Origin of the sequence: Mesorhizobium sp. M1182, assembly GCF_040318335.1 — a bacterium.
In the GTDB taxonomy this organism is placed as follows: Bacteria; Pseudomonadota; Alphaproteobacteria; order Rhizobiales; family Rhizobiaceae; genus Mesorhizobium.
The window spans coordinates 56,322-109,040 of record NZ_JAMYMD010000003.1 but is presented as its reverse complement, the minus strand read 5'-3'; the positions used below and the strand labels follow the sequence as shown (position 1 = coordinate 109,040).

At 63.9% G+C, this 52,719-nt stretch carries 59 protein-coding genes and 1 riboswitch (2 of these 60 running past the window's edge); of the genes, 31 read left to right on the top strand and 28 right to left on the bottom strand.

From position 1 onward, the window contains the following. Positions 1–425, bottom strand: partial view of a M20 aminoacylase family protein gene (locus NKH33_RS05380; RefSeq protein ID WP_352451192.1) — the 5' end (the start) only. It extends 739 nt beyond the left edge of the window; 425 of the gene's 1,164 nt are visible here — the first part of the coding sequence; it begins with the start codon at positions 423–425; the stop codon falls past the left edge of the window. Between the two features lie 270 nt (positions 426–695). On the opposite strand from NKH33_RS05380, the gene NKH33_RS05375 reads away from it, so the two are divergent. Together NKH33_RS05375 and NKH33_RS05370 are read left to right on the top strand one after the other, a co-directional pair. Next, positions 696–1,874: a D-alanyl-D-alanine carboxypeptidase family protein gene (locus NKH33_RS05375; RefSeq protein ID WP_352918610.1), complete on the top strand. Its 1,179-nt coding sequence runs from the start codon at positions 696–698 to the stop codon at positions 1,872–1,874. A 4-nt stretch (positions 1,875–1,878) separates the two neighbouring features. Continuing rightward, complete coding sequence (locus NKH33_RS05370; RefSeq protein ID WP_352918416.1) at positions 1,879–3,006, top strand: CobW family GTP-binding protein; 1,128 nt, start codon at positions 1,879–1,881, stop codon at positions 3,004–3,006. 194 nt (positions 3,007–3,200) lie between these two features. On the opposite strand, the gene NKH33_RS05365 is transcribed toward NKH33_RS05370, so the two are convergent. The 5 genes from NKH33_RS05365 to NKH33_RS05345 all read right to left on the bottom strand — a co-directional run bounded on the left by NKH33_RS05365 (position 3,201) and on the right by NKH33_RS05345 (position 7,125). Next, positions 3,201–3,476: a sulfurtransferase TusA family protein gene (locus NKH33_RS05365; RefSeq protein WP_352471458.1), complete on the bottom strand. Its 276-nt coding sequence runs from the start codon at positions 3,474–3,476 to the stop codon at positions 3,201–3,203. Positions 3,477–3,481: 5 nt separating this feature from the next. Beyond that, positions 3,482–4,810 (bottom strand): L,D-transpeptidase family protein, encoded by a 1,329-nt coding sequence (locus tag NKH33_RS05360; RefSeq protein ID WP_352918608.1) that lies wholly within the window; start codon positions 4,808–4,810, stop codon positions 3,482–3,484. Positions 4,811–5,020: 210 nt separating this feature from the next. Beyond that, on the bottom strand, positions 5,021–5,971 hold the full coding sequence (locus NKH33_RS05355; RefSeq protein ID WP_352471457.1) for an acetyl-CoA carboxylase carboxyltransferase subunit alpha: 951 nt from the start codon (positions 5,969–5,971) through the stop codon (positions 5,021–5,023). Positions 5,972–6,070: 99 nt separating this feature from the next. Then, a complete protein-coding gene (locus tag NKH33_RS05350) occupies positions 6,071–6,979 on the bottom strand; it encodes a site-specific tyrosine recombinase XerD (protein WP_352540217.1) in 909 nt (302 codons plus the stop codon). Further along, on the bottom strand, positions 6,976–7,125 hold the full coding sequence (locus NKH33_RS05345; protein WP_023677884.1) for a hypothetical protein: 150 nt from the start codon (positions 7,123–7,125) through the stop codon (positions 6,976–6,978). Before NKH33_RS05345 ends, NKH33_RS05350 begins: the two co-directional genes overlap by 4 nt. A gap of 158 nt (positions 7,126–7,283) precedes the next feature. Between NKH33_RS05345 and NKH33_RS05340 the strand changes: the two genes are divergently transcribed. From NKH33_RS05340 to NKH33_RS05325, 4 genes are read left to right on the top strand one after another with little or no spacing between them, the layout of a single operon-like run. Continuing rightward, the gene (locus NKH33_RS05340; RefSeq protein ID WP_352471455.1) at positions 7,284–7,886 is read left to right on the top strand and encodes a shikimate kinase; all 603 of its coding nucleotides are present in this window, start codon (positions 7,284–7,286) and stop codon (positions 7,884–7,886) included. Then, a complete protein-coding gene (gene aroB / locus NKH33_RS05335; RefSeq protein ID WP_352831624.1) occupies positions 7,883–9,025 on the top strand; it encodes a 3-dehydroquinate synthase in 1,143 nt (380 codons plus the stop codon). The genes NKH33_RS05340 and aroB overlap by 4 nt, the downstream gene beginning before the upstream one ends. Next, a complete protein-coding gene (locus tag NKH33_RS05330; protein WP_352471453.1) occupies positions 9,022–9,918 on the top strand; it encodes an HlyC/CorC family transporter in 897 nt (298 codons plus the stop codon). The genes aroB and NKH33_RS05330 overlap by 4 nt, the downstream gene beginning before the upstream one ends. 40 nt (positions 9,919–9,958) lie before the next feature. Then, positions 9,959–10,768: an alpha/beta hydrolase gene (locus NKH33_RS05325; RefSeq protein ID WP_352918414.1), complete on the top strand. Its 810-nt coding sequence runs from the start codon at positions 9,959–9,961 to the stop codon at positions 10,766–10,768. A 3-nt stretch (positions 10,769–10,771) separates the two neighbouring features. Here NKH33_RS05325 and NKH33_RS05320 read toward each other — a convergent pair whose 3' ends face one another. Continuing rightward, positions 10,772–11,074 carry a BolA family protein gene (locus tag NKH33_RS05320; RefSeq protein WP_352540216.1) on the bottom strand — a complete coding sequence of 101 codons (303 nt, stop codon included), beginning with the start codon at positions 11,072–11,074 and terminating at the stop codon, positions 10,772–10,774. 133 nt (positions 11,075–11,207) lie between these two features. Between NKH33_RS05320 and NKH33_RS05315 the strand changes: the two genes are divergently transcribed. The 6 genes from NKH33_RS05315 to NKH33_RS05290 all read left to right on the top strand — a co-directional run bounded on the left by NKH33_RS05315 (position 11,208) and on the right by NKH33_RS05290 (position 16,914). After that, the gene (locus NKH33_RS05315) at positions 11,208–11,837 is read left to right on the top strand and encodes a J domain-containing protein (RefSeq protein WP_036238769.1); all 630 of its coding nucleotides are present in this window, start codon (positions 11,208–11,210) and stop codon (positions 11,835–11,837) included. Positions 11,838–11,960: 123 nt separating this feature from the next. Beyond that, positions 11,961–12,947: a cobaltochelatase subunit CobS gene (gene cobS, locus NKH33_RS05310; protein WP_352451201.1), complete on the top strand. Its 987-nt coding sequence runs from the start codon at positions 11,961–11,963 to the stop codon at positions 12,945–12,947. A gap of 11 nt (positions 12,948–12,958) precedes the next feature. Continuing rightward, positions 12,959–14,857, top strand: a complete 1,899-nt coding sequence (gene cobT, locus NKH33_RS05305; RefSeq protein WP_352918413.1) for a cobaltochelatase subunit CobT — start codon at positions 12,959–12,961, stop codon at positions 14,855–14,857. After that, positions 14,854–15,879, top strand: coding sequence for an esterase-like activity of phytase family protein (locus NKH33_RS05300; RefSeq protein WP_352683112.1), 1,026 nt, complete (start codon positions 14,854–14,856; stop codon positions 15,877–15,879). Before cobT ends, NKH33_RS05300 begins: the two co-directional genes overlap by 4 nt. 187 nt (positions 15,880–16,066) lie before the next feature. Continuing rightward, complete coding sequence (locus NKH33_RS05295) at positions 16,067–16,435, top strand: ArsR/SmtB family transcription factor (protein WP_352918412.1); 369 nt, start codon at positions 16,067–16,069, stop codon at positions 16,433–16,435. Continuing rightward, positions 16,432–16,914, top strand: a complete 483-nt coding sequence (locus tag NKH33_RS05290; protein WP_352683108.1) for an SRPBCC family protein — start codon at positions 16,432–16,434, stop codon at positions 16,912–16,914. The genes NKH33_RS05295 and NKH33_RS05290 overlap by 4 nt, the downstream gene beginning before the upstream one ends. Positions 16,915–16,970: 56 nt before the next feature. On the opposite strand, the gene NKH33_RS05285 is transcribed toward NKH33_RS05290, so the two are convergent. The 3 genes from NKH33_RS05285 to rpmB all read right to left on the bottom strand — a co-directional run bounded on the left by NKH33_RS05285 (position 16,971) and on the right by rpmB (position 18,781). After that, positions 16,971–17,645: a spermidine synthase gene (locus tag NKH33_RS05285; protein ID WP_352683106.1), complete on the bottom strand. Its 675-nt coding sequence runs from the start codon at positions 17,643–17,645 to the stop codon at positions 16,971–16,973. Between the two features lie 76 nt (positions 17,646–17,721). Continuing rightward, positions 17,722–18,402 (bottom strand): queuosine precursor transporter, encoded by a 681-nt coding sequence (locus NKH33_RS05280; protein WP_352451206.1) that lies wholly within the window; start codon positions 18,400–18,402, stop codon positions 17,722–17,724. Between the two features lie 82 nt (positions 18,403–18,484). Continuing rightward, entirely contained in the window at positions 18,485–18,781 is a 297-nt protein-coding gene (gene rpmB, locus NKH33_RS05275) for a 50S ribosomal protein L28 (RefSeq protein ID WP_006328411.1), read from the bottom strand. 612 nt (positions 18,782–19,393) lie between these two features. Between rpmB and NKH33_RS05270 the strand changes: the two genes are divergently transcribed. From NKH33_RS05270 to NKH33_RS05260, 3 genes are read left to right on the top strand one after another with little or no spacing between them, the layout of a single operon-like run. Then, complete coding sequence (locus NKH33_RS05270; RefSeq protein ID WP_352616079.1) at positions 19,394–20,185, top strand: DUF3108 domain-containing protein; 792 nt, start codon at positions 19,394–19,396, stop codon at positions 20,183–20,185. A 42-nt stretch (positions 20,186–20,227) separates the two neighbouring features. After that, entirely contained in the window at positions 20,228–21,115 is an 888-nt protein-coding gene (gene yddG, locus NKH33_RS05265; RefSeq protein WP_352683104.1) for an aromatic amino acid exporter YddG, read from the top strand. After that, positions 21,112–21,783 carry a lysoplasmalogenase family protein gene (locus tag NKH33_RS05260; protein ID WP_352683102.1) on the top strand — a complete coding sequence of 224 codons (672 nt, stop codon included), beginning with the start codon at positions 21,112–21,114 and terminating at the stop codon, positions 21,781–21,783. The genes yddG and NKH33_RS05260 overlap by 4 nt, the downstream gene beginning before the upstream one ends. Positions 21,784–21,787: 4 nt before the next feature. Here the strand turns inward: NKH33_RS05260 and NKH33_RS05255 are convergent, their stop codons facing one another. Continuing rightward, positions 21,788–22,216 (bottom strand): cupin domain-containing protein, encoded by a 429-nt coding sequence (locus NKH33_RS05255; protein ID WP_352616071.1) that lies wholly within the window; start codon positions 22,214–22,216, stop codon positions 21,788–21,790. A 21-nt stretch (positions 22,217–22,237) separates the two neighbouring features. Next, positions 22,238–23,005: a hydroxyacylglutathione hydrolase gene (gene gloB / locus NKH33_RS05250; protein ID WP_352918409.1), complete on the bottom strand. Its 768-nt coding sequence runs from the start codon at positions 23,003–23,005 to the stop codon at positions 22,238–22,240. 98 nt (positions 23,006–23,103) lie between these two features. Between gloB and NKH33_RS05245 the strand changes: the two genes are divergently transcribed. From NKH33_RS05245 to NKH33_RS05235, 3 genes are all read left to right on the top strand, one after another. Then, a complete protein-coding gene (locus tag NKH33_RS05245) occupies positions 23,104–23,874 on the top strand; it encodes a class I SAM-dependent methyltransferase (RefSeq protein ID WP_352451212.1) in 771 nt (256 codons plus the stop codon). Between the two features lie 128 nt (positions 23,875–24,002). After that, positions 24,003–25,835 (top strand): ABC transporter ATP-binding protein/permease, encoded by a 1,833-nt coding sequence (locus tag NKH33_RS05240; protein ID WP_352683100.1) that lies wholly within the window; start codon positions 24,003–24,005, stop codon positions 25,833–25,835. A gap of 76 nt (positions 25,836–25,911) precedes the next feature. After that, positions 25,912–26,718 (top strand): DUF1194 domain-containing protein, encoded by an 807-nt coding sequence (locus NKH33_RS05235; RefSeq protein ID WP_352683098.1) that lies wholly within the window; start codon positions 25,912–25,914, stop codon positions 26,716–26,718. A gap of 18 nt (positions 26,719–26,736) precedes the next feature. On the opposite strand, the gene NKH33_RS05230 is transcribed toward NKH33_RS05235, so the two are convergent. Then, the gene (locus tag NKH33_RS05230) at positions 26,737–27,762 is read right to left on the bottom strand and encodes an RNA polymerase subunit sigma-70 (protein WP_352918407.1); all 1,026 of its coding nucleotides are present in this window, start codon (positions 27,760–27,762) and stop codon (positions 26,737–26,739) included. 42 nt (positions 27,763–27,804) lie between these two features. Further along, positions 27,805–28,551 (bottom strand): SDR family NAD(P)-dependent oxidoreductase, encoded by a 747-nt coding sequence (locus tag NKH33_RS05225; RefSeq protein ID WP_352683094.1) that lies wholly within the window; start codon positions 28,549–28,551, stop codon positions 27,805–27,807. A gap of 235 nt (positions 28,552–28,786) precedes the next feature. Between NKH33_RS05225 and NKH33_RS05220 the strand changes: the two genes are divergently transcribed. Further along, the gene (locus NKH33_RS05220) at positions 28,787–29,107 is read left to right on the top strand and encodes a DUF1330 domain-containing protein (RefSeq protein WP_352918405.1); all 321 of its coding nucleotides are present in this window, start codon (positions 28,787–28,789) and stop codon (positions 29,105–29,107) included. An 85-nt stretch (positions 29,108–29,192) separates the two neighbouring features. On the opposite strand, the gene NKH33_RS05215 is transcribed toward NKH33_RS05220, so the two are convergent. Then, the gene (locus NKH33_RS05215; RefSeq protein ID WP_352483502.1) at positions 29,193–29,399 is read right to left on the bottom strand and encodes a hypothetical protein; all 207 of its coding nucleotides are present in this window, start codon (positions 29,397–29,399) and stop codon (positions 29,193–29,195) included. On the opposite strand from NKH33_RS05215, the gene NKH33_RS05210 reads away from it, so the two are divergent. Continuing rightward, entirely contained in the window at positions 29,398–29,619 is a 222-nt protein-coding gene (locus tag NKH33_RS05210; protein ID WP_352616055.1) for a hypothetical protein, read from the top strand. The genes NKH33_RS05215 and NKH33_RS05210 overlap by 2 nt on opposite strands. A 51-nt stretch (positions 29,620–29,670) precedes the next feature. Here NKH33_RS05210 and metW read toward each other — a convergent pair whose 3' ends face one another. Together metW and metX are read right to left on the bottom strand one after the other, a co-directional pair. Beyond that, positions 29,671–30,285 (bottom strand): methionine biosynthesis protein MetW, encoded by a 615-nt coding sequence (gene metW, locus NKH33_RS05205; protein ID WP_352471435.1) that lies wholly within the window; start codon positions 30,283–30,285, stop codon positions 29,671–29,673. Between the two features lie 58 nt (positions 30,286–30,343). Beyond that, a complete protein-coding gene (gene metX, locus NKH33_RS05200; RefSeq protein ID WP_292661143.1) occupies positions 30,344–31,513 on the bottom strand; it encodes a homoserine O-acetyltransferase MetX in 1,170 nt (389 codons plus the stop codon). A 76-nt stretch (positions 31,514–31,589) separates the two neighbouring features. Further along, a riboswitch (SAM riboswitch) is annotated at positions 31,590–31,667 on the bottom strand. A gap of 138 nt (positions 31,668–31,805) precedes the next feature. Between metX and hisC the strand changes: the two genes are divergently transcribed. Next, positions 31,806–32,915, top strand: a complete 1,110-nt coding sequence (hisC, locus tag NKH33_RS05195) for a histidinol-phosphate transaminase (RefSeq protein ID WP_352918403.1) — start codon at positions 31,806–31,808, stop codon at positions 32,913–32,915. A 6-nt stretch (positions 32,916–32,921) separates the two neighbouring features. Further along, positions 32,922–33,857, top strand: coding sequence for a prephenate/arogenate dehydrogenase family protein (locus NKH33_RS05190; protein ID WP_352471433.1), 936 nt, complete (start codon positions 32,922–32,924; stop codon positions 33,855–33,857). Positions 33,858–33,990: 133 nt separating this feature from the next. On the opposite strand, the gene NKH33_RS05185 is transcribed toward NKH33_RS05190, so the two are convergent. After that, entirely contained in the window at positions 33,991–34,992 is a 1,002-nt protein-coding gene (locus NKH33_RS05185) for a DUF2125 domain-containing protein (RefSeq protein WP_352683089.1), read from the bottom strand. Positions 34,993–35,106: 114 nt separating this feature from the next. Here NKH33_RS05185 and NKH33_RS05180 point away from each other — a divergent pair, with 114 nt between their 5' ends. Next, on the top strand, positions 35,107–35,640 hold the full coding sequence (locus NKH33_RS05180; RefSeq protein ID WP_352616048.1) for a gamma-glutamylcyclotransferase: 534 nt from the start codon (positions 35,107–35,109) through the stop codon (positions 35,638–35,640). A 44-nt stretch (positions 35,641–35,684) separates the two neighbouring features. On the opposite strand, the gene NKH33_RS05175 is transcribed toward NKH33_RS05180, so the two are convergent. Beyond that, the gene (locus tag NKH33_RS05175; RefSeq protein WP_352820105.1) at positions 35,685–36,665 is read right to left on the bottom strand and encodes a quinone oxidoreductase family protein; all 981 of its coding nucleotides are present in this window, start codon (positions 36,663–36,665) and stop codon (positions 35,685–35,687) included. A gap of 346 nt (positions 36,666–37,011) precedes the next feature. Between NKH33_RS05175 and NKH33_RS05170 the strand changes: the two genes are divergently transcribed. Further along, complete coding sequence (locus tag NKH33_RS05170) at positions 37,012–37,959, top strand: aldo/keto reductase (protein WP_352918401.1); 948 nt, start codon at positions 37,012–37,014, stop codon at positions 37,957–37,959. A gap of 78 nt (positions 37,960–38,037) precedes the next feature. Further along, the gene (locus NKH33_RS05165; RefSeq protein ID WP_352918399.1) at positions 38,038–38,658 is read left to right on the top strand and encodes a LysE family translocator; all 621 of its coding nucleotides are present in this window, start codon (positions 38,038–38,040) and stop codon (positions 38,656–38,658) included. 27 nt (positions 38,659–38,685) lie between these two features. Here the strand turns inward: NKH33_RS05165 and NKH33_RS05160 are convergent, their stop codons facing one another. Together NKH33_RS05160 and NKH33_RS05155 are read right to left on the bottom strand one after the other, a co-directional pair. After that, complete coding sequence (locus NKH33_RS05160; RefSeq protein ID WP_352540198.1) at positions 38,686–39,486, bottom strand: lysophospholipid acyltransferase family protein; 801 nt, start codon at positions 39,484–39,486, stop codon at positions 38,686–38,688. Positions 39,487–39,592: 106 nt separating this feature from the next. Continuing rightward, positions 39,593–40,501, bottom strand: a complete 909-nt coding sequence (locus tag NKH33_RS05155) for a LysR family transcriptional regulator (protein WP_352918397.1) — start codon at positions 40,499–40,501, stop codon at positions 39,593–39,595. Positions 40,502–40,633: 132 nt separating this feature from the next. On the opposite strand from NKH33_RS05155, the gene NKH33_RS05150 reads away from it, so the two are divergent. Beyond that, a complete protein-coding gene (locus NKH33_RS05150; RefSeq protein WP_352471424.1) occupies positions 40,634–41,254 on the top strand; it encodes a pyridoxamine 5'-phosphate oxidase family protein in 621 nt (206 codons plus the stop codon). A gap of 29 nt (positions 41,255–41,283) precedes the next feature. Here the strand turns inward: NKH33_RS05150 and NKH33_RS05145 are convergent, their stop codons facing one another. The 3 genes from NKH33_RS05145 to ftsE form a co-directional block, all read right to left on the bottom strand. Further along, positions 41,284–42,045 (bottom strand): YdcF family protein, encoded by a 762-nt coding sequence (locus tag NKH33_RS05145; RefSeq protein WP_352918396.1) that lies wholly within the window; start codon positions 42,043–42,045, stop codon positions 41,284–41,286. 88 nt (positions 42,046–42,133) lie between these two features. Beyond that, the gene (locus NKH33_RS05140) at positions 42,134–43,117 is read right to left on the bottom strand and encodes a cell division protein FtsX (protein ID WP_352918394.1); all 984 of its coding nucleotides are present in this window, start codon (positions 43,115–43,117) and stop codon (positions 42,134–42,136) included. Then, positions 43,110–43,769, bottom strand: a complete 660-nt coding sequence (ftsE, locus tag NKH33_RS05135; protein ID WP_023677923.1) for a cell division ATP-binding protein FtsE — start codon at positions 43,767–43,769, stop codon at positions 43,110–43,112. Before ftsE ends, NKH33_RS05140 begins: the two co-directional genes overlap by 8 nt. A 236-nt stretch (positions 43,770–44,005) precedes the next feature. Here ftsE and NKH33_RS05130 point away from each other — a divergent pair, with 236 nt between their 5' ends. From NKH33_RS05130 to NKH33_RS05120, 3 genes are all read left to right on the top strand, one after another. Next, entirely contained in the window at positions 44,006–44,296 is a 291-nt protein-coding gene (locus NKH33_RS05130; protein WP_352540193.1) for a hypothetical protein, read from the top strand. A gap of 185 nt (positions 44,297–44,481) precedes the next feature. Beyond that, on the top strand, positions 44,482–45,024 hold the full coding sequence (gene hpt, locus NKH33_RS05125) for a hypoxanthine phosphoribosyltransferase (protein ID WP_254816654.1): 543 nt from the start codon (positions 44,482–44,484) through the stop codon (positions 45,022–45,024). Between the two features lie 179 nt (positions 45,025–45,203). Beyond that, on the top strand, positions 45,204–45,575 hold the full coding sequence (locus NKH33_RS05120; RefSeq protein ID WP_352691048.1) for a response regulator: 372 nt from the start codon (positions 45,204–45,206) through the stop codon (positions 45,573–45,575). Positions 45,576–45,593: 18 nt separating this feature from the next. Here NKH33_RS05120 and NKH33_RS05115 read toward each other — a convergent pair whose 3' ends face one another. After that, entirely contained in the window at positions 45,594–46,544 is a 951-nt protein-coding gene (locus tag NKH33_RS05115; protein ID WP_352918392.1) for a DMT family transporter, read from the bottom strand. A 223-nt stretch (positions 46,545–46,767) separates the two neighbouring features. On the opposite strand from NKH33_RS05115, the gene NKH33_RS05110 reads away from it, so the two are divergent. Next, complete coding sequence (locus tag NKH33_RS05110; protein ID WP_352471415.1) at positions 46,768–47,625, top strand: LysR substrate-binding domain-containing protein; 858 nt, start codon at positions 46,768–46,770, stop codon at positions 47,623–47,625. A 71-nt stretch (positions 47,626–47,696) separates the two neighbouring features. Here NKH33_RS05110 and NKH33_RS05105 read toward each other — a convergent pair whose 3' ends face one another. Together NKH33_RS05105 and NKH33_RS05100 are read right to left on the bottom strand one after the other, a co-directional pair. After that, on the bottom strand, positions 47,697–50,312 hold the full coding sequence (locus tag NKH33_RS05105; RefSeq protein ID WP_352918391.1) for a TIGR02302 family protein: 2,616 nt from the start codon (positions 50,310–50,312) through the stop codon (positions 47,697–47,699). 212 nt (positions 50,313–50,524) lie between these two features. Then, positions 50,525–51,466 carry a threonine/serine dehydratase gene (locus NKH33_RS05100; protein WP_352918390.1) on the bottom strand — a complete coding sequence of 314 codons (942 nt, stop codon included), beginning with the start codon at positions 51,464–51,466 and terminating at the stop codon, positions 50,525–50,527. Positions 51,467–51,516: 50 nt separating this feature from the next. Here NKH33_RS05100 and NKH33_RS05095 point away from each other — a divergent pair, with 50 nt between their 5' ends. Next, complete coding sequence (locus NKH33_RS05095; RefSeq protein ID WP_352918389.1) at positions 51,517–51,819, top strand: ArsR/SmtB family transcription factor; 303 nt, start codon at positions 51,517–51,519, stop codon at positions 51,817–51,819. 10 nt (positions 51,820–51,829) lie between these two features. Here NKH33_RS05095 and lysA read toward each other — a convergent pair whose 3' ends face one another. After that, positions 51,830–52,719, bottom strand: partial view of a diaminopimelate decarboxylase gene (lysA, locus tag NKH33_RS05090; RefSeq protein WP_352489425.1) — the 3' portion only. 379 nt of this gene lie beyond the right edge of the window; 890 of the gene's 1,269 nt are visible here — the last part of the coding sequence; the start codon falls outside the window, past its right edge; the stop codon is at positions 51,830–51,832.

Sequence of the window (52,719 nt, the reverse complement as noted above, 5' to 3'; positions counted from 1 at the left end):
CCGCCGCCGCCTTCTTCGGCCGGCTGGAAGATGACCGCGACGGAGCCGGCGAAATTGCGCGTTTCGGCGAGGTATTTGGCGGCACCCAACAACATAGCGGTGTGGCCGTCATGGCCGCAGGCGTGCATCTTGCCGGGGACGGTCGAGGCATAGGATTTGCCGGTGATCTCGTTGAGCGGCAGGGCATCCATGTCGGCGCGCAGGCCGATGGTCGACCCTTCGCCGTGGCGGCCGCGGATGATGCCGACGACGCCGGTCTTGCCCAAACCCGTCACGATATCGTCGCAGCCGAAAGCCTTCAGCTTCTCGGTGACGAAAGCGGCGGTCTTGAAGACGTCGAAATTCAGCTCCGGCGTCTGGTGCAAATGGCGGCGCCAGCCGGCCACCTCGTCCTGCATTTCGGCGGCTCGGTTCAGGATCGGCATGATGGTTCCATTTCGCTGTTGGAGCAGGCGGTCTTGGCCTGCTGCTTTGCAATTGTGCCTGCTGCCTTGCAACCATGCACGCTGCTTTGCATTGTGCTGCTGCTTCCACGTTGTGATCGGCAGCACTTTGCCATGTTGACGTCACATAGAGTAAATAGCACCGCGACTGTGGTCCGGGAACAGAGGGCCGGACCATTATCCTGGCGATCGTGTAACGAAATCTTACGGAGCCAGGTGCGACTGCGGCAAGAGGCTATTTCGGTTTTCATGATGCGCTACAGGCATTTCCTCAGACTGTTGGTGGCTGGCACGGTGGTGCTTGCGTCGCTGGCCGGGCCTGCCTTGGCCAATCCGACAATCCTGTTCGACCTGAACAGCGGCAAGATCCTGCAGCACAAGGAGGCGTTCAGGCGCTGGTACCCGGCGTCGCTGACCAAGCTGATGACCGCCTATGTGGCGTTTCGGGCGATTGCCGCGGGCGAGGTCCAGCTCGATTCGCCGATCAAGGTAACGAAACATTCCGCCGGCGAGCCGCCGAGCAAGATGGGCTTCAAGCCGGGCTCGGTGATGCGGTTGGACAATGCGCTGAAGATGATGCTGGTCAAATCGGCCAACGATATCGCCATGGCGGTCGGCGAGAATATCGGCGGTTCGCAAGCGGCTTTCGCCGAGCGCATGAACGCCGAAGCGCAGAGGCTCGGCATGAGCGGGTCCCATTTCGTCAATCCGAACGGGCTCTATTCGCCGGACCAGTATACGACGGCGCGCGATCTCGCTTTGCTGGTGATGGCGATTCGCAAGGAATTTCCGCAATATGTCCCCTGGTTCTCGATCGAAGGCCTTGCCGTCGGCAAGAAGGCGATCTCCAACTACAACCTGCTGATCGGCCGCTATCCGGGTGCCGACGGCATGAAGACGGGTTTCGTCTGCTCGTCCGGTTTCAACATGATCGGCTCGGCGACCCGCAACGGCCGCACCCTGGTCGCCGTGGTGCTCGGCGAACGATCGGCAGTCACCCGCGCCGAGGCGGCGGCAAAACTGCTCGACCAGGGTTTTGCAACCCCGGCGCCGAGCTGGCTGACGGTCGCGGCGCTGCCCGCCTATGGGGACACCATGTCGGCCAACGACATGAATGACGAAATCTGCAAGAAGAAGCCGGTCGAGGAGCAGTCGGAGGCCGCCCCCGCGGTCGGCGACAAGGGCAAGGACGTGCCGAAATCGCCCTATCAGGAAAAGCTCGACCATGTGCCGACGCTGATCGCCGTCGGCCTCGGCGGCGCCACGGGGCCGAAGCCGAAGGCGATGGTCGACGCTTCCGGGCAGGAATATGCCGACGTGCCGCTGCCGACATGGCGGCCGGACCGGGCGCCGCCGGCCGGCGCCGAGCCAGTTGTGGCCGGATCCGCCACCGCCGCGCAGGTCCAGCAGCCGGCCAAGGCGCTGAACTAGCCGCATGGCCGGCTTCCCGATCCCCGTTTCGGTGCTCACCGGCTTTCTCGGTGCCGGCAAGACGACGCTGCTCAACCGGCTGCTCCGGGATCCGGCGCTCGCCGACACCGCCGTCATCATCAACGAGTTCGGCGAGGTGGCGATCGACCATCTCCTGGTCGAGCAGGCCTCCGACGGCATCATCCAGCTCTCCGACGGCTGTCTCTGCTGCACGGTGCGCGGCGAGCTGGTCGATACGCTGGCTGACCTCGTCGACCGGCTGCAGACCAGCCGCATCGACCGGCTTGCCCGCGTCATCGTCGAGACCACCGGGCTCGCCGATCCCGCCCCCGTACTGCAGTCGATCATGGCACACCCCGCCCTGGTCCAGGCCTTCCGGCTCGACGGCGTCATCACCCTGGTCGATGCCGTCAACGGCAATGCGACGCTCGATGCGCATGTCGAGGCGGTGAAGCAGGTGGCCGTCGCCGATCGCATGGTGCTCAGCAAGGCCGACCTGACCACGGATGCAGGCGATGTCGAGGCGTTGCGGGCGCGGCTCAGGCAGCTCAACCCGGGCGCCGTGGTGCTCGACGCGGGCGAGGCAAGCACCGCGACCCTGTTCGATAGCGGCCTCTACAATCCGGCCACCAAATCCGTCGATGTGCAGCGTTGGCTGGGCGAACAAGCCGGCCACGACCATGACCACGGCGGGCATGATCACGACGGGCATGATCACGACGAGCATGACCATGCCGACCATGATCACCATGACCACAGGCACGATTCCCGTGTGCGTTCGTATTCGCTGGTTCATGACGGGCCGGTGCCGTTTTCGGCAATCGAGATGTTCCTCGATCTGTTGCGCTCGGCGCATGGCGAGCGCCTTTTGCGGATGAAAGGCGTCATCGAGCTTGCAGAAGACCGGTCGCGGCCGCTGGTTATCCATGGCGTGCAGAAGATCCTGCATCCGCCGGTGCAACTGCCGGCCTGGCCGGACAGCCAGCGCGGCACCAGACTGGTGCTGATCACGCTCGACATGCCCGAAGACTATGTCCGGCGGCTGTTCGCCGCCTTCACCAACCGGCCGTCGATCGACACGCCGGATCGCGCAGCACTGGAAAGCAACCCGCTGGCTATTGCCGGATCGTGATCTCCCCCCTTGAGGGGGAGATGTCGCCGAAGGCGACAGAGGGGGTCGCCTCGGCTGGCGCGACCCCCTGTGGGACGAAAGAAAAGGTTGGCGCTTCACGCGCGGCAACCCCCTCTGGCCTGCCGGCCATCTCCCCCTCAAGGGGGGAGATTATCCCGCTCAGCCGCTTTCGCCAGAACGAGCTAAGTCGAGACTCAGTCGATCCCGCGCTCGACCAGGAAGCGGTGGCCGCCTGCCATCGCCGTCGTTTCGATCAGCCGATGGCCGCTCTCGGCGCAGAAGGCGGGAATGTCGATGACGGCGAGCGGGTCGGTGGTTTCGAGCCACAGGCGGCTGCCCGGCTGCATTGCGGCCAGGCGCTTTTTTGCCTTGAGCACGGGCAACGGGCAGTTCAAGCCTTTGAGGTCGTAGACGGCAGCGGGGCTGGTTGAGGGCCTGTCTTCCTGGCCCCCATCTTCCTGTTCAAGCATGAACCTCAGCCGCCAAACATGCCGAGCAGTTTCTTCTTCAGCCTTGTCGCCGTGCTTTCGGCGTCCGCAGCCTGCGTTTCGGCGACCGGAACGGCCTCCGCGGATGGCGCGACGGTTGCGGTCGCGACAGGCGCTTCGGCCGCCGACTTGGCAGCATCCTTTTCGGCCAATGCCTGCGCCTTGGCGGCTTCCTTCTCGGCCAGGGCTTGCGCCTTGGCTGCCGCTTTCGCTGCCTTCGCCGCTTCTATCGCGGCAAGCCGCTGTTCCTCGGCCTTCTGCTTGGCAGCCTTTTCGGCGTCGAGCGCTGCCATCTTGCGACCCGCCGGCGAATCGATGCGGCCCATGCGTGCCGTTTCGGCCACCGTGCCGTCCGGGTTGAGCGAGGGCGGCTCGATCGGCACGCGTTCGCCGCGCGCACGCCGTTTCGACCAGTCGGAAACGATGCTGGCTTCCTTGATCCCGGCGATGGTCGGCTTGGGTGCCGGCACGCTGGCCTTCATGGCGCCGTTGAAGGCCGCCTCATAGGTGCTTTGATAGGCGTTGATGGCGCTCTTCAGCGAATCGGGCTGGGTGGTCACAGGGCAAGCGCCGGTCGGATTAAACGTCGAGCCGTCGGCCGCTACCTGGTTGAAGACGTAGCGCTTCTCGCAGACGTCGACTTTCGGCGGCACCTTGGTAACCTCGAAATTGTCGTAGCCGACCTTCAGCATCTTCCAGAATTCGTAGTTCGGATCGTTGCGATAGCGCGCCATGTTGGCTGCGGTCATGCGGAACGGAAAAGCCTGGATCTGGAACTCGGTCTGGCCGCCCTGGAAGGCGTCGCGGCCGAAAGCGTAGATCTGCTCGATCTGGGCGTCGGTCATCGAATAGCAGCCGGACGACGAGCAGGCGCCATGGACCATCAGGTTGGAACCGGTGCGGCCATTGGCGCGGTCATAGGCGTTCGGGTAGCCGATGTTGAAGGACAGGTGATAATTCGACCGCGGGTTCATCTGTGCCGGGCGGACCGTGTAAAAGCCTTCCGGCGCCTGGCGGTCGCCTTCGGTGAACTTCGGTCCGAGCTTGCCCGACCATTTGCAGATGTCGTAGCTGGCGACCAGGTCGTAGCGGCCGTTGGTCTTGGCCTTCCAGATTTCGAGCTTGCCTTCTTCCTTGAAGATGCGGGCCATCACCGAAGAGGTGCGGACCATTCCCTTGGCCTTCATCTCGGCCAGGATCTTGTCCGGCAGCGGCTTGTTGGCTTGCGGCGCAAAATCCTTCATCGAAGCGTCATTGCAGCCGGCGACGCCGATCGCAGCGATCAGAACTCCGGTGCGGGCAAGCTTGGCAAACATGGATATGGCTATCGTCTTCATCTCTGCGCCGCGGATGCCGCAGCTGCTAAACCGACCGCTGACGGACCTTAAGCCCGTTAACCTTGAAAATTCCTTACCGCAAGCATGCGGCGCGTCCCCTTACGTTAAGCTCACTGAGCCGAATGCAGCGGCATTTTTGTGGCGAAACTGGTTCACGCCGCCACATTTCAGGCCGCGTGCCTGCGTTGGTTACAGATTGCGGCCCATCGCCAGGTATTTCTCGCGGCGATGCTCGCGGAAGTCGGTGTTGGCGCCGGAGAATTCCTTCATCGTCCTGGCGATGAGGTCGCCGGTGGCGGCGATCACCGTTTCGGGGGCGCGATGGGCACCGCCGAGCGGCTCGGCGATGATGGCGTCGATGATCTTCAGCTCCAGCAGGTCCTGCGCCGTGATCTTCATATTGGTCGCAGCATCCTTGGACCGCGTGGTATCGCGCCACAGGATCGAGGCGGCGCCCTCCGGCGAGATCACCGAATAGATGGCGTGTTCGAGCATGTAGACGCGGTTGGCGGTGGCGATCGCTATAGCGCCGCCCGAGCCGCCTTCGCCGATCACCACCGAGATCGACGGCACCTTCAGGCCAAGGCAGGCCGAGGTCGAGCGGGCGATGGCTTCCGCCTGGCCGCGCTCTTCGGCGTTGACGCCGGGATAGGCGCCGGCCGTGTCGACCAGCGTCAGCAGCGGGATCTGGAAGCGGTCGGCGAGTTCCATCAGCCGCACCGCCTTGCGGTAGCCCTCCGGCCGCACCGAGCCGAAATTATGCTTCAGCCGGCTTGCCGTATCGGAACCCTTCTCCTGGCCGATGATCGCCACCGGCTCGCCGCGAAAGCGGGCGAAGCCGCCGACGATCGCCTGGTCCTCGCCGAAATTGCGGTCGCCGGCAAGCGGCGTGAAATCGGTAAGCAGGCCCTTGATGTAGTCGATGCAATGCGGCCTGTCCGGATGGCGCGCCACCTGCACCTTCTGCCATGGCGTCAGCGCCTTGTAGGCGTCGCGCAGCGCATCGCGCGAGCGCTTCTCGAGACGTGCGATCTCATCGCCGACGTCGACCGCCTCGCCGTTCTCGGCAAGCTTCTTCAGCTCAAGGATCTTGCCTTCGAGATCCTGCACAGGCTTTTCGAAATCGAGGTAATTGTACATTCTTGGGCGAACCGGCAAGTCGGAAGGCAATGACTGACGCAAGCCCGAAAATGCAGGCTGGGCGCGGTGGAGCGTCGTTCTCACATAGCGACATGACGCCTAGTCGGCAAGCGGATGATGATCGTTGACCAGACGCACCAGCCGCTCCTCCAGCACATGCGTGTAGATCTGCGTCGTTGAAATATCGGCATGGCCGAGCAGCTGCTGCACGGCCCTGAGATCGGCGCCGTTCTGCAAGAGATGGCTGGCGAAAGCATGTCGCAGCACATGCGGCGATATCTTCGCCGCGGCAATGCCGGCCCGTGCGGCAAGCGCTTTCAGCTCGCGGGCAAAGACCTGTCTCGAGAGATAGCCGCTGTCGGCGGCGGCCGGAAACAGGAACGGGCTGTCGGCAAGAGCCGGCACCGCCGCCCGGGCGGCAAGCCAGGTCCGCATCGCCGTGCGCGCCTTGGCCGACAGCGGCACCATGCGCTCCTTGTTGCCCTTGCCGCGCACCATGAAGAAGCGGTCGTCGCGCTGCGCCACCGTCACGGGAAGGCCGACCAGCTCCGAAACGCGCAAGCCGGTGGCGTAGAGCACCTCGACCAGCGCGTGCAGGCGCAGCGCCGCCAGCCTGTCGGCGCCATGCATGGAGGCCTCCTGCGCGGCGCGGTCGAGCAGCCGGCCGGTATCGGCTTCGCTCATCGTCTTCGGCAGCGGCCGGCCCTTCCTCGGGCTGTCCAGCGTGCCGGTCGGATCGTCGCCGCGCAGGCCCTCGGCATAGAGAAACTTGAAGAACTGCCGGATCGCCGACAATTTGCGCGCCTGCGAGGTGGCGGCAAAGCCGCGCGCGGCGATGTCGTCGAGATAGGCACGGATGTCGGCGCTGGTGGCAGCGGCAAGCCCACCGCCGATCCCGGCGGAAGCATCTTCGAGGTCGCGGCGATAGGAGGAAAGCGTGTTTTCGGCGGCGCCGCGCTCGGCGCTCATCATCTCCAGGAAGGCTTCGATGCGAGCGGCGCTGTTCATTTTTTGGGATTGAGCTTTTCCGGAGGGATACGCACGCTCATTTCCGCCTTCCTCGGCTCGACGAACATGACCAGGGCGAACATCGCGCCATAGACAATGCCGGCCAGAATCGCGAGCGTCACGACAAAGCGAAACAGTGTTGGCATTAATTTTCGCCCGTCGTCTTATTCTGCATTTCCAACCCTGTGCCCTTATGAGACGCCAATCCGGCCAATTCAAGGGTGAAGCCCATAGTCCCGGTTGCGCCGCGCTTGACGCAAACAGGCTTTTGATGTCGATACGCCGCCAAAGAGGCTCTAGAAGCATGAACGCGCTACCAGCAAATCCTCCGGGCGAGAGCCATGCCGCGCTGCTCGGCCGGCTGGGCGGCCGTTCCATCGTCTTTGTCGGGCTGATGGGCGCCGGCAAGACGGCGATCGGCCGCAAGGTGGCGGCGATGCTGGCACTGCCCTTCATCGACAGCGACCAGGAGATCGAAAGCGTCTCGCGCATGAGCGTCCCGGACCTGTTCGAGCGCTATGGCGAGGCGGAGTTCCGGGCACTGGAGCAGCGCGTCATCCTGCGTGTGCTGGAGCACGGGCCGCAGGTGCTGTCGACCGGCGGCGGTGCCTTCATGAACGCGCAGACGCGCGAGGCGATCGCCAGCCATGGCGTTTCGGTTTGGCTGAAGGCCGAGATCGACCTGTTGATGGAGCGCGTTTCCAAGAAACAGAACCGGCCGCTGCTGAAAAGCGCCGATCCGCGCGCCGTGCTTGAACGGCTGATGGCGGAACGCTACCCGGTTTATGCCGCGGCCGATGTCGTCGTGCCGACCCGCGACGACCGCAAGGAGATCATTGCCGCCGAAGTGGTGGACGCGCTGCGCGGCCATCTTGGCGTTGCCGGCATCGACGAGGTGCGGTCGTGAGCGCTGATGCAACGGTCACTGTCGAAGTCGGGCTTGGCGAGCGTGCCTACGACATTTTGATCGGCCCCGGCCTGCTGTCACGCGCCGGCGCCGAGATCTCGCGCCGTCTGCCGGGAACGCGGGCGGCGGTCGTCACCGACGAAAACGTCGCTAGCGCGCATCTCGCAGCGCTTGCGGCCGGCCTGGCAAGCGGTGGCATCCAACATGCCGTCATCACGCTGCCGCCAGGCGAAAAGACCAAGAGCTTTGCGCATCTCGAGGAGGTGGTCGACGGCGTGCTGGCCGCCAAGCTGGAGCGCGGCGATGTCGTCATCGCGCTCGGCGGCGGCGTCATCGGCGACCTGGCCGGCTTCGCCGCCGGCATCGCGCGGCGCGGCATGAACTTTGTGCAGGTTCCGACCTCGCTGCTGGCGCAGGTCGATTCCTCCGTCGGCGGCAAGACCGGCATCAACAGCAAGCGCGGCAAGAACCTGGTCGGGGTATTCCACCAGCCGAAGCTGGTGCTGGCCGACACCGAAGTGCTCGACACGCTGCCGATCCGCGAGTTTCGCGCCGGCTATGCCGAACTGGCCAAATACGGGCTGATCGACCGGCCCGAGTTTTTCGCCTGGCTGGAAGAAAACTGGCGTCAAGTGTTTGCCGGCGGGCCGGAGCGGGCTGCGGCCATCGCCGAGGCCTGTCGTGCCAAGGCCGACGTCGTTGCCCGCGACGAGTTCGAGACCGGCGACCGCGCGTTGCTCAATCTCGGCCACACCTTCGGTCATGCGCTGGAGGCGGCGATCGGCTATGACGGCGCAAGGCTCGTGCATGGCGAGGGCGTCGCCATCGGCATGGCGCTGGCGCACCGCTTTTCGTCAAGGCTCAATTTGGCGAGCCCCGACGACGCGGCGCGTGTCGAGGCGCATCTTCGCGCCGTCGGTCTGCCCTGGCGGATGGCCGACATTCCAGGCGAACTGCCCGACGCCGAGACGCTGTTCTCCTTCATCACCCAGGACAAGAAGGTGTCGCGCGGCGCGCTGACCTTCATCCTGACGCGCGGCGTCGGCCAGGCCTTCATCGCCAGGGATGTGCCGGCCTCGGAAGTGCTGGCGTTCCTCCGGGAGAACCATCCGGGTCGGCAGGAAAGCCGGCCGGGATGAGCCAGGCCGGCTGGATCGCGGCTGCCGTGCTCGCCGGCCTCGGCGTGCTGGGCTTCGTCTTGCGCCGGCGCCTGCTCGCCGCCTTCGGCTACGAGCTGCAACGCATGGAGCCGCAGCGCTCTGCGCGCGAGGAACTGCGCGGCGCCGTCGACGATTTCCGCCGCGACGGCCAGGTGGTGCGCGAGGACCGCGCCCGCATCGGCGGCCTGTTCGACCTCGAGGAGCTCGAAGTGTCGGACGTCATGGTCCACCGCACCAATATGCGCTCGGTCAACGCCGACGACCCGCCCGAAGCGGTGGTTCGCGAGATCCTGCAGAGCCCGCACACCCGCATGCCGTTGTGGAAGGGTTCGCTCGACAACATTGTCGGCGTGCTGCACGCGAAGGATCTGCTGCGCGCGCTGAACGAGGTCGGCAACGATTTTTCCAGGATCGACGTGATGAAGATCGCGTCGAAACCGTGGTTCGTGCCCGACACCACGACGCTTCAGGAGCAGCTCAATGCCTTCCTGCGCCGCAAGGCGCATTTCGCCATCGTCGTCGACGAATATGGCGAGGTCGAAGGGCTGGTGACGCTGGAGGACATCATCGAGGAGATCGTCGGCGAGATCGCCGACGAGCACGACATCGACATCCAGGGCGTCAAGCAGGAGGCCGACGGCTCCGTCGTCGTCGACGGCACGGTGCCGATCCGCGACCTTAATCGGGCGCTCGACTGGAACCTGCCGGACGAGGAAGCCACCACCATCGCCGGCCTTGTCATCCACGAGGCGCAGTCGATCCCGGACGAAAAGCAGGCTTTTACGTTTCACGGCAAGCGCTTCGTCGTCATGAAGCGCGACAAGAACCGTATCGCGCGGCTGAGGATCAAGCCGGCGATGCTTGGAGAATGACAGTGCGCACCTTGTGGCAGCCGTGGGCAGTCAGGCGTTGATGAAGATCGATCGGCGAAGCCTGCTTCTGGCGTCGATGGCGGCGCTGCTGCCGGGACAGGCTGCGGCGGCATTGCGGCTGCGTTCGCCGTCGCCCGAAACCTTCCACTATGGGCCGGCCAAGCTCGACATTTATTCCCTCGACGGCGCAAGCGGCCTGCCGGTCGTCTTTTTCGTCCATGGCGGCGCCTGGCGAGTCGGCAACCGCGGCAACGTCAATGCCAAGCCGCAATTCCTGCTCGACAATGGCTTCTGCTTCGTCTCGATCGACTACCGGATGCTGCCCAAGGCCGACGTCGCCACCCAGGCGGCAGATGTCGAACTGGCCTATCGTTACGTCCGCGCCAACATCGCCAGGCATGGCGGCGATCCGGACCGGATCGTCGCCATGGGCCATTCGGCCGGCTGCCATCTCGTCGCATTGACCGGGCTGCGCGGCGGCCTGCCCGGCGTCGCGGCGCTGGTTCTCGACGACACCAGGGCCTACGATCTGGAGGCGCTGGCCAGAAGCGGCGGCATGGCAGGGGTCTATGCCCGCGCCTTTCCCGATCCGGCACAGTGGCGCGCGCTGTCGCCTGTCACCTATGTGGAAGGGCGCAAGCACCCGCCGACCTTCATCGCCCATTCGCGGGCGAAAGCCCGCGCGGCGGACGCGCAGGCCTTCGCCGGGCGTCTGCGCGCCACCGGAACCAGGGTCACGCTGTTCGACGGCGGCGCCTATTCGCACATGTCGATCAATCGCGACTTCGGCACCGAGGGCGATGCATTGACCGCAGCGGTGATGGCTTTCCTGAGGGCGAGCCTCGGCTGAAATCTACCAGCGGGTCTTTTCGCCGGGCGCTGCCGGCTCGATCGCCAGGGCATGCACGCCGGATTTCAATTCCTCGGCCAGCAATGTGTTGACGGCGCGGTGACGTTCGACGCGGCTCATGCCGGCAAAGGCTGGCGCGACGATGCGGACGCGGAAATGCGTCTCGCCGGCGCCGTCGAAGGTGGCGTGATGGCCGGAATCCACATGATGATGCCCGGCATGGAGATGGCTTTCGTTGATGACGTCCAGCCGTTCCGGCGAAAACGCCTTTTTCAGCTTATCTTCCATCGTTGCCTGTATGGACATCGCCGCTTCCCTTCACCACATCTATGTCATCGCACAAAATTCGCAATTCGCCGGTTTTATGCCGCGATTCAGCGGTTAGGGCGATCATCGCGAAAATGTCAATTCTTGTTTCGCATGCGCGAACAGCCCATAAATGGGTGAGATGAAGCCGTACCCAAAATATTTCGAAAAGATTCGCATCCGCCCGGAGAAGGACGCGGAGCTGAAGTCGCGTTCGCCGATCTGCCAGTGGGATGGCTGCAAGGAGGCCGGTACCCACCGTGCCCCGGTCGGACGGATGAAGGAAGGCGAGTATTTCCAGTTCTGCTTCGACCATGTGCGCGAGTACAACAAGGGCTTCAATTATTTCTCGGGCGTTCCCGACACCGAGATCGCCCGCTTCCAGAAGGAAGCCATGACCGGCCACCGGCCGACCTGGAAAATGGGCGTCAACGGCGCATCGACCCGCTCCTCGCCGGACTTTGCCCAGGCGCGCTCCGGTCGCGCCGGCTACTACAATCGCATGCGCGATCCGTTCGACCTGTTCAAAGGCCCGAAGGACCCGCGCGAAGCACGCGAGCGCAAGGCCAAGCCGCTTGAGGCCAAGGCACTGGAAACGCTTGGCCTTGATACAAAGGCAACTGGCAAGGATATCAAGGCGCGCTATAAGGAACTTGTGAAACGCCACCATCCGGATGCGAATGGCGGCGACAGAGGTTCGGAAGACCGGTTCCGCGATGTGCTCCAGGCGTATCGCGTGCTCAAGCAGGCAGGTTTGTGCTGAGCGACCTTACGGTTCGTGTCGTTTTCCAACTTTCATAAGGTTGGAAAAGGCTCTAAGACCGCCCCCGAACAAAATCGATTGCCGGCGAAACGCGGCGTTTCGCTTGTGGAGACGTTGATAGAGATGAACAAGGTCGATCGCGACATCGCCAACCTGCCCGACACCACGGTGTCGGTGAAGGAGACATTCGGCTTCGACTCCAAGATGGTGGTGCCGGCCTATGCGGTGACGAGCGAGCATGTCCCCGACATCGACCCGGACTACCTGTTCGACAAGAACACGACCATGGCGATCCTCGCCGGCTTTGCCTACAACCGTCGGGTCATGGTGTCGGGCTATCACGGGACCGGCAAGTCGACGCATATCGAGCAGGTCGCCGCCCGGCTCAACTGGCCTTGCGTGCGCGTCAATCTCGACAGCCATGTCAGCCGTATCGACCTCGTCGGCAAGGACGCCATCGTCGTCAAGGACGGGCTGCAGATCACCGAGTTCCGCGACGGCATCCTGCCCTGGGCCTACCAGCACAATGTCGCGCTGTGCTTCGACGAGTACGATGCCGGCCGCCCGGACGTGATGTTCGTCATCCAGCGCGTGCTGGAATCGTCGGGCAGGCTGACGCTGCTCGACCAGAGCCGGGTGATCCGCCCGCACCCGGCGTTCCGGCTGTTTTCGACCGCCAACACGGTTGGCCTCGGCGACACCACCGGCCTCTATCACGGCACCCAGCAGATCAACCAGGCGCAGATGGACCGCTGGTCGATCGTCACCACGCTGAACTATTTGCCGCACGACAATGAGGTGAACATCGTGCTCGCCAAGGCCAAGCACTATCGCGACGGCAAGGGCAAGGAGATCGTCAACAAGATGGTGCGGGTTGCCGACATGACGCGCTCAGCCTTCATCAACGGCGATTTGTCGACGGTGATGAGCCCGCGCACGGTCATCACCTGGGCCGAGAATGCCGAAATCTTCGGCAATATCGGCATGGCGTTCCGGCTGACCTTCCTCAACAAATGCGACGAGCTCGAACGCTCGCTGGTCGCCGAGTTCTACCAACGCGCCTTCGGCGAGGATCTGCCGGAATCGGCGGCGAATGTGGTGCTGGGCTAAGCAGAGTCTCGATGGCGGGTCCGGGCGACAACACGCGAAACAAATCCAAGACCGGCGCTGAGAACGACAGCTTCAAGCGCGCCGTCACCGTCTGCATGCGCGCCATCGCCGGCGACAAGGATCTCGAGGTCGGTTTCGCCAAGGATCGGCCGGCGCTGGCCGGCAGCCGCGCCCGGCTGCCGGAACTGCCGAAGAAAGCGTCGAAGGCGGACATCGCCATCACCCGCGGGCTCGGCGATTCCATGGCGCTGAAGCGCGCCTGCCACGATGCGCGCATCCACACCAGGCTGGCCCCGGAAGGCAAACAGGCCCGCGCCATCTATGACGCGGTCGAGCAGGCCCGGGTGGAGGCGATCGGCAGCCGCGCCATGCAGGGCGTCGCCGACAATATCGGCTCGATGCTCGAGGACAAATACGCCAGGGCCAACCTCGTCGACGTCAAGGACAAGGCCGACGCGCCGATCGAGGAAGCGCTGGCGCTGATGGTGCGCGAAAAGCTGACCGGCCGCACTGTGCCGAAGAGCGGCGAACGGCTGGTCGATCTCTGGCGCCCCTGGGTCGAGGAAAAAGCCAGTGCCGATCTGGACGGGCTGTCGGCAAAGCTCGATGACCAGCAGGCGTTCGCCCGCGTCGTGCGCGAGATGCTCGCCTCCATGGAAATTGCCGAGGAGCTCGGCGATGACCAGGAGACGGAAGACTCCGAGGACAACGACGAAAACCAGCCGCAAGGCGAGGAGCAGAGCGAGGAGGGCGGCGAAGACGATTCGGGCTCCGAGCAGTCGCAGTCCGAGGATACCGAGGCATCGTCGGACGACGAGCAATCGGCCGAGACGGAAGCCTCCGACGCTACCGCCGAGGATCTCTCCGACGATGACGACGCCGATGCGGAGACGCCCGGCGAGGCGCGCCGCAACGACAACCCCTTCACCAATCTCCCGAAAGAGATCGACTACAAGGTCTTCACCACGGCCTTCGACGAGACCGTTGGTGCGGAGGAACTGTGCGAGGAGGAGGAGCTCGACCGGCTGCGCGCCTTCCTCGACAAGCAGCTCGCCAACCTTTCCGGCGTCGTCGGGCGGCTGGCCAACCGGCTGCAGCGCCGTCTGATGGCGCAGCAGAACCGCTCCTGGGATTTCGATCTCGAAGAAGGCTATCTCGATCCGGCACGGCTGGTGCGCGTCGTCATCGACCCGATGCAGCCTTTGTCCTTCAAGCAGGAGCGCGATACCAAATTTCGCGACACGGTGGTGTCGCTGGTGCTCGACAATTCGGGTTCGATGCGCGGCCGGCCGATCACCGTCGCCGCGACCTGCGCCGACATCCTGGCGCGCACGCTGGAACGCTGCGGCGTCTCGGTCGAAATCCTCGGCTTCACCACCCGCGCCTGGAAGGGCGGACAGGCGCGCGAGAAATGGCTGAAGGAAGGCAAACCGCCGAACCCCGGCCGGCTCAACGATCTGCGCCACATCATCTACAAATCCGCCGACCATCCGTGGCGGCGGGCGCGCCGCAACCTCGGCCTGATGATGCGCGAGGGCCTGCTCAAGGAAAACATCGACGGCGAGGCGCTGCTGTGGGCGCACAACCGGCTGATCGCGCGGCCGGAGCAGCGCAAGATCCTGATGATGATCTCGGACGGCGCGCCGGTCGATGATTCGACGCTGTCGGTCAATCCGGGCAATTATCTCGAGCGGCATCTGCGGGCCATCATCGAGCTCATCGAGACGCGCTCGCCGGTCGAGCTTTTGGCCATCGGCATCGGCCACGACGTCACCCGCTACTATCGCCGCGCCGTCACCATCGTCGATGCCGAAGAACTGGCCGGCGCCATGACCGAGCAGCTGGCCTCACTGTTCGCCGAGGAAACCGTGCGCGACACGCGGCGCGGCGGCATGCGGCGCGCCGGATGATTTTTTCCCGCGGCGGCTTTTGGCAGAAGCTTTTGGCCGCCATTGCGTTGTTGGGCGTCAGTTTGGCGCCGGCTGTCGCTGCCGGGCCGGCCTCGGTCGAGCCGGCCGAAATCTCGGCACGGCCGATCAGCGAATTCCACATCGGCCGGCCGGACAAACAGTTCGGGCCGCTCGAATTCATCGGCGGGCTCGAAATGACCTCGTCGACGCGCGATTTCGGCGCGCTGTCGGCACTTCGGTTCCTCGAGCCCGGCAGCGATTTCATCGGCGTCGCCGACACCGGCTTCTGGTTCTTCGGCACCCTCGTCCACGATGCCGAGAAGCGGCCTTCCGGCATCCAGAATTTTCGCATGCAGCAGATGGTCGATGCGGCCGGTCAGCCGATCGACGAGAAATGGGCGGTCGATGCCGAAGGCCTCGCGGTCAAGGACGGCATTGCCACGGTCGGTTTCGAGGGCGATCACCGTATCGCAGAGTTCAAGATCGATCCGGACGGCATGAAGGCGCCGTTCAGGCAATTGGGCTTCCTGATTCCAGCCTGGGAACTTCGCCGCAATCGCGGCTTTGAGACCGTCACCCGCGCCAACCCCAACGGGCAGCACGCGGGCGGACTGGTCGTGGTGTCGGAAAAGAGCCTCGACAAGGCCGGCAACATCTTTGCCGCGATCATCGAAGGGCCGCACAAGGGCGTCTTCACCGTCAAGCGCAATGGCGATTTCGACATCACCGACGGCGCCTTCCTGCCGGACGGCGACCTGTTGCTTCTGGAGCGCAGTTTTTCGATGGCCGGCGGCGTCAAGATGCGGCTGCGGCGCATCTATGGCGAAAGCGTCGAGAAGGGCGCCGTCGCCGACGGGCCGGTGCTGCTCGAAGCCGACATGGGCTACCAGATCGACAACATGGAAGCGCTCGACGTCTGGACCCGCGACGATGGCGCGCTGATCGTGGCGCTGATGTCCGACGACAACCACTCGATCCTGCAGCGCAATCTTTACCTGGAATTTGTGCTGCACGAGGATTGACGCGCGACCGGCCTGCTGGCTGACAGCATCGCTGGCGTTTCCGCGCCGTTTTGCAGCGCAGGCAATTTCCCTTGCAATTTCCCCTGGCAATGACCCGCGTCGCGGGTTTTCCAGCCGGCTCTCACCATCTGCAAAATACTTTAGTCGTGACTTGACAATTTGTGTCATCGGCGAAATACTCAAGTCCATGCTTAAGTATTCCGAGATTGACAGCATCCTGCGGGCTCTTGCCGAGCCGACGCGCCGGGCAATCCTGGAAAGGCTGAGCCGCGGGCCGGCCACCGTCAGCCAGTTGGCGGAGCCGTTCGGCATGACCTTCGCCGCCGTGCTCCAGCACCTCCAGGTGCTTGAAGCGTGCGGGCTGATCCGCAGCGAAAAGATCGGGCGCGTGCGCACCTGCCGGATCGAGCCCGGCGGGCTAGCCCCGCTTGCCGACTGGATCGCCGCGCGCCGTACGCCGGCCGAACGCCAGCTCGACCGTCTCGGCCAGATCCTGGCGGAGACTGACCAATCGAAATCAACACTCCACGAGCAGGAAAAGGACGAAAAGAAATGAACCAGATTGCCCCCGTGAACGACCAGTCCGTCATCCATTCAAGCTTCACGATCGAGCGGACCTACCCGCAATCGCGCGAACGCGTCTTCCTCGCCTTTGCCGACAAGGCGACGGTGCGGCGTTGGCGCGTCGAAGGCGACGGCTTCACCATCGCCGAATTCACCTTCGATTTCCGTGTCGGCGGCGGCGAGGTTTCGCGGTTCAGCTACCAGGGCGGCCCGGAGATCAGGCTCGATGCGCAGTTCCAGGACATCGTCCCTGACCGGCGCATCGTATTTTCATACCGGATGGCGGTCGGGGCGCAGCCGCTGTCGGCGTCGCTCACCACGGTCGAGCTTGCACCTTCCGGCGAGGGCACCCGCCTGACCTATACCGAACAGGGTGCGTTCTTCGATGGCGTCGATTCAGCGCAAGGGCGCGAGGAGGGCACACGCGGGCTGCTGCAGGCGCTCGCCGCCGAGCTTCAGAAGGCGAAGTAGAGGTTCGTCGGCGTGGCGGGCGGCGACCACAAGGCCCGCCCGGATTGCGAGGTGGCCTATTGCCCCTTGGTCGCGAGCCAGACGATGTGCCGGGCGCCGCGCTTGCCGTGAGCCCGCACCTTGACCTCCTCGACCGTGAAGCCGGCCTGCTTGAGCCTTCGGGTGAAACCTGCGTCAGGGCCCTGCGACCAGACCGCCAGCACACCGCCGGGCTTGAGAGCTGCTCTCGCGCTGATCAGGCCGGCTGCGCTGTAGAGCGCATCGTTGGCCTTGTAGACGATGCCCTCGGGGCCGTTGTCGACATCGAGCAGGATCGCGTCCCAGGCCGAAGCTTGCGATCGGATGAGCTGACCGACATCGGCCTCACGAATGCTGACGCGCGGGTCGTCAAGGCAGCCGCCGAACAGCTCGGCCATCGGGCCGCGCGCCCAAATCACGACCGCCGGCACCAGTTCGGCAACGGTGACCTGGGCGTCGTCGGCAAGCTCGGCCAGCCCCGCGCGCAAGGTAAAGCCCATGCCGAGGCCGCCGATCAGGATGTTTGGGGTCCGGCGGCCGGCAATCCTTTGGCAGGACAGTTTCGCCAGCGCCTCTTCGGAACCGCTGAGCCGGCTGTTCATCAGCTCGTTCGCGCCAAGCATGATCGAGAATTCGCCGCCGCGCCGCTTCAGGCGGAGTTCCTGTCCGCCGTCAGGCGTTTTTGCCGAGTCCAGTTGAAGCCAGGGGATCATGCTCGATAGTCTTTGAGCATGATCTTGTCCGAAAACCGGTTCCCACTTTTCGCTAACGCGGACCTTTGGTTCGGGATCATGCTGCCAGTGCCGGCTGGCTCCAGCGGGCGGCAAGCAGCCGGTAGGGGATCAGCGCCACCACCGCTATGATCAGCTTGACGCTGAGATCGCCGAGCGCCCAGGAGACCCAGCGCATCGTCTCGACCGGCAGCACGCCCATCAGCGGCGCGGTTTCCAGCGCAAAGCCGTCGTTGGGCCCGGCGAAGGCGAACGCCGCCGCGAAGGCGACGGTGAAAAACACCACCGTATCGAAAACGGAGCCGACCAGCGTGCCGACGATCGGTGCGCGCCACCAGCTCTGCCGGCGCAGCCGGTTGAACACGGTGACGTCGAGCAACTGCGCGGTGAGGAAGGCGGCACCCGACGCCGCGGCAATGCGCACCAGCCGGTCGGCGGCGGTCTCGAATTCGATCAGGCCGTGGCGAAACAGCAGCGGTGGGATGACGATCGAGCAGATCACCGCTGTCATGAAGCCGACAAAGACGATCCTGCGCGCCACCGCCGGCCCATAGCGGCGGTTGGCGAGATCGGTGACCAGGAAGGAGAACGGATAGGTGAAGGCGCCCCAGGTCAGGATGTCGGCCAGCGACAGCCCGCCGATTGCGCCTTGCATCGGGAACTGCACGAGGATGTTCGAGGCCACGACGACGAGCGCCATGGCCGCCACGAAGGGCAGGTACCGCGAGAGGAAAATCATTTTTTTATCCTGGGTAATGGAACCAGCGGAACGCGATCCGGAGTTCGGACCACGCCCTGGAAGGCGGCTGCCGCCGAAAAACTCAGGCGGCCGGCTGCTCGGCGAGCTTCTTGGCGATCTGCTTCTTCAACAGGCGGGCGCGCTGCGACAATTCCTTGGCATCGGCCTTGGCCAGGAAGGCGTCGAGGCCGCCGCGATGCTCGACCGAACGCAGCGCGTTGGCCGAAATGCGCAGGCGCACGTTCTGGTTCAGCGCTTCCGAGATCAGCGTCACATTGACGAGATTGGGCAGGAAGCGACGCTTGGTCTTGTTGTTGGCGTGGCTCACATTGTTGCCGGACATGACTGCCTTGGCAGTGAGTTCGCAGGTGCGGGACATGGTTCTAACCTTCGGTTCTCGGTCCTGGCCAAACATTCGACCCGCGCCGGGTGGCGCGCGGTTTCGGTCAGGCGGCCTTATGGAAAAAGTTGGCGTTCCATAGTTGCATTTCGCCGAGGCGTCAAGCTTGGGGTTGGTTAGTGCCAAGGGAATCAATCAAAAGATGACCGATGCCGGCGCTGCCCCTCATCCGCCTGCCGGCACCTTCTCCCCGTATAGTGACGGGGAGAAGGGGCTTGGCCGCAGGCTCGGCGCTTCTGCAACTTCGCAAATTGGCGAAACCCTTTGCAAGGCGACCTTCTCCCCGTCCCTATACGGGGAGAAGTGCCCGGCAGGGCGATGAGGGGCTGCGCAAACCTGTAGCGATTTTCCAGGTGGCCACATTTTGTTCTTGCTTTGTGCCGGCAGCTATGCTACTAATTTCGGTATGGTGCTAATTGGCTCCAACGACCCGCCCGCCGAGGCGGGTTTTTTATTTTGGCTGTCGACCAGCCCCAACGTTGCCTGCCGACGGCGCCTTTCACATTAAGGCCGGAATTCAGCCTATAAGCGGTCGCACAGGGACATGCCAGACCGGAGCCGCCCCGTCCGGTCGACAATCAAGGACCCGCCATGCCTCGTTCTTTCCTCCATGCCCTGGTCGTGCTGATGGCCGTCGCGCTTTCGACGACGGTTTCGGCCGCTGAGCCGCAATCCTTCACGGGCGAATATTCGGTGTCGTTCCTCGGCCTCTCCGTGGCCAAGGCGAAATTCTCCAGCCAGTACGAGGGTGACAGCTATTCGATCGAGGGCAGCGTTTCCGCCGCCGGGCTCGCCACTTTGTTCGACGATACGCGAGGCACGATCTCGTCGAAGGGCAAGATTTCGGGCAAGCAGTTGCAGCCGCAAGCGTTCCACGCCGACTACACGTCCGGCAAGAAGGCATCGATGATCGACATCCAGTTTGCCAACGGCGTCGTCACCTCGACCAAGGTCGTGCCTGAGCCGAAGAAGCGCAATCCCGAGAATTGGATACCGCTGGTCGGCAGCCATCTCGTATCGGTCCTCGATCCGATGGCCGCCACCGTCATCCATGCCGACAGCCTCGACCAGGTCTGCGGGCGCACGGTGAAGCTCTATGACGGCGAAATGCGTGCCGATCTGAAACTGACCTACGAGTCCAAAGGGTCGATCTCGGTGGCCGGCTACAAGGGCGATACGGTCACCTGCAGGCTGGGCTTCGAGCCGGTGGCCGGTTACCGCAAGAACCGCAAGGCGCTGAACTACCTGAAGAAACGCAGCCGCATCATGGTGACGTTTGCACCGGTCGGCCAAAGCGGCGTATATGCGCCGATCCGCGCCACGGTCAGCACGCAAATCGGCCCGTTGACGATCAGTGCGGAGCGGTTCGAAGCAAACGAATAGGCGTGACGGTGCGCCGCCAACGATGGGCAGGGGGCGACCGGTATGGCGCGCGCAACACTGATCGGCTTCTCCGCGGTCGCCATGTGGGCGCTGCTGGCGCTGCTTACGGATGCTTCGGGCGCCGTGCCGCCGTTCCTGCTTTCGGCAATCACCTTCACGATCGGCACCTGTGTCGGGCTGGTTGCCCGGCTGTTCATGCCGGCAGCTGATGGCGCCGCGAAGATACCGCGCCAGGTTTGGGCGATCGGCATTGCCGGCCTGTTCGGCTACCACTTCTTCTATTTCACCGCGCTGCGCAATGCGCCGGCCGTCGAGGCCAGCCTGATCGCCTATCTGTGGCCGCTGCTGATCGTGCTGGGGTCGGCGCTGATGCCGGGCGAGCGGCTGGCCTGGAACCACGTCGCCGGCGCGCTGCTCGGCCTTGCCGGCACGGTCCTGATCGTCACCAAGGGCGGCGGGCTTGCCTTCGATGCGCGTTATGCCTTCGGCTATGCAATGGCCGGCGTCTGCGCGGTGCTGTGGTCGTCCTATTCGCTGTTGTCGCGGCGCTTCCCGTCGGTGCCGACCAGCATCGTCACCTGGTTCTGCGCCGCCACCGCGGCACTTTCGCTGGTCTGCCATCTGTTGCTGGAAGAAACGGTGCTGCCCAACGGCGCCGGCCAGTGGCTGGCCGTGCTCGGCCTCGGTCTAATGCCGGTGGGGGCGGCGTTCTATGCCTGGGACATCGGCGTCAAGCGCGGCAACATCCAGGTGCTGGGGGCGGCGAGCTATGCCGCGCCGCTGCTGTCCACCCTGGTGCTGATCGCCGCCGGCTTCGCCGAGCCGTCATGGCGCATCCTCGCCGCCTGCGTGCTGATCACCGGCGGCGCGGCACTGGCGGCGAAATCGCTGTTCCTGCGCAAGAGGGCCACGAGCGAGGCAAACGCATGATGCCGTTTCCCGGCGGCATCGATGCCAATGCCAATGCGACGCTGGTATTTTCGCTGGCGGCGGCGGTGATTTACGCGTTCAGCCTCGGCATGCCGCCGCGCCTTTCGCGGTCGGCGGCAAGGACATTGCCGGTGGCGATGCTGGCGGTGCTGGTCGCGCAGCAGGGCGGCCCATGGCTGCTCGTCGCCGCGCTGGGCGTCAGTGCCGTCGGCGACGCCTTCCTGTCGCGCGACGGCGAGAAGGCATTTCTTGGCGGCACGGCCAGTTTTCTTGCCGCGCATGTGCTTTACGTCGTGCTGTTCCTGCGCGCCGGCAGCGGCCTCGGGCTGCTCTCGGCCGAACCGTGGCGAGGAATTATTGCCCTGGCGATGGCCGTGTTGGCGCTGGCGATGATTTTCGCGCTCTGGCGCCGCACCGGCCCGGCCTTGCGTTTGCCGATTGGCATCCATGCCGCGGCGCTGCTTGGCATGGGCATTGCGGCGCTCACCCTGAACAGCGTCTGGGTCGTCGGCGGCGTCATCCTGCTCATGCTGTCCGACGGGCTGCACGCCGCGGAAAAGTTCCTGCTGCCCGCCATCTCGGCGCACCGCATTTGGGTGCGCCATGGGGTCTGGGCGCTGTATTATGCCGGCCAGCTGGCGATCACGCTGGGTTTGCTGCTGGGCTAGGTGCCTAGGGCGTTCCCGGCAGCCAGCCTGGTTCGGCGAGTTCGAAGGCGGAGAAATCGAAACCCGGCGCCACGGTGCAGCCGACCAGGGTCCATTCGCCGAGGCTGCGTGCCGACTGCCACCAGCCTGCCGGCACGACGATCTGCGGCCGCTCGCCCGCGGCAAGCGCCGTACCGAGGACCTCCTCGATGACGGGACCGCCTTCTCGGTGTATCGACAGCGCCAGCGGCGCACCGTCATAGAAATGCCAGACCTCGGCCGCGTCCTTGACCCGGTGCCAGGCCGACAATTGGTCCTTCTCGAGGAGGAAATAGATCGCCGTCGAATGCCCGCGCGTGCCTGCCGTGCCGTCGCGAAAGGTCTCGGCATACCAGCCGCCTTCCGGATGCGGCTTCAGGCCGAGCAGGGCGATGATTTCGGCGGAACTGGTCATGACCCTAGCTCCTGGCGCCGCTCAGAAATTGTCCTTGCGCTTGCGGATCTCGGCGAACACTTCGGCGTCGGAGGCCTTCTCCAGGCCGAGATGCCTGCGGATCGCCGGATCGTGCCAGCGCAGGAACGGATTGGTCGACAGTTCCTCGCCGATCGTCGTCGGCAGCGTCGGCTTGCCGTCGGCGCGCAGCGCCTCGACCTTGGCGGCACGCTCTTTCAGCGCCGAATTGGTCGGGTCGACGGTGAGCGCGAAACGGGCATTGGCCAGCGTATACTCATGGCCGCAATAGACGACCGTCTCGGCCGGCAGCGCCGCGAGCTTCTTCAGGGATTCGTACATCACCGGCGGCTTGCATTCGAGCAGCCGCCCACAGCCGAGCGCAAACAGCGTGTCGGCGGCGAATGCCACTTTCGACGCCGGCAGATGATAGGTGACATGGCCGGCGGTATGGCCGGGTGTGGCGATGACCTCGATCCGCTCGTCGCCGAGATGGACGACCGAGCCTTGCTCGACAGTTTCGTCGATGCGGGGAATCTTTGCCTTTTCGGCTTCCGGCCCGACAATGCGCAGCTTGAAGCGCTCCTTCAGCGCCAGATTGGCCTCGACGTGGTCGAGATGGTGGTGAGTGGTCAGGATCATCGTCGGGGTCCAGCCGGTGCGCTTGATCGCCGCCAGGATGGGCGCCTCCTCGGGCGCATCGATGAGCGCCGTCTGACCGCTTTTCGGGTCATGCACCAGCACGCCGAAATTGTCGCTGCGGCACATGAATTGTTCGATCTCGACCGGCATCGCATCTCTCCCTTTATTGCCGCAGACATAGGGCGCCCGCCAGCCGATGTCATCTGCCTTTGTTGAACTTGGACTGCTTCGAAGCTACCGTTCCGCGCATGCATTCAGACATTGTCGATCTCCGTTCGTTTTATTCAACCACGCTCGGCCGCCTGGCCGAACGCTCGATCACCATGGCGCTGTCCTCGATATGGGCCGTCGTGCCCAACGAGCGGCTGGTCGGCCTCGGCTACACCTTGCCGTGGCTGGAACGCTTCGGCAGCGATGCCGAGCGTGTCTTTGCCTTCATGCCGGCAACACAGGGCGCGGTGGTCTGGCCGGCGACCGGGCCGACGGCGACCGCGCTGGTCTTCGATGAGGAACTGCCGCTGGTCGATTCCTGCATCGACCGCATGCTGCTCGTCCATTCGCTCGAACATGTCGAGAACCCGCGCGAGACGCTGAACGAGATCTGGCGGGTGCTGTCGCCGGCCGGCCGTGTCGTCATCGTCGTGCCCAACCGGCGCGGTGTCTGGGCACGCTTCGAGCATACGCCTTTCGGCAATGGCCGACCGTTCTCGCGCGGCCAGCTGACCGAATTGCTGCGCGAAGCGAATTTCACGCCGGCGGCGTGGTCCGATGCGCTGTTCTTCCCGCCGTCGCCGCGACGTTTCATGATGCAGTTCCATAATGTGCTGGAACGCGCCGGCCGGCGCTTCTGGCCGATCTTTTCGGGCGTTATCGTCGTCGAGGCGCAGAAGCGGCTCTATCAAGGCGTGCCGGTTGCCCAGCGCGCGTCCCGCCGCGTCTTCGTGCCGGTTCTCTCGCCGCATGGCGCGCCGACGCTTGGCCGGCTGTCGCGGGCCGAACACCCGGCACCGCCAGGATGACGCGTTCGTGATCCGAGACGTGCTTTTTCACGCCTATCTGACGATATCAGGTTTGCTGTCCGATTGAAGGCCGTGCGGCCGATCCCTATGACCGGTTTGGCATTGCTCCGAATGCAAGGATTTAACCGATGGATGATCGTCCGGATGTCGAGGCCAGCGCCCAGAAGCTTGCCACGTCGATCGAAGCCAGCAGCCTGCGTGAGCAGCTGGCAACAATCAAGATAGCGCTGACCAGCTCGCCGGTGCGAAAACAATTGCTTTGGGCAGCGATCGGCATCGTCGCCGTCATCGTGGCGAGCTCGATCGGGCAGGTTCTGCTCAATCGCTGGAACCAGCCTTTCTACGACGCGCTGGCGCGGCGCGACATGCCGGCTTTCCTGCATCAGCTTCTGGTCTTTGCCGGCATCGCCGGCGGGCTTGTGGTGCTCAATGTCGGCCAGACCTGGCTCGACCAGATGCTCCGCCTGAAGCTGCGCGAGGCGCTGACGCTCGACCTGATCGACGAATGGATGCGGCCGGCGCGTGCCTTCCGGCTGACCCATGCCGGCGCCATCGGCGTCAATCCCGACCAGCGCCTGCAGCAGGATGCCGGGCATCTCTCCGATCTTTCCACCGGTCTTGGCATCGGCCTACTGCAGTCCTGCATCCTGCTTGCCTCGTTCGTTGGGGTCCTGTGGTCGCTGTCCTCCGGCTTCGTCTTCCACATAGGCGGCCATTCGCTGGCCATACCCGGCTACATGGTCTGGGCGGCGATCCTTTATGCCGGCACCGCCTCCTGGTTGAGCTGGCTGGTCGGGCGACCGTTGATCCGCTTCAACAACGATCGCTATACGCGTGAAGCGGAGCTGCGCTCCTCGGTGGTTCGCGTCAACGAGAATGTCGATGCCATCGCGCTGGCGCATGGCGAGGCCGATGCCAGGCGCCGGCTCGAATTCGATCTCGGCATGGTGCTGGGCGCCATGCGGCGCATCTACAGCGCCCAGATCAATCTTTCCTGGGTTACCGACACCTATGGCTGGATCACTGTCGTCGCGCCGATCCTAGTCGCCTCACCGGTCTATTTCGCCGGCGATATCAGCTTTGGCGGCTTGATGATGGCAGTCGGCGCTTTCAACCAGGTCCATTCGTCGCTGCGCTGGTTCATCAACAATATCGGCGGCATCGCCGATTGGCGCGCTACGCTGATGCGGGTCGCCGACTTCCGCATCGCGCTTGCCGATACCGACGCGCTGCACCATACGGAAAGGCGCATTTCGTTCGGCGAAAACCCGGACGGCAGCCTGACCTTCGAGAAACTCGAGGTCGCCTCGCCGGAGGGATGCACCAAGCTTGCCGAGCCGCATGTCGAAATCCGCGCCGGCGACCGGGTCATGATCACCGGAGATCCGGGCGCCGGCAAGACGCTGTTCTTCCGGGCCATTGCCGGTCTGTGGCCATGGGGCAGCGGACGGATCGGCATGCCGGCCGGAGAAGCGCCGATCTTTGTTCCGCGTACCCCCTATTTCCCGCTCGGCAAGCTGCGCGAGGTGCTCAACCATTCAGACGGCGCGGCGGAGGCGAGCGATGCCGAGATCTCGGAGGTGCTGGCCGATGTCGGGCTGCAACGCCTGTCGTCCTCGCTCGATCGCTCGGCGCGCTGGGAGCGTGAGCTCAGCGACGACGAGCAACGTCTGCTGGCCTTTGCCAGGCTGGCCTTGCGACGGCCGAAATGGGTGATCATCGACGAGGCGCTGGACGCGTTCGACGGCCCAACGCTGAGACAAGTGCTGTCGATGCTGGAGAAGCGCCTTCCCGACGCCGCGATCCTCAATATCGGCCGCGGCCAGCACAATGGCCGCTTCTTCCGGCGGGCGTTGACCATCGTCAAGGATGCCGGCCAACCGCCACTCAAGCCGGCCCGTATCAGGGCAGGTGCCATCGAACCGCCCCCGGCGATCGCCTCGACCGGCCGAAAGAAATAGAAGGCAAGCTTTATTTCGCCGCGATCGCGGCGAAAAACTGTCGCGATCGTTTCAGATGGGAACGTTCCGATCGGCCATGCTTGACGCTCTCGCCCTGCTCGCCTGCCTTGCCTGCACCCCGGCGGCACCTGCGGCCGCGCCGGCCAATGCAATTGCCGTCGATGTCGAGCTGGTGCTGGCCGTCGACATCTCGCAGTCGATGGATGAAAGGGAGTTTGCCCTGCAGCGCGCCGGCTATGTCGCGGCGCTGCGCCACCCCGACTTCATCAACGCCGTGCGCGCCGGCACCTTCGGCCGCATCGCCATCGCCTATTTCGAATGGGCCGGCACCATCCGCGACGATGCGGTCATTGCCTGGCAGATCGTCGACAGCAAGGAGAGCGCCAACGCTTTCGCCGACAAGATCGCGGCCCGCCCGTTCAGGAGCTTTCGCGGCACCTCGATTTCCGGTGCTGTGGCTTTCGGCGCCGAGCTTTTCAACGGCACGGCCTTCACCGGCAAACGCCGCGTCATCGACGTCTCGGGGGACGGCCCAAACAACACCGGCTTGCCGGTCACAACGGCACGCGATGCGGCGCTGGCGAAGGGCATCGTCATCAACGGGCTGCCGATCCTGATCAGCCCGTCACCCACTTTCAGCCATCTCGACCGGTATTATGCCGAATGCGTTACCGGCGGGCCGGGCTCGTTCGTGCTGCCGATCTATGCTGCTTCCGAATTCGCCACCGCCACTCGCCGCAAACTGATCCTCGAGGTCAGCGGCATCGAGTATCCCAAGGTGGATCCGAGGACGATCCGCATCGACGCACCGATCGACTGCCTGCAAGGTGAGCGCGACCGAAGGTTTTTCTCGGACCCCTATTTCCCGGAACTTGACCGATAAGGCTGGCCCAGGGGTAAGCTAGGCTGGTGGCAGGCCGAAGGCCGGGAACAGAGATGGCCCGAGCGGCCCTATGAAGATCGTCAAGGAAGCGATCCCGCCCTCGGCTGCGTCGAACACATGCAGGGAATGGGCCCGCCATTCAGGGCCATCGTGGCTGCGGGAATAAACCCCGACCGCCGGCTGGGCATTGGCGCGGGTGGCCAGCGTGCGGAAGCCGCCAAACCTCGGCCAGACGGTCTCGAAGAAACCGCGGATCGCTTCGCGGCCTTGATACCATTCACGCCAAGGCGGCATGGTGTAGATGGCGTCCTCACGCAGCAGCTCGATCAAGCTGTCGAGATTGGCGGCCTGCCAGGCCTGCATGTAGCGTTCGAGCAGCAGGCCTTCTTCGGGGCTGGGCCGTGATCGGCTGGCCGGCCGTCCCTGAGGATAGCGCGCCGCCAGCGTTGCGCGGGCCCGTTGCAACGCGCTGTTGATCGAAGCCGTCGATCCGCCCAGCAAACGCGCCGTCTCGACAGCCGACCATCCGAGGACGTCGGCAAGCAGCAGCGCGGCGCGCTGCCTGGGCGGCAGATCCTGGATCGCCGCGACGAAGGCGAGCTGGACGGCCTCGCGGCTCTCGTAACGGGCTTCCGGACCTGGCTCGCTGCCGGCAACGTCTGGAAGCTCGGCGTCGGGGTAGGGCTCCAGCCAGGCGATGTCGGCTACAGGCCCGCCTATGGCCGCCCCGTGCGAGGGCTGCCGTCCGGGTTCCCGGAGAATGCGACGCGCCCTCGACCTCGCCTTGATGGCGTTGAGGCAAGCGTTGGTCGCGATCATGTAGAGCCAACCGCGAACCGAACCTCGCCCGTCGAACTCCGATCTTGCGCGCCAGGCGCGAAGCAACGTGTCCTGGACGAGGTCGTCGGCCTCGTGCAGCGAACCCATCATGCGATAACAATGCAGCTTGAGCTCGCGGCGATGCGCGGCCGTGACCTTCTCGAAGGCCAGCCGATCGAGGATCGGCTGGCGTGATGGTTGCAGAGGTGGTTGACCGTTTGTCATGTGGCTTCTGCGGTTACGAGCGAGCGTTGCATTACGCGCCCCTCAGGCGGCCGGGGCAAGCCCGCTACCGCTCACCATGAAGGAACTGCCTTGCGGCTGGCCGGTGGCGAGTGCGACCACCGCCCGTCCGACATCGGCCGGCGTTTGCATGTCGGTCATGGCGGCGATGAAGTCCGCCGGCTGGATGCCCATATAGGCCGCTATGCTGTCGACGCCGGCTTTGCCCACGCCGGTTTCCGGCATGATGCGCATCGGCGCGAGCGCCATGAAGCGCAGGCCGAGGCCAAGCCGGTCGGCCTCCTTCTGGCTATGACCGGCCAGGAACATCTGCATGCGTTTTGCGCCAGCATAGCCGCCGGCGTTCGGTGGTCCGCCGGTCAAGGCCGCGCCGCTGGAGATCAGAACGATCCGGGTCCCCGGCTTGAGCGGACGCCGCAGAGCGGCCCGGCAAAACAGGAACGACGCCTTGACGTCCGTGTCCCAATTTGCCGAGAACGCCTTCCAGTTCTGTTCATGCACCGGCGCAGAAGGCGCCAGCGCACCTGCGCAGATCACCAGTACGTCCGGCTCAAGCGCGGCGAAGACCTTATCCGGGGCGGAGTCCATCGTAGCATCGGCCGCAAGCGTCTTCACGCCCGAGACCTCCCAGGCAAATTGCGCCAGGGCCTGTTTTCCGCGGGCGACGGCCAGCACCGTCGCTTTCTCCTTGAGGGCGGCCTCCGCGATGGAGCGGCCGACACCACGGCTGCCTCCGACGACGACGACATTCTGATTTTGCAACGATCCCATGGATCACCTCTCTATTCCCGGCCGCCGGACCATCCAGGCGCGCTCATCGATAAGGACAGCGCAGGTGGGTGGAAATCATCGGTGCCAGGCGGAAATATCTTTCCGCTGACGGCAGCGGCGCGTCGGTTTTGTATTCAGTGTCATTACCTCGGGGGTAATCGACCTGTGCGCGACGTCTCGGCAAACTGCTCCCATCAAGCCGGTTGTCCGGCCTTCGACCACAAGGAGTTACGCCATGACCGCCTACGCCGTCGCCCATATGCGCCAGGTCACGCCGGGACCGCAGATCGCCGAGTACCTGCACAAGATCGATGCCACGCTGGAACCGTTTGGCGGCCGCTTCGTGGTGCACGGAGGCGAGGTGGAAGTCGTTGAAAACACCTGGCCGGGCTATCTCATAGTCATCGAGTTTCCCAACCGGCAGCAGGCACGTGCATGGTACGACTCGCCCGCCTATCAGGAGATATTGCCGCTGCGTACCAGCAATTCCCGGTCCGACGTGGTCTTCGTTGATGGCATCCAGCACCCGCACAAGGCCACGGACGTGCTTGAATAGAGGGAATGATCGGGTACAACCGGCGTCTATGGTGCCGCCATCTATCTGGCGGCACCGAATTTGGATCGCGTCTGCATCGGCAGCTTCACCGCCCCTGCAGCACCTTGATCGCGTTGGACATGTCGCCATGCGACAATGCAGCCAGGTAATCCGAGTAGTTGATCCTGCCGTTCGCGAAGCCGTTCATCAATCGCGTGCAGAACGTGTGTTCCAATCCGGCATCCGGGACGTTCATGAGCGCGGCGAGGTTTGCCCTTTCAACCTTGCCGAACCGCATCTTGAATTTGGTCATGCACCGCTGGATCGCCTGCCGTTTCAGCGCCGGGCTGCCGCTCAACGCGACTTGTCCATTCTGGAAATCGGTCTTCGACGTCGTGCATCCGGAAATCAAAGTGGCCGACATCAAAGCTGTTGCTAATACTAACGTCTTCATTGCTTCCCCCAAACCAACCCGTTTGAGACCTGTTAAAGCAACAAAGAATGCCGGGCAACTTCATTGGATTGAAAATTGAAAATATGGTTTCTTGCGCAGGTCTGAGGTTCGTTGCTTCTGCCTGTCAAACCTATCGTTTCAGCAGGAATACCGCTTGCTGGCCGAAAAAGTTCCAGAACCACCAAGGCATGGAGAAGCCGATCCGCTGGCCGTTGGCGTCGAGCGCGGTTGCCTTTTCCACCGTCGCGCCAAGCTCGTCGCACAGATTGACGAAGTCGCGAATGGTGCAGAAATGGATGTTGGGCGTGTCGTACCAGGAATAGGGCAGGTCCTTGGTCACCGGCATGCGGCCGTTGAAGAGCAGCGAAAGGCGCACCCGCCAGTGGCCGAAATTCGGGAATGAGACGATGGCGCGGTTGCCGATCCGGAGCAGTTCGTCGAGCACCAGCTTCGGATTGCGGGTCGCCTGCAAGGTCTGCGACAGAACGACGAAGTCGAAACCCTTGTCGGGATAGAATTGGAGATCCTTGTCGGCATCGCCTTGAATAACCGACAGGCCGCGCGCCACGCATTCGTTGACGCCGCGCTGCGACAGTTCCAGCCCGCGGCCATCGACCTTCTTGGTCTCCTGCAGCAATTCGAGCAGCAGGCCGTCGCCGGAACCGACGTCCAGCACCCGCGACTGCGGCGGGATGAGATCGGCGACGACTTCGAGGTCGACGCGCTGGGCGCGGTTGACGCTCATGCCTTCGGCTCCTGCCTGGCGCATGATCCTGATCCGAACGGTCCGCAACTTTTCGGGGTCATGCGCCGAGCCCTCTCGCCCGCGCGGCCGAGGCGATGAAGCCCTTGATGGCGGCGAACAGTTCCGGTTCGTCGAGCAGGAAGGCGTCGTGGCCGCGGTCGGTCTCGATCTCGACGAACGATACCGAGGCGCCGGCTGCGTTCAGCGCGTGCACGACCGAGCGGCTCTCCTCGGTCGGGAACAGCCAATCGCTGGTGAACGAAACCAGGCAGAAGCGCGTCTTGGTGCCGGCGAAGGCATCGGCCAGCCGGCCGCCATGGTCGGCGGCGAGATCGAAATAATCCATCGCCCGCGTCATGTAGAGATAGGAGTTGGCATCGAAGCGATCGACGAAGGTCATGCCCTGATGGCGCAGATAGCTCTCGATCTGGAAGTCGGCATCGAAGCCGAAGGTAAGCGCTTCGCGGTCCTGCAGGTTGCGGCCGAACTTGCGGTGCAGCGCTGCTTCCGACAGATAGGTGATGTGGGCGGCCATGCGCGCCACCGCCAGCCCCTTTTCCGGCCGCTTGCCATGCTCGAAATATTTGCCGCCATGCCAGTCCGGGTCGGCCATCACTGCCTGCCTGCCGACCTCGTGGAAAGCGATGTTCTGCGAGGAATGGCGGGCACCGGTGGCGATCGGCAGCGCCGAGAAGACGCGCTCCGGATAGCTGGAGGCCCATTGCAGCACCTGCATGCCGCCCATCGAGCCGCCAAGCACGCTGAACAGCTGTTCGATGCCGAAATGCTCGACCAGCATCAGCTGCGCCCGCACCATGTCGCGGATGGTGATGATCGGCAGGTCGAGCCCGTAGGGCTTGGCGGTGGCGGGATTGGTCGAGGCGGGGCCGGTGGAGCCGAGACAGCCGCCGATGACGTTTGACGAGATGACGAAGAAACGGTCGGTATCGATGATCTTGCCGGGACCGATCAGCACTTCCCACCAGCCCGGCTTGCCGGTCACCGGATTGGTGTTGGCGACATGCTGGTCGCCGGTCAGCGCATGGCAGACGAGGATGGCGTTGGAGCGCGCGTCGTTGAGCGTGCCATAGGTCTGGTAGGCAATCTGGAACGGCGACAGCAGCGTGCCGGCGTCGAGCTTGAGCGGCTTGTCGGCGCCGAAACGCAACACCGGGCTCGACGGCTGGTCGGCCTCGTTGTTGGTTTTTCGCGCGCGCAAAGCGACCATCACATCTCCTTGCCCGGCCTTCAGTTGTCCACCGGTCTGGGCAACAAAAAACCGGCCATGCCTTCGCAAAGCCGGTTACAAGATGCAAACGGCCCTTTAGCAAGTTGTTTAACGTGGCTGCAAGCCGACCGGCCAAATCACCACGGAACTGTAGCCGTTCTTCTATGACTCGCGCATGGCTTCGTCAACGGCAAGTTCTTGATCCCGAATTGCCGGCCCTCGACATTCCGGGCCACGGCTTGTATTTCCGCTGCGGCTTCCGGATGGAGGCACTCTCGACGGATTTCATGAAATGAGTCAGACACCGGATCAGACACGTCCAAAGCCCCGCGCCGGCATCATGGACATCGAAGCCTATGTGCCCGGCAAGAGCGCGGCGCCTGAAGGTGTCGCCAAGGTCCATAAATTGTCGGCGAACGAGAACCCGCTCGGCCCTTCGCCAAAGGCGATAGAGGCCGCGCGCGCGGTCGCCGACAAGCTCGCGGTCTATCCCGACGGCAGCGCCATGCGCCTGAGGGAAGCGATCGCCGAGGTGCACGGGCTCAACCCGGCGAACATCGTCTGCTCCAACGGCTCCGACGAGATTCTGGGCCTGCTGGCGCAGACCTACCTCGCGCCCGGCGACGAAGCCATCATCACCGAACACGGCTTCATGGTCTACAAGATCTACATACAGTCGGCCGGTGCCGTCCCGGTGACGGTCAAGGAGACCGATGAACGCGCCGATATCGATGCGATCCTCGCCGCGGTGACGCCGGCTACCCGGATCATCTTCCTTGCCAATCCAAACAATCCAACCGGCACCTACTTGCCGTTCCAGGAGGTGCGCCGCCTGCATGCCGGCCTGCCGCGAAACGTGCTTCTGGTGCTGGATGCAGCTTACGCCGAATATGTCCGGCGCAACGATTATGAAGCCGGCGTCGAGTTGGTGGGCAGCGCGGAAAACGTGGTCATGACCCGCACTTTCTCCAAATTGGGCCTGGGCGGGGCGCGGATCGGCTGGATGTATGCGCCAATGCACGTCATCGACGCGATCAACCGCGTGCGGGGACCCTTCAACGTCAATGCGACGGCAATCGAGGCCGGCATCGCGGCGATCCGCGACCGTGCCCACATCGAACGCAGCGTCGCGCACAACGAGACCTGGCTGGCCTGGCTGAGCGAGCAATTAAGCGGGCTCGGGCTGCGGGTGACACCGAGCGTCGGCAATTTCATCCTCATCCACTTTCCCGAGGACAAAAAGCATTCGGCGGCGGCCGCCGACGACTACCTCAGTGCGCGCGGCTACATATTGCGGCGCGTTTCCGGGTACGGTTTTCCCAACGCGCTGCGCATGAGCATCGGCACCGAAGAGGCCAATCGCGGCGTTGTCGCAGCACTCGCGACATTCCTGAAAAGCTAGAACACCATGACATCACCGATGTTCGAAAAAATCGCGCTGGTCGGCATCGGCCTGATCGGCTCGTCGCTGGCCCGCGTCATCCGCCGCGAGGGGCTCGCCGGCCAAATCGCGATTTCGACGCGCAGCGAAGCGACGCTGGCACGGGCGAGCCAACTCGGCCTTGGCGACACCTATACGACGGATGCGAAAGAGGCGGTTCGCGATGCTGATCTGGTTATCGTTTCGGTGCCGGTCGGTTCTTCCGGTACGGTCGCCGCGGAGATCGCGCCGGCGCTGAAGAAGGGCGCCATCCTCACCGATGTCGGCTCGACCAAGGCGTCGGTGATCGCGCAGATGCAGCCGCACGTGCCTGATGGCGTGCACTTCATCCCCGGCCATCCTTTGGCCGGCACCGAAAAATCGGGACCGGACGCCGGTTTTGCCGAACTGTTCGAGAACCGCTGGTGCATTTTCACGCCGCTGCCCGGCACCGATCCCGCAGCACTGGAAAAGCTCTCGGAATTCTGGCGCCGCTGCGGCTCCAACATCGACACGATGGACCCGCAGCATCACGACATGACGCTGGCCATCGTTTCGCACCTGCCGCATATTATCGCTTACAACATCGTCGGTACCGCCGACGATCTGGAGTCGGTGACCAAGTCCGAGGTCATCAAATACTCGGCTTCCGGCTTTCGCGACTTCACCCGTCTCGCGGCGTCCGACCCGACCATGTGGCGCGACGTCTGCCTGCACAACAAGGACGCCATTCTCGAAATGCTGGCGCGGTTTTCCGAGGATCTGTCCTCGCTGCAGCGGGCGATCCGCTGGGGCGACGGCGAAAAACTGTTCGACCTGTTCACCCGCACCCGCGCCGTCCGCCGCTCGATCATCGAGGCCGGCCAGGATATCGACGTACCGGATTTCGGCCGCCAGGCAGTCGAACACCCGCCGAAGGGATAAGCCGCGGCAGGCCGATCGCAGGCCAGCCTGGCTTAGAGCGGTTCATCGTTTCACAGAAACGCCGAACGGCTCTATCTCTTTGTTTTGCGCAATTCCGGACGGAAAACCGTTTCACACTTTTCCTGGAATTGCTCTAGTCGAGCGGCTTGATCTTGCCGAGCGGGATGAAGCCGAGCGAGGCCTTGCCCCTGACGATCTTGAGCGGCATCGACGGCTGGTTGCCGAGGAGCGCCAGTCCGGCAAAGCCGGTCTGGATCTCTTTCTTCTGCTCGGGGATGGCGGTGGCGAGGATTGCCGCCACGGCCTTTGGATCATTGAGCCTGATCGTCAGGTCGGCATTTATGAGACCGTCGTCATCGACCGACAGCGGTCCGGAAACGGTGATGCGCGCAGTTCCGGACGACAGATCGAGCTCGTGGATTTCGGCCGCCTGGCCGCGCAGGCTCTTCGGATTTGCCTTGATCAGTGTCACGCCGTTTTTCAGCGTGACGTCGCCGCTGCCGTCGAGCGGCGGCAAGACGCGCCCGCCGATGGCCGCTGCGTCGATTTCAAGATCGGTGAAATTGCCGGCAGAGTCGATGTCCGGGCCGTTTGGGCGCAATTGTCCGGTGGCGGTTCCGGCGCTGAACAGCGAGACGGGATCGGTGTCGTCTGCCGGATCGGTCTGGCCGGACAGGCCTTCTGCCTGCAGCGAGAGGCGTCTCGGCAGCGGCCAGGACAGCTTCATGTCGGCCCGCAGATCATCCCAGTCGATCCAGAGCGGGGTCATGCCGGGAACAGAGGTCCTGAGCGGCCCCCTGAGCTCGGCGGCAGGCGACAGAAGGCGGGTGATCTGCGTGGCGGCGTTGATCTTGCCTGTCGATGCCGCGACGTTGCGGCTGTCGTCCTCGTAAGCCAGGCTGTCGCAGGAAACGGTGAAGCTGAAGGGATAGCCGCTGACCGCGAGATTGGCGCAGTCGGCCTTGATGCCTTTGTCGTCGAGATCGGCGACCGCCTTTTTGGTGGCGCTCTCGACCAGGTCCGCCAGGTAGAACCAGCCCGCGCTGTAGATGCCGAACAGCACGAGGATGAAAGCGGCAAGCCACAACAGGCGGCGACGTTGGCTGGGCGGCGGGCGCTCGTCACTTGACGTCATGCTGCGGCTTTCGTTAACGCGGGGTGGCACGGGCGGGCTGTCGCTTGCGGCACCAACAGGTAGACGGACTGAAACACCACCGGTGAGGTGGTCGTCACAATCAGGCTTGGCGATATGGGCGATTTTTGGGTTTTTGGCTACGGCTCACTGATCTGGCGACCGGGATTCGCACATGTCGAGACGCGGCGCGCCCGCCTGCATGGCTACCGCCGTTCGCTCTGCGTCTATTCTTTCGTGCATCGCGGCACGCGCGAACGGCCGGGCCTGGTGCTCGGCCTCGACCGCGGCGGCTCCTGCATCGGGCTGGCGTTCCGGGTTCCAGGCGAGCTGCGCAACGAGGTCATTACCTATCTGCGCGAACGCGAGCTGGTCACCAACGTCTATCTCGAACGTGTGCTCAGCGTTCGCCTCGACAAGGGTGAAACGGATGGGGGCAAGACGGTCGACGCCGTCGCCTATGTCGTGGACCGCAGCCATGAGCAATATGCCGGTGCGCTCGACCCGGCCGAGGCGGCGGCCGTCGTTCGCGGCGCCGTCGGCCAATCGGGGAGGAATGAGGATTACGTGCTCAGCACGCTGGAGCACCTCGAAGCACTGGGTATAAGCGACCACTGGCTGGAAGACGTGACGAGACGGATCGCGACGTAGCGCCTTTTGTCGTTACCATGATGTTTTCGGTGTCGTGACGCGGGCTACATCCTGAAAATCTGTTTTCCAAGATCGGCGCGATCCAGACTGTTTGCCACGGCAAGCTTGAACTCGGTCAGCGGGTGGAGACCGCCGACAGGAACGTGGAAGCCGGGCTGGCCGAAGGTGTCGATAATCTCGCATAGGACAGGCCGGTCGGCTTCGGCAGGCGGCGAAAAGAAGTAGCGATAGATATTCGCCCTGATTTCGACGCCGCTCAGCAACACGTCGAAATTGTGCAGTTCGAAGCGCTCGGCACTCATTCCGCCATTGATCACCATCTGCCCGCCGAGCGCCAGGGTGCGGATCAATTCGCCGCTGACAGGTCCGCCGACATTGTCGATAATCCCATTCAATCCGGCGCCGCCGGTGATATCCATCACCGCTTCCCGGATACTTGCCTTCAAGTCCGAAAGGTCAAGAATGGCGGCGGCGCCAAGCGTCTTCAGATCGAAGCTTTGGTGCGAGCGCCGCACAAGCGCGATGACGTTGATGCCGCGTCGTTGGGCGAACTGCATCACCATTGTCGAAATCGACGAATAGCCGGCCGTGACAGCCAGCCACTGGCCAGGCCGCACACGGGAATCCACCAGCAGATCCCACGCGGTAATGGGGTTCACCATCTGCCCGGCGCGTTCGACAGGATAGCCGGCAGGCAACGGGATCAGCCATTCGGCGGGAATGGCGGCGTACTCGGCCCAGCTGCCATAATAGCTGAACGCGACAAGCATCCCCGGTTCCAACCCGACGTTCGCGCCAACGGCTTCGACGATGCCGGCGCCATGGTTTCCGGCGATCTGCCGGGGAAAATGCGGCTTCTTCGGTTCGGGATAGAGGTTCTGGATAAACAGGAAGTCGCCCGGATTGATCGAGGCCGAGACCATCCTGACCAGCACCTCGCCGTCGCTGATCCGTGGCATCGGCAGGTCATCCATGTAGAGCACGTCGCGCGGCGAACCGATGGCGTCAAATACAATTGCTTTCATGCCGGTCTCCATAACAAACGATCCGAGGCCAACAGTCTGAGCCCCGGCCAGACCGTGCCGAGACTTGCGTCGGCGCGGCGGAACCTATGGCCGGCCGGCAAAGGTCTGAATTGGCAGATTTGACAATCTATGTGCCAAACTTGCCAGATCGTTTCTTCAGAGGCTGCTGGTTTGGATGCCCGGGACCAGCGCCTTGGGGCCGGACACGGCGCGGCGGGTCGCGGCTTTGTGAAGCGCCGGCGGGCTGGAAAAGAGGCTATGCGTTTGACGTCGCCACGGCGCGACATAGGTTAGCCCGATCGGCGGCTCCCATCCGCCCCAGCATGAATCACCATGGAGATCAGCCTTGCAGAAACGTCGTCTCGGTCGCACCGACCTATCCATCGCGCCATTGGTTCTGGGCGGCAATGTGTTCGGCTGGACCGCCGATGAGAAAACCTCGTTCGACTTGCTCGACCGCTTTGTCGACGCCGGTTTCAACGCCATCGACACGGCCGATTCCTATTCGCGCTGGATTGCCGGCCACCAAGGCGGCGAATCCGAAACCATCATCGGCCGATGGATGAAGAGCCGTGGTAACCGCGACAAGGTTGTCGTCATCACCAAGGTCGGTTCGGATATGGGACAGGGCAAGAGGGACCTGTCCGCCGCCTATATCGAAAAGGCCATCGATGCTTCGCTGAAGAGGCTGCAGGTCGATAGCGTCGATCTCTATCTGTCGCACTGGCCCGACCCGGCGACCCCTTATGAGGAAACGCTCGGCGCTTACCAGAAACTGCTCGACAAGGGCAAAATCCGTTATGCCGGCGCTTCCAACCTCGACGCCGCCCAGTTGCGGGCCGCACTTGACGTAGCAAGCCTGCGCGGCCTGCCGCGCTACGAGGTGCTGCAGCCGGAATACAACCTTTACGACCGCTCGTCCTTCGATGGTCCGCTGCGCGATCTGTGCGCGGCCGAGGACATCGGCGTCATCACCTATTTCAGCCTCGCGAAGGGGTTTCTGAGCGGCAAGTACCGGAGCGAGGCCGACCTCGGCAAAAGCCCGCGCGGTGGCGGTGTGAAAGGCTATCTCAACACCCGCGGCATGCGCATTCTCTCAGCGCTCGACGCGGTGTCGGCCAGACATTCGGCCAAGCCGGCGGAAGTGGCGCTTGCCTGGGTCATGGCGCGGCCCGGCGTCACCGCCCCGATCGCCAGCGCGACGACGCTCGACCAGCTCGACAGCCTGATGCGTGCCGCGTCGTTGCAGCTCAGCCCGGACGATATCGCCGAGCTCGACAAGGCCAGCGCGTAGCCGCGCACGATCATTCAAGACCGGCGCCGCTGCCTTGCCCTACCGTCCCTGCCTCGTCACAGGATGCAGGGACGCCGCATGGCCGGACAGGGTCTTCTCGATCAGCAGCTATGGCAGCGATTGCTGGCGCTTGTGTTGGCGTCGGCCATCGTCATGGGCAGCCCGGGGCCGGCGACGATAAGCGTCACCGCGATCGGCGCCGCGTTCGGCCTGCGCGGTTCGCTGCGCTATGCCTCGGGAATCGTTGTCGGGACGGTTCTCATGCTTTTGGTGGTGGCGACGGGCATCATGGCCGTTCTCACCGCGCTGCCGAAGCTCGCAGTGCTGTTGGCGGTCGCGTCAGCAGCCTACATCCTCTATCTGGCGTTCAAGATAGCGACGGCGCCGCCGCTGGCGGCACGCATTGGTGGGGCGGCACCTCCCACTTTCCTGGGCGGGTTCCTTCTGGCCGTTGCCAATCCGAAAGCCTATGTGGCGATTGCCGCCGTGTTCGCCGGCGCGTCTCCTGGCGCCGGCGGTCTTGCTATTTCAGCCAAGCTGGCGGTCCTCGCCTTGATGATTGCTGCCATTCATCTCTTGTGGCTTCTCGCCGGCGCGGCTTTTGCACATTTGCTGCGCAAACCGCTGGCGTCGCGGATCATCAATCTGGTGTTTGCCGTGACGCTGGTTGCAACAGCCGCCCTGGCTGCCTTGCCGTGAGCCTTTCCGGCATGCGCGGCAGGTGTCTCAGCCTTTCAATTCAGGTTTCGCATCGAGCTCACCAAGCCGTTTCATTGCCGTCGGCGGCATCGGCGGCGGGTTCGGCGTCTGTGCCGCCTCGACGAGAAGCTGGTCGCAGGCGGCTTCCGTCTCGCCGATCAGCCGTTGCATGAATTCGTCCTTGCCGAGGCCGGGCGGGATCGGTGGCAGGAAGCGCGCCTTGATCGTGCCGGGATAGCGCAGGAATTTGCGGCGCGGCCAATAGAGACCGGCAACGTGGGCGACCGGCACCACCGGAATGCCAAGCTGGGCATAAAGTTCGACGATGCCGTATTTGTAGACCGGTTCGTCGCCCGGCGCCCGGCGGGTGCCCTCGGGGTAGATGATCAGCTGGCGCGGATTGCGCGCCAATTCCTGTTTGGTCGCGGCGATCACCGTCTTCAATGCCTTCGAGCGGCTGCCGCGGTCGACCGGAATCATCCGCATCTTCAAAATGTACCAGCCGAAGAACGGGATCCAGGTCAGCTCCCGTTTCAATATGTAAACGGGATCGTCGAGATAAGGCAGGAAAGCGATCGTGTCCCAGAAGGACTGGTGCTTCGGCGCCAGGATAAAGGAGCCGCCAGGCAGGTTTTCCCGGCCGGTGATCTCACTTCTGGTGCCGGCGATCTTGTCGTAGAGCCACATGCTGGTGCGCGACCAGAATTTCGGCACGAACCAGGCGCGATGGCGTGGCGACAGGAAATAATACGGGGTCCAGAGGATCATCTGGACGATCAAATTGAGGTAGAAGGCGAGATTGAACGCCAGCGAGCGGAAATACAGCATACAGCAAGTGCCCGGTGAGGAGGTGTGCGTTGGTTACACCAAGCGCCCGCAAAAAGGAAACGCTGCGAGGCGGGCGATCGGCCCGGCCTTGCGAGGGCCGTCTTCGTCACGTTTCCCACGCGGCCTGCAGCAGGCGCTGTCTCAGGCGCGGGGCGGCGAAGTCGAGGAATGCGCGCAGCTTCACCGGCAGTAGCCCCTGGCCGGCATGGACGAGGCTCACCGGCCATGGGTCTGGCTCAAACTCTTGCAGCACCGGGCGCAGCGTACCCGACCGGACTGCGGCGGCGATCTGATAGGAAAGCAGCCTCGTCACGCCGACGCCGGCAATCGCCGCATCGATTGCCGCCTCAGCGGTGTTGACCCGCAGCCGGGAGCGGATCGGCACGCTGAATTCGGTCTTGCCGGTGGCGAAGCTCCAGGCTGCGGCGGTGAGCCCTTCGAAGGTGATGGCACTGTGTGCTGCAAGCTCCTGCGGCGTTTTCGGTGTGCCGTGCTCGGCGAGATAGGCCGGGCTCGCGCAAACGACGCGGCGGATTGAACCCAGGCGGGTGGCGATCAGGTTCGAATCGGCAAGCTCGCCGATGCGGATGGCGAGGTCGATGTGCTCTTCGACCAACTGGGTTATCCGGTCGGCGAGTGTCAGCCGCACACCTACCTCAGGATAGACGGAGAGGAAGCCGGTGACGACCGGCAGCACATGCAGGCGGCCGAAGACGATCGGCGCAGTGACGATCAGTTCGCCGGTCGGGGCGCTGTATTCGCCGGCGGCTATTCGCTCGGCCTCGCCGACCTCATCGAGAATGCGACGACAGGCGGCGAGATAGGCGTGGCCTGCATCGGTCAGCGACAGCTGCCGCGCCGAGCGGTTCAACAGCCGTGTCTTCAGGTGCTTTTCCAGGTCCGAAACCTTGCGGCTGACCGTCGTCAGCGGAATGCCGAAGCGGCGCCCGGCAGCCGAGAGGCTGCCTGTCTCCGCCGCGGCAACGAAAAGCGACATGGACTGGAGGCGATCCATAGCTCTCCCGAAAATTTGCCCTTCCGGAAAACGGAAGGATGGATTGCAGATATGGCATCTGCATCTCGAAGATGGAAGGACGTATTTTCCTGACTAGCAATGCAGCGCAGCTCGGCGCTTGAGGAGGCTTCCATGAACGCTCACACCAGCGATGTTGCTTTCACCCCGACGGTGAAGGCGATTCAGGCGCGCAAGGGCTCGCGCCAGGCCTATGCCCGTGTCGAGGAGCGTGGCGGCTGGCAGGCGGCAATTACGCCCGATCTCGCCGCCTTCATCGAGGCGCAGACCAGCGTCTTTCTGTCGACCGCCAATGCGGACGGGCAGCCTTACATCCAGCATCGCGGCGGGCCTGCCGGTTTCCTCACGGTGCTCGACGAACGGACGATCGGCTTTGCCGATTTTTCCGGCAACAGGCAGTTCATCACCCAGGGCAACCTCAGCGACAACCCACAGGCTTTCCTATTCCTGATCGATTATGCGCACCGGCAGCGCATCAAGATCTGGGGCAAAGCGCAAGTCGTCGAGGGCGATGCCGAGCTGACGGCAAAGCTGATGCCGCAAGACTATAAGGCGCGACCCGAGCAGGTCATCCTGTTTACGGTTTCGGCTTGGGATTCAAATTGCTCGCAGCACATCCCGCAGCGTTTCGAAGCGGCCGACGTGGCGGCGGCGCTGGGCGAACGCGACAAGCGCATCGAACGGCTCGAACAGGAGATCGCACGCTTGCGATCGGATGCAGCAGCCAGGGAATAAGAGCCAGGGAATAAAAGTGCCGGTGCCGTTCAGCTTCCGCCTGCGGCGTCGGCCAGCGCGACGCTCTCGGTTTGCTTCACCGGCATGATGCCGCGCGCCAGCGCCAGCAGGTATTTGTTGTATTCGGTGAACAGCACGCGCAGCGCTTCCGGCTTGGTCAGCCAGCCGCCATTCTCAAGGTTGGTGTTGACCACCGGATAGGGCTCGAGCCTTGCGCCGTGCAGCAGCCGGCCCATTTCCAGCAGGCTGCGCGGCATATGATAATTATTGGTGACGAGAATGACGGTGCCGTAGGCATGGTCCTCGACCCATTTGGCACTTTCCTCGGCATTGCCGATCGTGTCGAGCGCGGCGCGGTCGATGTCGACGCAGCAGGAAAACAGCCTCTTGTCGCCGCCGGTCGCGGCCTGAAGCTGGCGGCGGCTGGCGGAGGGATGGACGCCGCTGATCAGCAGCCGTTCGCCCTTGCCTAAGGCAAGCAGGCCCATCGCAGCGTCGAGGCGCGATTGGCCGCCGGTCAGCACGATGATAGCGTCGGCCCTTGCCGGATTGACGGGCGTAGTCAGGCGGCTGACGGTGTTGGCGAACCAGCCGAAGCCGGCGACAAACAGCGCCATAAAGGCGAGCAGAAGGAGAGCCGAGATGCGCAAGGAGCGGCCTGCCAGCAGCCGCCCCTGTTTGGCAAACTGATCCGGCTTGGCAAATTCATCGGGCTCGGCGAATACAGGCGGGCGCGCAACCAGCACTGGCATGCATCCAGCGGTATCGGTCGAGTCCCGAACGTCCATCATGAAATGGTTAATCCCGAAATACGGCCTTTGGTAGGAAAAAAATGCAATTTTCGTGACGATGCGTTTTCATCCGTGATCGATCTTTCCTTTAGCCGGCGTCCGGCTGGCGAATGTCGATGTCGCTGAGATAGGTAACCACGGTGACATGGGAGGTTGCCGCCGTCAGCGCGCCGATCACCAGCACCATGACAGCGACCCCGAGATAACCCGCCGAGCCGATGGCGAAATTGCCGAACAGGGCGGTCGCCTGGTCGGCCTGCGGCGTTGCCATGTTGTGTGACGACCACCAGGAGAAGACGATGAAGACCAGGATCGCCGCGGCGCCGCCTGCCGCGGCGCCCTTCATGCCGGTGACCAGAAAATGCCGGCGGAATTCGCGCGCGATGAAGCGCGCCTCGGCGCCGACGAAATGCAGCACCTCGATGATGTGGCCATTGCCGGCCATGGCGCCGCGCGTCGCGAATACAACGGTCAGCACCGTCGCCGACAGCATCAGCGCCAACACTGCGATACCGATCGTTACCGTGGTGCGGGCCATGGCAACTAGCCGGTCGACCCAGGTGCGATGATCGTCGAGCGAGGCACTCGGCAGCTTCGGCGTGATTGCCGCGCGCAGTGCGGCGAAATCGGGCGGACTATTCTCGTCGATGGTGATGATGATCAAGCGCGGCACCGGCAGCTCATCGATGTTCAGGCCCGAGCCTAGCCAAGGCTCGAGCAGTCGGGCCGTTGCTTCGCGATCGATGATCCTGGCGCTTTTCACGCCAGGGAATTCGCCGGCGATCTGCGAGGCCAGCGCAAGTGCGGCCTCCATGTCGAGGCCGTCGACCGGCTTGATCTGGATGGTCGCTTCGCGCGAGATCTGGTTCTCCCAGACGGAGGCGGTGTCACGCACCAGCGTGACTGCGCCAAACGTCAGACAGGACAGAAACGTCATGATGGCAATGACCAGCACCAGCGCCCGGCCGGCGATGTTCTGCGCCGGCACGATCGGCGCCATTTTGCGCTGGACGCGGGGCTTTGCCGCCGCGGAGTCCTGACCCTCGAAATGTTCGACGGAGAGCTCAGTCATAGATGTCCAGCCTTCCGCCGGCCAGGATCATTCGCCGTGCGTCCACCTGTTCCATCAGGCCGAGGTCGTGTGTGGCGATCACCACGGCGGTGCCCAGCCGGTTGAGCTCGATGAACAACCGCAGCAAGCGTCGCGCCAGCGGCGGGTCGACATTGCCGGTCGGCTCGTCGGCGAGCAGGATCTCGGGCTGCTCGATCAACGCCCGGGCAATGGCGGCGCGCTGCTTCTCGCCGCCAGACAGCACCGGTGGCAGCACATGCATGCGCTCGCCGAGGCCGACCCATTTCAGCAGCTCGGTGACGTCAGTGCGATAGGTCGCCTCCTCGCGGCCGCGCACGCGCAGCGGCAATGCCACGTTCTCGTAGGTGGTCATATGGTCGAGCAGGCGAAAATCCTGGAACACCACGCCGATGCGACGTCTCAGATGCGGCAATTCGGTGCGCGAGATGCGCGAGCGGTCCTTGCCGAAAATGGTGATCAGGCCGCGCGTCGGCTTCAGCGACATGAACAAAAGCCGCAGCAACGTCGTCTTGCCGGCGCCTGAAGGTCCGCTCAGGAACTGAAAGGAGCGCTCCGGAATGTGCAAGGAGATGTCGCGGAGAATCTCCGGACCCATGCCATAGCGGAGGCCGACATTTTCGAAGCGGATCACTTTCGGCGACCTGAAATTCTCGGCGGCAAGATGCCAGCCCTTTCTGTGGAAAGACCATCGGCCGGCATGGTTAACCGACGGTTAATTTGGGGGCTTTTCGAGCGAGTCACAGGGGTTCCGGTGGGGAAGCGTTAACCATTTCCGTTTACCCGAAAGAAACGAACAGCGAACAGGTGCGGTAGTGTTGGGCCATGATGGCTGAGGATCGAACCGCGCGCCCGGTTTCCGGCGAAATCATGACCGATCCGGCCGCCGAGCCGGAACGCATCATGCGCGACGTGACCGCCGAGGTCATCGATGCCGACTATGAGGTGCTGCCCCGCCATTTTGCACGTCAAGACTTTGCGCCGCCGCCTGCGCGCATGATTTCCATGCCTTCGATCGAAGGCATGGACATGTTGCGCAAGCCCGAAACCGCCGTCGAACGGCCGTTGTGGGTGCATGGTGGGCCGATCTTCTGGATTGTCGGCGTCGGTGCCGTCTTTGCCGCCTTCTGGATTTCGGGCGGCCATGCGCTGGTTCGTTAGAACGGCGCCAGAAAATCAACAGGTCACCAGATAAACGATTCGCGACGCGCTGGGACATCCGACCGTTCGCGGGCGCCCTGCGAAAGATTTGGCCTTGCCAGACGGCACGACATGCCTAGAAACGGGTTGAAGACCGTTTCGGTCGGCTTCGCCTACAAAGGCGATCATTTCTGGAAGGGCAGCCAATGCCAGTTGTGCGCGGCAAGGACATCGAAGTCCTGTTTTCGGCGTCCGCCATCGCGCGGCGGAACCTGGAACTTGCCAAGGAGATCGCCGGGCACGACTACCACGACCTTCTGGTAATCTCGGTGCTGAAGGGATCGTTCATCTTCGCCGCCGATCTTATCCGTGCCATGCACGATGTCGGCCTGTCGCCGGAGGTCGAGTTCATCTTCATCTCCAGCTATGGCGCCGGCACGACCAGCGGTGAGGTGAGGGTGCTGCGCGACATCGACAACGAGGTCGCCGGCCGCGATGTGCTTTTGATCGACGACATTCTGGAATCCGGCAAGACGCTGAGTTTCACCCGCGACCTCATGCTGTCGCGCGGCGCGAGGAGCTGTGCCATCGCCGTGCTGCTCGACAAGCGCATGCGCCGCCAGACCACGCTCAACGCCGACTATGTCGGCTTCGACTGCCCCGATTATTTCGTCGTCGGTTATGGCATGGACGTCGCCCACGCGTTTCGCGAATTGCCCTTCGTCGGCATCGTCAAGGGCGACGCTTGAAGTCTTTTGATAATTCTACTCCGGCGGCCACCTGCCGGTGCTCTCGGACTCGAACGTCCGCTCCGCTCCGGTTCTCGAAAACCACGCCATCTGACTCGGCGGAGCGAATTCTGAAAAGGCCTCATCGACCTTCAGCGCCTTCAGGAAACATCAACTTTTCCCCGCCAAATATCTTGCCCATGGCAAAGCTCCTGATCGTCGAGGACGATGAATCCGTCCGCACTCTCGCCGCTCGTGCGCTCGAACGTGCCGGGCATAATGTCACTGTCGCCGCCGACGGCGCACATGGCCTTTCTCTGATCCGGGCGGCGCAAGGGAGCTATGACCTTGTGCTGTCCGACATCCGCATGCCGGAGATGGACGGCATCGAGATGGCCAAGGCGGCAGCAGCGCTGTTCCCGGCGATGAAGATCATGCTGATGACGGGCTATGCCGACCAGCGCGAGCGCGCCGAGGAATTGGACGGCATTATTCTCGACGTCGTGCAAAAGCCGTTCACGCTGGCTGAAATCCGCGCCCGCGTCGAACAGGCGCTCGCCTGCTTCGCCTAAGCCCAAGGCCGACCGCCTTCAGGCGGGGTCGCAGGTCGCCGCAATGGCTGGCGCGCCGCTCAGGCGCCGGCTGGCATTGAGCGCAAACAGGCCGGCGCCGATGATGAGGGCTGCGCCTGCCGCCGTCGCTGGTCGCGGCACTTCGGCAAAGAACAGAAAACCCCATAGCGGCGACCAGATGATACCGGTGTATTCGAAGGTGGCGACGCTGTTGGCGGGCGCCAGCCGGTAGGCCTGCGACAACAGGATCATGCCGGCCGAGGCAACGAAGCCGCATGCCCCCATCTTGAGGAGATCCGGCGTCGCCGGCCAGACCCATGGCCGGACGAGGAATTCGAGACTCGGATGCACGGCGTGGTCAATGCCTGCCAGCCAAAACAATGCCGCCACCAAGGCGGCGCCGACCAGATAGGCGCCGTTCTGATAGAACGCCATGACAGTCGAGGATTCGGTGTCGCCGATCTTGCGTGCCATCAGCTGCGAGAAACCGTAGAGCAGAGCCGAACCTAGCGACAGCAGCGCTGCCCAGTCGAACAAGCCGGCGCCCGGGCGCACCATCACCAGCACGCCGAGCATGCCGACCAGGACGGTGGCGAGCGCCTGCCAGGACACGCGTTCGCCGAGATAGGGGCCGGCCAGCGCCATGATGAACAGCGGCGCCATGAAATAGAGCGCCACCGCGTCAGCCAGCGGCAGGGCGGCGATTGCCAGATAGTAGGCCGTGTAGGAGGTGAACTGGATGAAGGCGCGCATCGTCAGCATGCCGAACCGCTTCGACAGGATCGCCTGCAATCCGACATCGGCGTGGACGAGCAAAACCAGGATCGGCAGGGCGACGATCGAGCGGATCGCCATCACCTCGGTGACCGGATAGTGGCTCGACACCGCCTTGACCAGCGGGTCCTGCAGCGAAAAGACCAGCACGCCGAGACAGAGGCTGAAGATGCCGAGCACAAGCCGATTCTGCATAGGCGCTCCTGTCTCCCGCGTGCGTGGCCGAAGGCAGGCCTGCATCCGGGTAAAAAGAACCCGCCACCGTTTCGGGCAGCGGGTACGAGTGAGGACTTTTGATTGGTCCGCAGCCGATTTCGCGGCCGCATATCCAATGGGTAAGGCGACTATCGTCCGCCGTTTGACATGTTGCAAACGAATTGGAATGATGCCAGAAATCAGATTTTCTTATGGCGGGCACATGCGACCCAATCTCGACAGCGACCTGTTGCGCACCTTCGTGGCGGTCGCCGACACCGGCAATTTCACCAAAGCGGCGGAGCGGGCCGGCCGCACCCAGTCGGCAGTCTCGATGCAGATGAAGAGGCTCGAAGGCATGATCGGCGACAGCCTGTTCGAGCGCGGGTCGCGCGGTGTAGCGTTGACGCAGCGCGGCGGCGAACTCATCGCCAACGCCAGGCGTATCGTTTCACTGCTCGACGAGACGGCGGCATCGATGGTCGCGGCGCCGCTTGGCGGGCCGGTGCGCATCGGTATCCCGGAGGAATATGGCCACGCGATCCTGTCGCGGGCACTCGGCGTCTTTGCCAAGCGCCATCCTCAGGTCGACATCACCGTCCGCTACGCGCATTCCGGTGCGCAGATCGCGGCGCTCGCCGCCGGCGAGCTCGATCTGGCGGTGGTGTTCGAATGGCAGGATCTGTCAGGCGGTGAGGTGCTGATGCATGACCCAACCGTATGGGTGACGTCGGAGCTGCATCACATGCATGAGGAGCGGCCGGTGCCGATCGCGCTCTACAACCGTGCCGGTTGGTGCAAGGATTTCGCGATAAAGTCGCTGGAACAGCGCGGTCTCGCTTATCGTGTCGCCTACACCAGCGATACCAATGGCGGCCTGCGGCTCGCCGTCACCTCCGGATTGGCGATTGCGCCGATCTCGCGCAGCAACATCCCGGCCGGCTGCCGCGAGCTTACGGCCGCCGACGGGTTCGGCGACATCGATTCCTCGAACGTGGTGCTGCGGCGCAATGCGAACGCTTCCGGCGAGGCAATCGACGGCATGGAAGAGGCGATCCGCGAGGCTTTCACCAACCGTTAAAGCATGCCACTCAGCTCGGCGCTGGCGGCCACCACGGACTGCGCGCGGCGATCTTCCGAATACAGGCAGCCTTACTTCAGCTCCAGCAACCGCTCCAGATAGCTGCGCTCGATATCGGGGCTGAGTGCGTTGCCGAGCCGCTTGCGGATCGCTTCGAGGATCTGGCGGGCACGCTGCACGTCGATCTCGTCGGGCACTCTCACCGAACTTCCGTCGTCGGGACCCTCGCTGGTGCGAGGCCGCCCGAGCGGGTCACGGTCGGCATTCTGCTGGCGTCCGCCCTGGCCGTTGCCGCCCTGGTCGCCTTGCATCGCCTGCAGTTGCTTCATCATGTCCTTGGCGCCCCTGCGCAAGGCTTCCAATGCGCGGCCCTGGTGACCGACGGCCTGGTCGCCTTCGCCCTCGCCGAGCGCCTGTTCGGCATTGCCCATGGATTTGCCGGCCTCGCCAAACCCCTCATTGGGGTCGAGGCCCATGCCTTCGAGGCTCTTCCTCAATTGATCGAGCTCGCTCTGCAGCTTGCCCTGGCCCTCCTGCAATTGCTTCAGCGCGTCAGCAAATTCCTGCGGCGTCATCGGGTTCGGCCGGCCGAGCGGATCGCGGTCGTCACCTGGGCCGGGCTTGCCCTCTTCGCCCATCGGGCCTGGCTCACTGTTCTCGCCGAGCTGCTCGTCGCGGTTCTGCCCGCGCTGTTGCTGGCCGCGCTGCATCTGGTCCATGCGGAAAGTGTCGTTCATCATCTCCTGCTGGCGCCGCATGATTTCGCCCAGCTTGTCCATCTGCTGGCGCATCTCGCTGTCCTGCTGGCCGCCTTGCTGCTGGCGGCCTGCCTGCAGATTGTTCATCATATCCTGCAGCTCCGACAGCAATTGCTGCGCCTGGTCGCGATTGCCGGATTTCGCCAGGTTCTCGATCTGGTCCATCATGCGGTCGATGTCGCTCTGGCGCAGTTCCTGGCCGTTCTGCTGCATCTGTGGCGCATTCGGATTCTGCTGCGCCCGCGCCGCGAATTCCTGCAGGAACTGGTTCATCGCCTCGCGCAGTTCCTTGATCGCCTTCTCGATCTCTTGGTCGCTGGCGCCGTTCTTGATCGCGTCCTGCAGCGCCTGCTGCGCCTGGCGCAGCCGCTTCTCGGCCGCCGACAGATTGCCTTCCTCGATGCCGAGCGCGATCTCCCAGAGGTAAGCGACCTCGTCGCGCAACTGGTCGTCGCTGTCGGCCATCTTCAGCCGGGTGCGGGCGCTCATGATGGCGAGATAGTGCGTCATGTTGTCGAACGTGTCTTCGGGCCTGAGCGTGATCGCATCCATCAGGTCGAGCACGCGGTCCTTGGCATAGGCGTCGAGCGCCAGCATGCGGCGCTGCTCGACCACAGCCCGCGCCAACGGGTTGGAGAATGGCCGCTCCGGCATCACCAGCATCTTGGTTTCGCTGGTCGCCGTGTGTCCGGCACCGTCGGTGACGACAAGCGACAGCTTGACGTTGCCACCGGCCCAGACATGGTCGGTCAGATCCTTCGTCGTCTTAGCGGCATTGGCCTTGCCGCCGCGGCGCGGCAACGTCAGCGGCATTTCCGGCGGGCCATAGAGCGGATGCGCGTTGGGCACTTGCGGATCGGCCAATGCGAAAACCGCCTTGGCGGAGGCCGCGCCATAGTCGTCGTCGATCTGGTAGTTGAGTTCGAAGGCGCCGTTGACGGCGCGCTTCGGCTCGCCGACAAAGCGGATCTGCGGCGGCTTGTCGGGAATTATGGCGAAGGCCCAGCGGCCGAGCTCGCCGTCGCTGGACTGCAGCGTCAGCGTGCCGTCGGCGGTCAACTTGCCGCTGAACTGGCGCACGGTGGAAGGCGTTGCCGGACTTGCCTCAGTCTTGGCGGCTTGCGGCCCGGTCGGATCGATGGCGCGGGTGTTGCCGCCGGTATCGGCGTAGCTCAGCGTTTCCTCGCCCGAACCGCCGGTGACGCGCAGCGACACATCGCTGCCCTCCGGAACCGTGAAGGTCGGCGACGCTTTAGTGGCGTTGTTGGCCAAGACGGGGGCGTTCAGGAATACCGGCGGCCTGCCGGTATAGGCCGGCGGCGTCACCCAGGCATCAATGCGCGGCGGCACGACGTCGCGGGCGGCACGGGCAACAAAACCGTCGCTCAGCCTGCCGCCCGATGGCCCGAAGGAGAAGGCAAAGGCAGTGACCAACAAAAGCGCGGCAACGGCGCGCAGCGCCCACGGGTCGCGTTCCGGCACGCGTGTGCGCGGCACGTCGCCGCCAAGCTCGCCCAGCCGGTCCGCCATGCGCCGCTGATGCTCGCGCCACAGGGCTTGCGAAAAAATGCTTTCCTTGCCGCTCGGGCGATCGGTCTGGACCTGCACCGGGCTGTGCAGCAAACGGTTGGCCGCCTCGATGCGGCGGTCGACCTCGGCCCTGGATGGCGTGCGGAAGAAACGCAGTGGATAGAGTGCGGCAAGCGCTGCGACGCCGAATGCCGTGATAAGACCGATCCGCGCCAGATCGGGCAAAAATGGGAACAGGCCGAGCCACGAAATGCTGAGGAACAGGCTGGCGACGATGATCAGTGGCAGCAGCAATGGCCAGCCGCGTTCGACGATTATCGAGACCTGCGTCCCCAGCCGGCTCAAGGCAAGGCGCCTGGCCAGACTGCGATCGCTGGTGAAAATGGGTCGTTGTGTCATCGGCCCTTCCTGGCCGGGCGGGATAGCCCAGGCCTCACGAGTCTATCGCATGGGCCCGAAAAGTCGATTTTCGGGAAGCACGATGCGAAGACCTAAAATCTTAGCGCGTACTTCGTGCGTCCAAGCGGATGCACATCGCCCTAAGGATACCAACAAACACGGCGAAGGCGAGGCGGTTCCCCAAAACGTGAACAATAATGCCCCGGATATTGTCAGAATTTCGCCGGATTGGCGTTTGCGCCGCAGACCAGTACGGCAACGCGCTCGCCTGCAGCCGGTGCGTAGCGGCCGGACAGGAGCGCCGCGAAGGCGGCCGCACCGCCCGGCTCGGAGATGATTCGCACGCGGTCCCACAGCGCCGCCTGGGCGGCGATAATGTCGTCGTCGCCGACCAGGATCGAGCGCTCGACGAATGCCTCGGCGATAGGATACATCATTTCGCCGACACGCTTTGGCGCGAGCGAATCGGCGGCGATGCCCTCAGCCGGCGCGTCGACGGGTCGGCCCGCCTCGAAGGCGCGATGAAGCGTCGGCGCACCCTCCGGCTCGACCGCGATTATCCTGATGCGGCCGGAAAACCAGGCAGCGATGCCGCCGATCAGCCCGCCGCCGCCGACGGCGACCAGCAGGGTGTCGAGCTTCGGCAGGTCGGCCTCGATCTCGAGGCCGAGCGTGCCTTGCCCGACCAGCGTCTCCTCCTGGTTGAAGGCGTGGATCTGCAGCGCGCCGGATTTTTCGGCGAAGCTCTCGCTGGCGGCCAGCGCCTCGGCATAACGGGCGCCGCCGACGATCAGCTCGGCGCCGTAGCCGCGGATGCGGTCCAGCTTGGCCTGCGGGCTCACTTCGGGAACAAAGATGGTCGCCTTGTGGCCGAGCCGCATGGCGGCATAGGCGACGGCGGCGCCGTGATTGCCGCCCGACGCGGCGACGACGCCGGCCGCAGGAACCGGCCGTTCGAGGAGATTGGTGAACGCACCACGCGCCTTGAACGAGCCGGAATGCTGCAAGCACTCAAGCTTCAGGTCGACAGGCAGAGGCGGGCGGCCGAAATCTGCCATGTCGACGCGCAGCACCGGCGTGTGGCGCACGAAGGGCCGGATGCGGGGTTCTATCGCCGCAATGCGCTCGCGTGTGATCGTGTGGCCGTACAGCATGCTTTCGCTCCCAGAGTTGACATTAGGTAGTAACTTGGCAAAGTGCCTAAATGCAAGACGTCGACGTTTTCAAAGCGATTGCCAACGAGCGCAGGCTCCAGATCCTCGATTGGCTCAAGGACCCGCGCGCGCATTTTCCGCCGCAGACGGACGGCGATCTGGTCGAGGACGGCGTCTGCGCGCTGCTGATCGCGGAGAGGCTGGGGATCACCCAGGCTACGCTCAGCGAGCATATGCGCGTGCTCACCCAGGCAGGGCTTTTGCGCAGCAAGCGCATCAAGCAGTGGATATTCTATCGCCGGAATGAGGACAGAATCGCCGAAATCAGGGCGCTCATTCAGCACCGGCTGTAGCTGCAGAGTTCTACTCCAACCAGTCCGGCACCGAGTCCAGTCCGATCAGCTCGTCATAGGTCTGGCGCGGACGCACAACGTGGAAGCGGTCGCCGTCGACCAGCACTTCCGGTACCAGCAGCCTGGTATTGTAGGTGCCGGCCTGAACGGCGCCATAGGCGCCGGCGGTGGAGACAGCGATCAGGTCGCCGGATTTCAGCCGGGGCAGGTCACGGTCGAGCCCGAGATAGTCGCCGGTCTCGCAAACCGGGCCGACGACGTCGACCTTCATGCGTGGTGCAGCGGCCGGCTGCTGCGCCACCGGCTTGATGTCGTGAAAAGCGTCGTAAAGCGTCGGCCGGATCAGGTCGTTCATCGCGGCGTCGACGACGAGGAAGTTCTTGGCGTCGCCCTCCTTCACGAAGATTACTTCCGACACCAGGATGCCGGCATTCCCGACGATCAGCCGGCCTGGCTCGAACATTACCTTCAGCCCAAGTTTGGCAACATGTTTCCTGACGATCCGGGCATAGGCATCGGGCAAAGGCGGCGGGTTGTTGTCGACGCGGTAGGGAATGCCAAGGCCGCCGCCGACATCGATGTGCTCGATGGCATGACCGTCGGAGCGCAAGGCGCCGACCAGCTCCACCAGCAGCGCAAAGGCGTCGTCGAAGGGCTGCAATTCGGTGATCTGGCTGCCGATATGGGTGTCTATGCCGGTGACCTTGATGCCCGTCAGCTCAGCCGCGCGCGCATAGACCTTCCGCGCATGCTGCCACGGAATGCCGAACTTGTTCTCGGCCTTCCCAGTCGAAATCTTCTTGTGCGTCCTGGCGTCGACATCCGGGTTGATGCGCAGCGAGATCGGCGCGATCTTGCCCAGCGCGGTGGCGCGGGCCGACAGCAGCTCCAGCTCCGGTT

Excerpts from the sequence above, each read along its gene's own strand:
- NKH33_RS05260 (WP_352683102.1), top strand. The coding sequence starts at position 21,112 with ATGATGCCGTTTCCCGGCGGCATCGATGCCAATGCCAATGCGACGCTG.
- metW (WP_352471435.1), bottom strand. The coding sequence starts at position 30,285 with ATGAGCGTCAACCGCGCCCAGCGCGTCGACCTCGAAGTCGTCGCCGAT.
- NKH33_RS05145 (WP_352918396.1), bottom strand. The coding sequence starts at position 42,045 with ATGATGGACGTTCGGGACTCGACCGATACCGCTGGATGCATGCCAGTG.
- NKH33_RS05100 (WP_352918390.1), bottom strand. The coding sequence starts at position 51,466 with ATGCTGTACGGCCACACGATCACACGCGAGCGCATTGCGGCGATAGAA.
- NKH33_RS05240 (WP_352683100.1), top strand. The coding sequence starts at position 24,003 with ATGGATGATCGTCCGGATGTCGAGGCCAGCGCCCAGAAGCTTGCCACG.
- cobT (WP_352918413.1), top strand. The coding sequence starts at position 12,959 with ATGGCGGGTCCGGGCGACAACACGCGAAACAAATCCAAGACCGGCGCT.
- NKH33_RS05095 (WP_352918389.1), top strand. The coding sequence starts at position 51,517 with ATGCAAGACGTCGACGTTTTCAAAGCGATTGCCAACGAGCGCAGGCTC.
- NKH33_RS05155 (WP_352918397.1), bottom strand. The coding sequence starts at position 40,501 with ATGGATCGCCTCCAGTCCATGTCGCTTTTCGTTGCCGCGGCGGAGACA.
- NKH33_RS05270 (WP_352616079.1), top strand. The coding sequence starts at position 19,394 with ATGCCTCGTTCTTTCCTCCATGCCCTGGTCGTGCTGATGGCCGTCGCG.
- NKH33_RS05180 (WP_352616048.1), top strand. The coding sequence starts at position 35,107 with ATGGGCGATTTTTGGGTTTTTGGCTACGGCTCACTGATCTGGCGACCG.
- NKH33_RS05225 (WP_352683094.1), bottom strand. The coding sequence starts at position 28,551 with ATGGGATCGTTGCAAAATCAGAATGTCGTCGTCGTCGGAGGCAGCCGT.
- NKH33_RS05340 (WP_352471455.1), top strand. The coding sequence starts at position 7,284 with ATGAACGCGCTACCAGCAAATCCTCCGGGCGAGAGCCATGCCGCGCTG.
- NKH33_RS05285 (WP_352683106.1), bottom strand. The coding sequence starts at position 17,645 with ATGATCCCCTGGCTTCAACTGGACTCGGCAAAAACGCCTGACGGCGGA.
- NKH33_RS05330 (WP_352471453.1), top strand. The coding sequence starts at position 9,022 with ATGAGCCAGGCCGGCTGGATCGCGGCTGCCGTGCTCGCCGGCCTCGGC.
- NKH33_RS05360 (WP_352918608.1), bottom strand. The coding sequence starts at position 4,810 with ATGTTTGCCAAGCTTGCCCGCACCGGAGTTCTGATCGCTGCGATCGGC.
- NKH33_RS05220 (WP_352918405.1), top strand. The coding sequence starts at position 28,787 with ATGACCGCCTACGCCGTCGCCCATATGCGCCAGGTCACGCCGGGACCG.
- NKH33_RS05245 (WP_352451212.1), top strand. The coding sequence starts at position 23,104 with ATGCATTCAGACATTGTCGATCTCCGTTCGTTTTATTCAACCACGCTC.
- NKH33_RS05280 (WP_352451206.1), bottom strand. The coding sequence starts at position 18,402 with ATGATTTTCCTCTCGCGGTACCTGCCCTTCGTGGCGGCCATGGCGCTC.
- NKH33_RS05345 (WP_023677884.1), bottom strand. The coding sequence starts at position 7,125 with ATGCCAACACTGTTTCGCTTTGTCGTGACGCTCGCGATTCTGGCCGGC.
- NKH33_RS05325 (WP_352918414.1), top strand. The coding sequence starts at position 9,959 with ATGAAGATCGATCGGCGAAGCCTGCTTCTGGCGTCGATGGCGGCGCTG.
- NKH33_RS05290 (WP_352683108.1), top strand. The coding sequence starts at position 16,432 with ATGAACCAGATTGCCCCCGTGAACGACCAGTCCGTCATCCATTCAAGC.
- NKH33_RS05375 (WP_352918610.1), top strand. The coding sequence starts at position 696 with ATGCGCTACAGGCATTTCCTCAGACTGTTGGTGGCTGGCACGGTGGTG.
- NKH33_RS05175 (WP_352820105.1), bottom strand. The coding sequence starts at position 36,665 with ATGAAAGCAATTGTATTTGACGCCATCGGTTCGCCGCGCGACGTGCTC.
- NKH33_RS05350 (WP_352540217.1), bottom strand. The coding sequence starts at position 6,979 with ATGAACAGCGCCGCTCGCATCGAAGCCTTCCTGGAGATGATGAGCGCC.
- NKH33_RS05355 (WP_352471457.1), bottom strand. The coding sequence starts at position 5,971 with ATGTACAATTACCTCGATTTCGAAAAGCCTGTGCAGGATCTCGAAGGC.
- NKH33_RS05255 (WP_352616071.1), bottom strand. The coding sequence starts at position 22,216 with ATGACCAGTTCCGCCGAAATCATCGCCCTGCTCGGCCTGAAGCCGCAT.
- NKH33_RS05185 (WP_352683089.1), bottom strand. The coding sequence starts at position 34,992 with ATGACGTCAAGTGACGAGCGCCCGCCGCCCAGCCAACGTCGCCGCCTG.
- metX (WP_292661143.1), bottom strand. The coding sequence starts at position 31,513 with ATGGTCGCTTTGCGCGCGCGAAAAACCAACAACGAGGCCGACCAGCCG.
- NKH33_RS05190 (WP_352471433.1), top strand. The coding sequence starts at position 32,922 with ATGACATCACCGATGTTCGAAAAAATCGCGCTGGTCGGCATCGGCCTG.
- hisC (WP_352918403.1), top strand. The coding sequence starts at position 31,806 with ATGAGTCAGACACCGGATCAGACACGTCCAAAGCCCCGCGCCGGCATC.
- NKH33_RS05105 (WP_352918391.1), bottom strand. The coding sequence starts at position 50,312 with ATGACACAACGACCCATTTTCACCAGCGATCGCAGTCTGGCCAGGCGC.
- NKH33_RS05120 (WP_352691048.1), top strand. The coding sequence starts at position 45,204 with ATGGCAAAGCTCCTGATCGTCGAGGACGATGAATCCGTCCGCACTCTC.
- NKH33_RS05235 (WP_352683098.1), top strand. The coding sequence starts at position 25,912 with ATGCTTGACGCTCTCGCCCTGCTCGCCTGCCTTGCCTGCACCCCGGCG.
- hpt (WP_254816654.1), top strand. The coding sequence starts at position 44,482 with ATGCCAGTTGTGCGCGGCAAGGACATCGAAGTCCTGTTTTCGGCGTCC.
- NKH33_RS05165 (WP_352918399.1), top strand. The coding sequence starts at position 38,038 with ATGGCCGGACAGGGTCTTCTCGATCAGCAGCTATGGCAGCGATTGCTG.
- cobS (WP_352451201.1), top strand. The coding sequence starts at position 11,961 with ATGAACAAGGTCGATCGCGACATCGCCAACCTGCCCGACACCACGGTG.
- NKH33_RS05160 (WP_352540198.1), bottom strand. The coding sequence starts at position 39,486 with ATGCTGTATTTCCGCTCGCTGGCGTTCAATCTCGCCTTCTACCTCAAT.
- yddG (WP_352683104.1), top strand. The coding sequence starts at position 20,228 with ATGGCGCGCGCAACACTGATCGGCTTCTCCGCGGTCGCCATGTGGGCG.
- gloB (WP_352918409.1), bottom strand. The coding sequence starts at position 23,005 with ATGCCGGTCGAGATCGAACAATTCATGTGCCGCAGCGACAATTTCGGC.
- NKH33_RS05215 (WP_352483502.1), bottom strand. The coding sequence starts at position 29,399 with ATGACCAAATTCAAGATGCGGTTCGGCAAGGTTGAAAGGGCAAACCTC.
- NKH33_RS05140 (WP_352918394.1), bottom strand. The coding sequence starts at position 43,117 with ATGACTGAGCTCTCCGTCGAACATTTCGAGGGTCAGGACTCCGCGGCG.
- NKH33_RS05150 (WP_352471424.1), top strand. The coding sequence starts at position 40,634 with ATGAACGCTCACACCAGCGATGTTGCTTTCACCCCGACGGTGAAGGCG.
- NKH33_RS05110 (WP_352471415.1), top strand. The coding sequence starts at position 46,768 with ATGCGACCCAATCTCGACAGCGACCTGTTGCGCACCTTCGTGGCGGTC.
- NKH33_RS05130 (WP_352540193.1), top strand. The coding sequence starts at position 44,006 with ATGACCGATCCGGCCGCCGAGCCGGAACGCATCATGCGCGACGTGACC.
- NKH33_RS05295 (WP_352918412.1), top strand. The coding sequence starts at position 16,067 with ATGCTTAAGTATTCCGAGATTGACAGCATCCTGCGGGCTCTTGCCGAG.
- NKH33_RS05115 (WP_352918392.1), bottom strand. The coding sequence starts at position 46,544 with ATGCAGAATCGGCTTGTGCTCGGCATCTTCAGCCTCTGTCTCGGCGTG.
- NKH33_RS05365 (WP_352471458.1), bottom strand. The coding sequence starts at position 3,476 with ATGCTTGAACAGGAAGATGGGGGCCAGGAAGACAGGCCCTCAACCAGC.
- NKH33_RS05320 (WP_352540216.1), bottom strand. The coding sequence starts at position 11,074 with ATGTCCATACAGGCAACGATGGAAGATAAGCTGAAAAAGGCGTTTTCG.
- NKH33_RS05210 (WP_352616055.1), top strand. The coding sequence starts at position 29,398 with ATGCACCGCTGGATCGCCTGCCGTTTCAGCGCCGGGCTGCCGCTCAAC.
- NKH33_RS05230 (WP_352918407.1), bottom strand. The coding sequence starts at position 27,762 with ATGACAAACGGTCAACCACCTCTGCAACCATCACGCCAGCCGATCCTC.
- NKH33_RS05300 (WP_352683112.1), top strand. The coding sequence starts at position 14,854 with ATGATTTTTTCCCGCGGCGGCTTTTGGCAGAAGCTTTTGGCCGCCATT.
- NKH33_RS05370 (WP_352918416.1), top strand. The coding sequence starts at position 1,879 with ATGGCCGGCTTCCCGATCCCCGTTTCGGTGCTCACCGGCTTTCTCGGT.
- rpmB (WP_006328411.1), bottom strand. The coding sequence starts at position 18,781 with ATGTCCCGCACCTGCGAACTCACTGCCAAGGCAGTCATGTCCGGCAAC.
- NKH33_RS05315 (WP_036238769.1), top strand. The coding sequence starts at position 11,208 with ATGGGTGAGATGAAGCCGTACCCAAAATATTTCGAAAAGATTCGCATC.